The organism is Paraburkholderia phenoliruptrix (assembly GCF_902859825.1).
Lineage (GTDB): Bacteria > Pseudomonadota > Gammaproteobacteria > Burkholderiales > Burkholderiaceae > Paraburkholderia > Paraburkholderia phenoliruptrix.
In genome coordinates, this window is record NZ_CADIKB010000024.1 from 1 (window position 1) to 57,671 (window position 57,671).

Genomic DNA, 57,671 nt, shown 5'->3' on the forward strand with positions numbered 1-57,671 from the left:
GGCGGTTCTCCTTGGTTCCCTGTTCGGGAGGTTGGTCCTGGAAACCCGATTCTCTCGGATTCCACTGGCGAACCGCCGCCTTCAACCTTCAACTACGCCTGGGACATTGCCATTCCAGTTGTAGGTGGTGTTATCAAGGGCGTTGGTCGCCTTGCCCTGCGAGTGGTTGGGGACGCCGCGAAAGACGCCGAACTCCTCAAAGAAGTCATCCAGTTTCTGAACCGCATGGGGCATGGCGATGCTCCGAAGTGGTTGAAGGCATTGGATATCGCCGCGTACCAGTCCCAGCTCTTGTCGAAACTTAAGGACTTTTGCGCTACCGTCCGGCTTGCCATCGAGCGCTCGCTCAAAGCCCGTGTCGGTCAACTGCTTCCCGACGCGTGGCGGTCGCAGCTCGAACGCGTTGGTGATGGTTTTCGGGCTCTCCAGGACCTGGCGGACCAGATGGTCCCGAAAGCTCTCAAAGAACTGGACGCGAAGCTCAAGACGCTGCAGAACATGGTCTACCGTGGCGAAATTCATGAGATTGCTACGGGGGGGATGCCACGGGTGAATCGCGAGGCGGAAGCCTATCTTGAGGAACGCAAGCTCGCGAGAGAGATACGGCAGGGCAAGTACGCCTCGACGAATTGCGCGGTGGGCGATGCACGGATTAAAGCCAAGTACCAACCCAAAATAGAGGACGGGTGGCCAGATATCCTCGCTGAGGTGAGTGATGAGATACCAGCCTTTCAAGGCAAGGAGGTGTATCGCACACTTGCGACGTTTCACGGCGAAGTTGCAGCACTCGACGCCAATCAGCTGGCGGGAAAGACGCTATATCGGGCATTTGGCAATCCATCGAAGCACGCCTCTTGGGGCAGCAAAGCAGCTGGCGGTCGTCAGCCGGCGTTTTGGGGCCTCGGCAGTGCGCCGAAAAGTGCGGAGGAATGGCGAATCCGGTCGGCGGTTTTGGATGAGTGGAACGGCAACGGATTCCTCGCCGTGGTACATCTCCCTGATGATTTCGGAATCCGAGTGCCTTCTGCAAAAGCATGGGCAGGCCAGATTGCGGAGCAGTGGGGCGAAAAAATTCCGGCACAATATCTCGAAGGGGGCGGCCATCAACTCGTCGTCGACCTTGGAGCGCTCGCCACCGAAATAACTCGGATTGGAGAGAGTGTGAAGGCAAGCGGTACAGCCCTCTCCGAAACTATCAACGGAGTTCGAGTTGACTTTTATCCGACCAACTGGACGAACGTTGAGGATGTATACGGGTATAGCAAATTTTCAGACGACGTATCCGGTTCGGCTCGCACTCGTCGGCTTGCCAGCGACGAAATACAAACCAAGGTAGCTAACAGTAAAACAGTTGCGGCGTCTCGTACGGCCGCAAGCGGTCAGGAGTAGATTCGATGGGGTACGTCACGAAAGAATATGACATGCTGGATTCCGAGACTCGGCGACGCGTGTTTTGGCTGCTGAAGCGGCTGACCAGTTATTCGCTGTGGGCGAAGAAACGGGATGCATGGGAGGTGTTTGCCAGAGCACACGAGAACGCCGTCAGAACCTGGCCCAAAAGCGACCCAGAGCGGATGGACGCCGATTTGCTTCCCCGAATCTTCGAAACGCAAAGTCTGTATAACAAAGGGCTTGAAGAACTCGGAAAGGGGCATCGATTCGTATGGCGAACGGGCGAACCGTTTGCGGCTGCGCTAGTCATAAGCGGAACCGTCCGCAACTTCCTGTATACGCATCCTGACTACTGGGAGCGAGGTGCGCAGACGGCGCCCTACCCGGACAAAGTCGAGGCACTCAATCGACTGCTACTTGCCTCTAAATATGGGGGTGAATACTCGCCCGTAGAGGTGCCGTTTGTGCCTCATATGTCCGCCCGGTGCGAAAGCGCGGCGGCATTGTTAGACCCCGAGCGTTACAGGTACAGATTCTATCAATTGTCCTATCCGGTCTTTCCAGCTGAACTTCCGGAAGTGCCTGCGGCGACGGACCTCATCATCAGTTCCGGGCAGCGCGTACCGGTGGACGGGATATGGGAGCCGGTTACGGTCGAGCGAGAAAAGGTCTTCGGCTTGGTGCCTTTGGGCGTGAAAAGTGTCGAGAACAATGGTTGCTTTAACTATCTGGTGAAGGAGACAAAGGCGCCCAACGTCGATGGCCAATGGAACGAGGCGGAGTCGCGCAGGGAGCTTGTGGGCACCCATTGGCGCCTCGTCTGGGAAGACACACGATACAAGGACGGCGTCATTCCTGACGAGTCGGAATACTTCCTTGAACCCAAGCGAAGTGAGGAGGTAGTACCACCTGAATTGGCGATAGGTGTCGAAGTCAGGACCGGCGATATTTGCCCTGTATCCGGGGCGTGGGAAGCCAAGGGCTTCGAAGTGAAGCCTGTTGAAGTCGCGAAGGGACAAGTCATGCCCGATGTTCTCGCGCCGTCGCCGGGTTCAGGGGAGCGCCGTGTTCATTGGGTTACGTGGCGTCTGGTGAAGCTCGCGGGCGAACCTTGAGTTCGCGCAATTCCCTGCATTTGAGGTGGCGGCGATTCGTAGTGCCTTCGCGGTGCCGCTGGCGTCGGCGGCACACGGTTGTCTCTAACCCAATGGAGTCTCGCATATGAGCCGCAGGTTTATCCTGAAAGACGACAAGACTGACCACAACGGCGTCGTGCTTGATGGCATCGTGGGCTCGTCGTTCGCGGGCCGGCCACTCGCGTATCTCGGCGCGCCTGTTCAGTGTCACACATGTAATATCGAGGGGACCATCATCTCGGACGGCTCGCCGCACACGATGACGGTCATGAGCAAGCTGGTCGCGTTGGAGGGCGATTTATGCCAATGCGAGTGCCATCCGCTGCCGAAGCTGGTTGCGTCGCAGACGACGGGGACATTATCGGGCTAACGGTATGCTCTCCCGACCTCAACCGTCGTTGTCTATCTGAGCCGGCCGCCTAGGGATGCCGGCAAGTCGCTTCAGTTTTGAAACTGCCCCCGGCACACCTGCGCCGCACTGCGCAGTCTCAATTGGGGCTTTGTGCCTACGCTGCTGACCGCGCGGTATACCCCCGGTAGCCTTTGCCCGATAGAGTCGAAGGTTCGAGGTGGCTCAGTTTGTCATAGGTGCGCTTGTGTTGTTGCTTCCGCCGAAAAGTCTGCTGGGCGCGAAAATTTAAGCTTGTGAACAGTTTTCGTTCAACGGCGTTAAGTGTGGGGAGCCCCAGATTAGCGGCACACCACTCGCTAAACTGTGTGACAGCCTCTTCGTCAGCTTTCGCGGTCTTGGGGGCGACAGGTTTCCACTTCAAAGTGGTCGACCCGAATCGCCGCGCTTGGTAGAACTCTTCCAAGATAATCAGCATGGCGTTATTGGGTATCCTCTTCCCATCTTTTACAAGAACGAGGAAATCATAGAAACGGCCAACTCCAGATACCTTCGTCCAGAGATTTTTCGCGCTGGTTAGCTCATGGAGCATCAAATGTTGCGCCCACAACAACACTAGGAAACTGATGCTGCCATCTTGAAGAATCAGCAGCGGAATGCTGTTGCCGATTGCGCCTTCCGAGATGTTCAGTTCGATTATTGAGTGAGCGGTCACTTGCATCTTGGCAATCTCTCAGCGAGCGAGCGCGGTACGCGTAGAACCACCTACGCGTAGCGCTTAAATAGGAATCCTAATTAAATCGACGGAACTACATTGAGGCGGTTTTGACCACTGACTGAGCCGAAAGGCGCCCGAATCGGTTCGGAAAGGTTAAATAGTTAGGGGTGTCTACAAACTAGGCGAGACGGGTGCAGAATTCAAGGACAGAATTTCCCGCGCTAAGAGCAGTAATTCCTCTGATAAAATGAATTAAGTGCCAAAAAAGAGGGTTGAATCGCTCCAATAGTTGTTCGAGTATGGGGGGATTTCCACCGCGAACATGAAGCCGCGCGCCGCGTTGACCCAGTCCGCGCCGATCGCAAGCGTCTTCGTGATGTCGAACGCGGTGATCATCTTGCCGCTCGCGCCAATGCGGATGCGCTGGCGCAAGCCAATGCCGACGAGTGTGTTGTGCACGAGCAGCAAGCCTTCCTGCAACGGCACGCCGACGTGGTCGGTGAATTCGAGCGGCGCGGCGCCCGTGCCGCCTTCCGCACCGTCGACGACGATGAAGTCCGGCAGAATGCCCGTCTCCAGCATCGCCTTGGCAATGCCGAAGAATTCCCACGGATGCCCGATGCACAGCTTGAAGCCGGTGGGCTTGCCGCCCGACAGCGTGCGCAGCCGCTCGACGAATTCGAGCAGACCGCGCGGCGTCGAAAACTCCGAATGCGTGGCCGGCGAAATGCAGTCGCGGCCCATCGGCACGCCGCGCGTGTCGGCGATTTCCGGCGTGATTTTGGCCGCCGGCAAGACGCCGCCGTGACCGGGCTTCGCGCCTTGCGAGAGCTTCACCTCGATCATTTTCACCTGCGGCTCGGCGGCCTGCTTCGCGAATTTTTCCGCGCTGAAAGTGCCGTCGTCATTGCGGCAACCGAAATAGCCCGACGCGATTTCCCAGATGATGTCGCCGCCATGCTCGCGGTGGTACTTCGACATGGAGCCTTCGCCGGTGTCGTGCGCGAAGTTGCCTTTCTTCGCGCCGAGATTCAGCGCCATGATCGCGTTCGCGGAGAGCGAGCCGAAGCTCATCGCCGAGACGTTGAAGATCGACATGGAATACGGCTGCACGCGATCGGCGCCGACCACGATGCGAAAGTCGTGGCTGTCGAGCGTGGTCGGCGCGAGCGAGTGGCTGATCCATTCGTGCGCGACGGCCTTGACGTCGAGTTCGGTGCCGTAGGGCCGGCTGTCGACGTCATTCTTGGCGCGCTGATAGACGATGCTGCGCTGCGCGCGCGAAAACGGCTTTTCGTCGGTGTCGTTTTCGACGAAATACTGGCGGATTTCCGGGCGTATGAACTCGAACAGAAAACGCAGATGACCCCACAGCGGATAGTTGCGCAGAATCGCGTGGCGCTGCTGCGCCAGGTCGTAGCAACCTAGCGCGATGAACGCGAGCGGCACGACGATCCACAACCATGAAACGTAATGGGTCGCGGCAAGCGCCGCGTAGACGGCGAGGAGCGCGACGGCGCTCCACATGGCCAGATAACGTCGAGAAAACATGGAGACTCCGGTGCAGTCGGTCGTCACGGAGGGATGGCACGCGCTCAAGGCGTGGGCGGATCCACCGTGGGGAAACGGGCGGCTGGCTTGATGAGAAGCCGCGAGCCGGCACAGGCGCGGTTCGAACCTCGAGGCTCTGGCGCCGCGGCTGAACCCTGCCGGCTAGCGCGCGCTCAGCAATGCCGCCTTTTGCGGCTCGCGCGCGGCCGGCTGCGCGCGAGCCGCCTGTTCAATGATGCCGCCGCCGAGGCACACGTCGCCATCGTAGAGCACGGCGGATTGCCCCGGTGTGACAGCCCACTGGGCGTCGTCGAACGTCAGTTGGAAAAGGTCCCCGCCCGCGCCTGCTGCACTGAACGTGCAGCGCGCGTCGGCCTGGCGGTAGCGGGTTTTTGCGCCGCACGCGAAGCCTTCCGCCGGTGGCTCGCCCGCGACCCAGCTCGTGTTGCCCGCGGTGAGCCTATGGCTCAGCAGCCACGGGTGGTCGTGGCCCTGCGCGACGTACAGCGTGTTCGACGCAATGTCCTTGCCCGCCACGAACCACGGCTCGCCGCTGCCGTCCTTGCTGCCGCCAAGGCCGATGCCCTTGCGTTGTCCGAAGGTATAGAACGCGAGGCCGATGTGCTCGCCGACCACCTTGCCGTCGGTCGTCTTCATCGGGCCGGGCTGGGTCGGCAGATAGCGGTTCAGGAAGTCGCGGAACGGCCGTTCGCCGATAAAGCAGATGCCGGTCGAATCCTTCTTTTTCGCGTTCGGCAGCGCAATCTGCTCGGCGATTTCTCGCACCTTGGTCTTGGGAATTTCGCCGAGCGGAAACAGCGTTTTTGACAGCTGTGCCTGATTCAGCCGATGCAGAAAGTAGGATTGATCTTTCGTATGGTCGAACGCCTTCAGCAGCTCAAAGCGGCCGTTGTTTTCCCGCACGCGCGCATAGTGGCCGGTCGCGATGGTTTCCGCGCCGAGCGACATGGCGTGATCGAGGAAGGCCTTGAACTTGATCTCGGCATTGCACAGCACGTCCGGGTTCGGCGTGCGGCCGGCGGAATACTCGCGCAGGAATTCGGCGAACACGCGGTCCTTGTATTCGGACGCGAAGTTGACCGCTTCCACGTCGATGCCGATCAGATCCGCCACGGACACCACGTCGATCCAGTCCTGCCGCGTCGAGCAGTATTCGCTGTCGTCGTCGTCTTCCCAGTTTTTCATGAACAGGCCGACCACGTCGTAGCCCTGTTCCTTCAGCAGCCACGCGGTGACCGACGAATCGACGCCGCCCGACATGCCTACTACGACTTTCTGCTTGCTCATAAGATGCTCACTGGGTACTGCGTGACTTCATGGATCGCGGGTCGCGGTTGCCGCGAGGTTATCTTTTCGGCCTGACCGAATGCGTATGCACGAAGTCGAGCGGGAAACGCCGGCCGGCGAGGTAATCGTCGATACATTGCATGACGAGCGGCGTGCGGTGCCGCTCGGGGCAGGCGCGCAGCTCGTCTGCGCTCATCCACAAGGTTCGGACGATGTCCGGATCGAGCGCGCGTGCCGCTTCGCGTTCACCGCCCGCGCCGCAATAGGTGAAGCGCAGATAGGTGACGCCGTCGCGCCCGGGCCGCTCGAAATGTGTCATGTACAGGCCGACGAGCGCTTCGGGCGTGAACGGATGCGCGGTTTCCTCGAGCGTTTCGCGGATCACCGCTTCCAGCAGCGTTTCGCCGGCTTCCAGATGGCCGGCCGGCTGGTTCAGCCGCAGGCCGGCGGCGGTGTGTTCCTCGACCACGAGAAAGCGCCCGTCACGCTCGACGATGGCCGCGACGGTCACGTGCGGCAGCCAGGTTTCCGGTTTCATGGGTGCGCATTTTACCGTTTATGTCCGTCGACTGCCGGGAAGCGGGCAGCGGGCGGCGGCCCCCGGCATGTCGGGCCCGCGCCCAGCCTGCAACCCCGGATTGTCCCCGATTTTTGCGGCCCCCCATCTTTCGGGTAAAGTGAGGCGTTAGCCGTTGCACTTGCAAGCCGGCGTGCCTCGTCGGCCGATCTGTCGTCAAACAGTAAGTCGAGGAGGAACCACGATGCACATCGGAGTGCCAGCCGAGACGCGCGCGCACGAAACCCGCGTCGCCGCGACGCCCGAGACCGTCAAGAAGTACGTGGCTCAGGGCCACCGGGTCACCATCCAGAGCGGCGCCGGCGCCGGCGCAAGCTTTCCTGACGACGCCCTCGCCGCCGCGGGCGCGGAGATCGTCGATGCCGCCACCGCTTTCGGCGCCGACCTCGTTCTGAAGGTCCAGTCTCCCACCGAGCCCGAACTGCCGCTCCTCAAACGCGGCGCGGTGCTGATCGGCATGCTCGATCCGTTCAACGCGGACAATGCCGAGAAGCTCGCCGCGGCCGGCGTCACCGCCTTCGCGCTCGAAGCCGCGCCGCGTACCACGCGCGCACAAAGCCTCGACGTGCTGTCGTCGCAGGCGAACATCGCCGGATACAAGGCGGTGCTGCTGGCCGCGACGCTCTATCCGCGCTTCATGCCGATGCTGATGACCGCCGCGGGCACCGTCAAGGCCGCGCGCGTGCTGATTCTCGGCGCCGGCGTGGCGGGCCTGCAGGCAATTGCGACCGCGAAGCGTCTCGGCGCCGTGATCGAGGCCTCCGACGTGCGGCCGGCCGTGAAAGAGCAGATCGAATCGCTCGGCGCCAAGTTTCTCGACGTGCCCTATGAAACCGACGAAGAGCGCGAAGCCGCGCAAGGCGTGGGCGGCTACGCGCGGCCGATGCCGCCGTCGTGGCTCACACGGCAATCGGCGCTGGTCCACGAGCGCGCGAAGCAGGCCGACGTGGTCATCTCGACCGCGCTGATTCCGGGGCGCGCGGCGCCCACGCTCCTCTCCGTCGAAACCGTGCAGGCGATGAAGCCGGGCTCCGTGCTCGTCGATCTCGCGGCGGGGCGCGGCGCGGACTACGAAGGCCGGCGCGGCGGCAACTGTCCGTTGACCGAAGCGGACAAGGTGATCGTCAGGCATGGCGTGACGATTGTCGGCTACACGAATCTCGCCTCGATGGTGCCCGCGGACGCGTCGTCGCTCTACGCGCGCAACCTGCTCGACTTCCTCAAGCTGATCGTGACGAAGGAAGGCGCGCTCAATATCGACCTCGCCGACGACATCGTCGCGGCCACGCTGCTCACGCGCGACGGCGAAGTCGCGCGCAAGGCATAAAGCGAATTCACCTGGAGAAACGGCGATGGAAGTGCTCAACCACACCGTCATCAACCTGATTATTTTCGTGCTGGCGATTTACGTCGGCTACCACGTCGTCTGGAATGTCACGCCCGCGCTGCACACGCCGCTCATGGCGGTGACCAATGCGATCTCCGCGATCGTGATTGTCGGCGCAATGCTCGCCACCGGCCTCACGCTCGGCACGCCGGGCAAGTTCTTCGGCACGCTCGCCGTCGCGCTTGCGGCGGTCAACGTGTTCGGCGGCTTTCTGGTCACGCGGCGCATGCTCGAGATGTTCCGCAAGAAAGAGCCGAAAAAGCTCATCGCCGACAAGAGCAAGGAGAACGCGTAATGAGCCTGAACGTCGTCACGCTGCTTTATCTGGTCGCGTCGGTCTGCTTCATTCAGGCGCTCAAGGGGCTGTCGAATCCGAAGACCGCGCGCATCGGCAATACGTTCGGCATGGTCGGGATGGCGATTGCCATTCTCACGACCATCGCGCTGATCGCGAAACAGGCGAACGCGCTGGGTTCGAACCTCGCGCTCGGGCTCGGCTTGCTGTTCGCTGCGTTGATAGTCGGCGGCGCGATCGGCGCGTTTGTCGCCGCGCGCGTCGAAATGACGAAGATGCCGGAACTCGTCGCGGCCATGCACTCGCTGATCGGTCTTGCCGCGGTCTGCATCGCCTATGCGGTGGTGTCGGAGCCGGCGGCATTCGGGCTGATCGATCCCGAGAATCCGGTTCCGGGCTTCCTGCCGTACGGCAATCGCGTCGAGCTTTTCATCGGCACGTTCGTCGGCGCGATCACCTTTAGCGGCTCGGTGATCGCGTTCGGCAAGCTGTCCGGCAAGTACAAGTTCAGGCTCTTCCAAGGCGCGCCGGTTGTGTATGCGGGCCAGCATCTGATCAACCTGATGCTCGCCATTGCGATGCTCGGCTTCGGCATCATCTTCTTTTTCACGCAGTCGTGGCTGCCGTTCATCATCATGACGGCGATTGCGTTCGTGCTCGGGGTGCTGATCATCATTCCGATCGGCGGCGCGGACATGCCCGTGGTCGTCTCCATGCTCAATTCGTACTCGGGCTGGGCGGCGGCGGGCATCGGTTTTTCGCTGAACAATCCGATGCTGATCATCGCGGGCTCGCTCGTCGGTTCGTCGGGTGCGATTCTGTCGTACATCATGTGCCGCGCGATGAACCGCTCGTTTTTCAACGTGATTCTCGGCGGCTTCGGCAACGAGCCGGGCGCGGCGGCGGGCGGCGCGGCGGAGCAGCGTCCCGTGAAATCGGGTTCGGCGGACGACGCGTCGTTCATGCTCGGCAACGCGGAGACGGTGGTGATCGTGCCGGGTTACGGGCTCGCCGTCGCGCGCGCGCAGCATGCGTTGAAGGAATTGACCGACAAACTGGTCGAGAAAGGAATCGAGGTGAAGTACGCGATTCACCCGGTGGCCGGACGCATGCCGGGTCACATGAACGTGCTGCTCGCCGAAGCCGAAGTGCCGTACGACATGGTGTTCGAGATGGAGGACATCAACGGCGAGTTCGGTCAGGTCGACGTGGTGCTCGTGCTCGGTGCGAACGACGTGGTGAACCCGGCCGCGAAGAACGATCCGAAGTCGCCGATTGCCGGCATGCCGATTATCGAGGCGTACAAGGCGCGCACGGTGATCGTCAACAAGCGTTCGATGGCGGCCGGTTACGCGGGCCTCGATAACGATCTCTTCTATATGGACAAGACGATGATGGTGTTCGGCGACGCCAAGAAGGTGATCGAGGATATGGTCAAGGCGGTGGAATGACACGCAAGTGGCCGCGCGGCGCACGTCGGCGTCGCGTGGCTTACTTCGGTTTTGCGTTCACATGCCGCAACAGGTCCGCGAGCCGCCGTCCTGCCTGGTCCGGATACGGCTCGCGCACTTCCAGTTGCTGAATTTTCTCGAGTCCGAAATTGCGGAAGTCGCTGCGCAATTCACACCACGCGCCTAGCGTCCAGCGGGCGCCCCAATAGGCGAGAGCCAGCGGCCATACACGCCGCTCGGTTGCCGCGCCGTTGACGTCCGTGTAGGCGAAGCTCACCACGTGCCGCGTGTCGATCGCGCGATGCAGCGTGTCGAGCTGCGTCGAAAATTCGCTTTTGATATGAAAGGACGGCGCGAAGATCGCGAGTCTTTCGAGCGATGCGCGCTTCTCGGCCGGCATGGCCGAGGCGATTTTCGCGAGCGCGCCGCGCGCGCCTGCTGCGAAGCCGGCGCTGCCCCACGATTCCAGCATGCGCGCCCCGGCGGCGAGCGCCGCCAGTTCGTCGGCGGTGAAGGTGAGCGGCGGCAAGCTCGCCGCGCGGCTTAACCGGTAGCCGATTCCGGCCTCGCCTTCGATCGGCACGCCCGACAACTGCAGATCGCGCACGTCGCGATAGACGGTGCGCAGCGAAATGTTGAGCCAGTCGGCAAGTTGTTGCGCGGTGGTGAGGCGCCGGCCGCGCAGCAATTCGGCGATCTGGAACAGGCGGTCGGCGCGGCGCGTCATCGTGGGCGTCTTGTAGAAGAGGACAGGGACAGTCCCGCGATGATAGCGCCGCATGCCGTGCTCCGGTCAACGCTCAGACGGCGGGCGCGTTGGGCGTTGCCATGCGCGCCGCGCTGCCCGCTTGCTGCCCGGCCGATCCGCGCGTTGCGCTTAGCCGTTGGTCCGCGAGTGCAGGCCGAGGCGATTGCCTTCGCTGTCGATAAAAAACGCGATATAGCCGATGTCCTGCGGCAGCTTGATGACAGGTCCGTCGGTCTTGCCGCCGGCTTCTTCGATGCGGGCGAGCGCGGCGTCCACGGTCGGGTGCGCGTTCAGGTAGACGAGCACGCCGTCGCCGTTCGGGGTCATCGACGGGCTGTGGACGACCGCGCCGCGCGTGGCCGGTTCTTCGCAGTCGAACACGGCAATGGGCTGACCGCCGAATTCCTGGCGATTCAACGTGACGTCGAGCGCGGCTTCATAAAAGCGGACGGCGCGATCGAAATCGACGGACGGAATTTCGAACCATGCAACGACTTTGGACGATGCGGACATGACACTCTCCTGTGGATGGCGGATAAGCCGGATAAATCGCCGGATGGCGTGAGGAGGAGTGTGCAGGGGGGCTGCTGACAGCGTGGTGTCAGTAGGGTGCAGCGGCAAGCGACACGGCGCGGTATGCGGCGCAAAAAAAACCGCGGAACGGTGTCCGCGGTTTCGGTGCGAGCGCCTCAGCCCGCCGGCGTGTCGCCTTGCGGGCGCTGGCGCACGCTGCCCGCGATCAGGTCGAAGCGGAACAGCCGGCATTCGAGCGCGCCGTTAAAGAGCGGCGTCTTGGTCGATTCGCGCAGGCGCAACTGGCCGGGCAATTTACGATCCGACGTGAGAATGAATGCATGCCAGCCGGTGAAGCGCTGCTTGAGCGCGTCGCCGAGCGACTGGAAAAACTCGCTGTCGGGCGTTTCTTCCTGGGCGCGGCGAAAGCCGTCGTCTTCGCGATTGTCGCGATTGCGTCCTTCGCGGATTTCGCCGCGGGCATTGCGCCCGCGAACTTCGATTCGCTCGCCGTACGGCGGATTGGCGACCAGAATGCCCGGCTCGGCGGTAGGCGGCGTCATGCCGCGGGCGTCGACCTGTTTCAGCGGAATCAGCGGCAAGCCCGCGCGCTGGAAATTCGCGCGCGCCTTGTCGAGCATGTCGCCGGAAATATCGCTGCCGAAAATCTGCAGGTCGGCGCGCGAGTTGCGAGCGGCATGTTTGGCGTCGAGCGCGGCGGCTTTGAGCGCCTGCCATGCCTTGGTGTCGTACTGCTTGAACTTCTCGAAGCCGAAACGGCGCTCGGCGCCGGGCGCGATGTTGAGCGCGACTTGCGCGGCTTCCGCGAGGAACGTGCCGCTGCCGCACATGGGGTCGTAAAGCGGCGTGCCGGCGCTCCAGCCGGTCAGGCGCAAAATGCCCGCCGCGAGATTTTCGCGCAGCGGCGCTGCGCCCTTGTCGAGGCGCCAGCCGCGCTTGAAGAGCGGGTCGCCGGAGGTGTCGAGGTAAAGCGTGCAGTCGGTCGCGGTGAGAAACGCGAACACGCGGACGTCGGGCATGCCGGTGTCGATGCTCGGACGCGCGCCGCTTACTTCGCGCAGACGGTCGCAGATCCCGTCTTTCACGCGCAGCGTGGTGAATTCGAGGCTGCGCAGCGGCGACTTGATGGCGGTGACGTCGACACGCAGCGTTTCATTCGCGGAGAACCACTGCTCCCAACGTTGTTCGACGGCGAGCGCATAGATGTCCTGCTCGCTGCGATACGGTCGATGCGCGATTTTCAGCAGCACGCGGCTCGCGATGCGCGAATACAGATTGGCCGCCATGCCGGCTGCCCAACCGCCGCGAAAATGCACACCGCCGGGCACTTGCGAGCCGGCCGCGAACGGCGCGCCGTGCAGATGCTTTGCGGCGATTTCGGCGAGTTCGGCGGCGAGCGCGGCTTCAAGGCCGCGTGGGCAGGGGAGGAAGAAATCGAAGGACATGGGGTGCGGCGGGGCCGGTTGGCGATGGGTAAGGGCGTATTGTACGCGGTCGCGAGGAGGCCTTTGCCTGCGACGCGCGGCCGGATTTTTGATCAGAGCACCTGAACATCGCCATGGCGGAAGCACTACCCCCCAGCCACCGCCCCAGCCGCTTCCACAGGACAACCCGGCACAGCGGCACGGGCCACACCCTTGCCCGCCTGCGAGGCAGCCGCAGGCGCAGCAGCCGCCATCGCCCGCACCGCCGCCGCCACCTGCGCTGAAATGCGCTGCAACGCCTGCCGATGCCCGTCCACAAGCGCGTCATAGCCGCCAGCGACCGGCTCGCTCACCACGCTTCTGCACGTCATCACTGCCGTGCTGCGTACAGCGCGCACGCTCCACACGGCATCGATCAGCGCGTGCGAGCCGGGCCACGATTCGAACCGCTGCACATTCATGCTCACGCGATACACCGGCGTCGCATCCGAATAGGCCGTACCGTACACGTCGATGGTATTGAGCTGCTGCGTGAGGCTCGTCGACAGCGCCCGGCGCAGCTCGTCGCCGGGCAGCGACGCCCAGCGTTCCTGCTCCAGCACCTTGACCTGCGTCGGTCCCGTCTGCACGACCAGCTGCGTTTTTGCAACTTGCGGCGGCACGTCGATCGGCGCGACCTCGATGAGCCACGCGGGCGCCGCCGCCGCGCTCCGCACGCCCGACCCCGTAGCGGATGCGCCCCCGCTCACGTCGCCCAGGGTATAGAACCGGCTCGTCGGCGATGCGCAGGCGGCGAGCGCGAGCGCCGCAGCCAGCGCGCCGGCACGAACAGCGCCGCGCGCGAGTGCGCCGTGCAGGCGAGGGAGTCGGACGAACATCATGGTTTATCTCCTGCTTTACCGCGCAACAACGATTCCGGGTGGCGCTCCAGATAATCCGACAGCGCATTGAGCGACTGCAACGTGCGCGTCAATTCCTGCAACGCCTGATGCACGTCCGACTGCAGCGGCGAGTCCTGCTGCAACGTCGCCTCGGCCGAGCCGAAGGTCTGCTTCGCGGCCGCGAGGGTGTCGCGCGCTTGCGGCACGACTTCCGTGTCGAGCCGCTTGAAGAGCTGATCTGCATTCTTCAGCGCGGCGTTCAGGTTATTGCCGATCTGGTCGAACGGCACCTTGTCGAGCTTCTTCGCGATGTCGGCGACCTGCAGCTGCAATTCGTCGAGCGTGTTCGGAATAGTCGGCAATTCGAGCGGGTCGCTGGCGACGTCGACGGTGGCCGGCGGCGCCTTCGGGAAGATATCGAGCGCCACATACAGCTGGCTCGTGATCAGATTGCCCGTGCGCAACTGGCCGCGCAGCCCGTGTTTGACCAGTTGCTGCAGCATGTTCTGACCGGCGAGACTGCCCGGCGCCGGCGCCGTTTCGCGAAAACGCTTGCCGAGCCGGTCGGGGTAGATGTTCATGGTCACCGGCATGGTGAAGCTGCGTGTTTTCGGATCGTAGTCGATGCCGATGTTCGTCACCTGACCGAGCACGATGCCGCGGAAATCGACCGGCGCGCCGACCGACAGCCCGCGCAGCGACTGGTTGAAGTTCATCACGACGCGCAGCGGCACGCCGTCCGGGTCGCGCATGGCGTCGGCTTCATCGGCGGCGAGGCGGAACGTCATGTTGTTCGGCGCCTGCGCGCCGACGCCTTGGCCCGGCGGCGACTGGAACGACAAGCCGCCGACGATCACCGTCGCAAGCGACTGCGTGTTCAGCTTGAAGCCGCTCGAATCGAGCCGCAAATCGACACCGCTCGCATGCCACCAGCGCGAATTGGTGCCGACGTACTGGTCGAACGGCGCCGACACGAACACCTGCATGGTGACGCCGGTGCCGTCCTTGTCGAGCGAAAAGCCGACCACCTGGCCGACCTGCACGCGGCGATAGAAAATCGGCGAGCCGATGTCGATGGAACCGAGCGAATCGCCATGCAGAATGAACTGGTGACCCTTCTGGTCGCCGGTGACGGGCGGCGGCGTCTCGAGCCCGACAAAGTTCTTCTCGCTGTCCGGCGAATGGCCGGCGTCGGCGCCGATATACGCGCCCGAGAGCAGCGTGGTGAGACCCGATACGCCGCTCGCGCCCACGCGCGGGCGCACGACCCAGAAGCGCGAATCCTTCACCGCGAAGTCTTCGCCTTCCTTCGTCAGCTGCACCTGCACGAGCACGTGCGACAGATCTTTCGACAACGTGATCGACTTCACCGCGCCCACGTCGACGTCCTTGTACTTGACCTTGGTTTTGCCCGGCTCGAGCCCTTCCGCGCTGACGAAACTGATCGTGATAGTCGGGCCTTTTTCCGTGACCGATTTGATGACGAGCGCAATGCCGATCAGCGCGGCAATCAGCGGAATGACCCACACGAGCGACGGCAGCCAGCGGCTGCGCGGCTCGATTTCGGGGTCTGGCAGTTGGGGCGGCAGCTTCGGTCCGTTCGAATCGTTGCGCGGCGCTTCGGAGGCGGGCGTCGGTCCTGGCGGGCTAGTCATGTTCGAGATCCTGAGGTTTTTGGGTACTGCCGTCCACGTGGTCCCAGATGAGCCGTGGATCGAACTGCATCGATGCCATCATCGTCAGGATCACCACCGAGCCGAACGCAATCGCGCCCGGCCCGGCCGTGATCACGGCAAGCGACTTGAAGCGCACGAGCGCGACGGTCAGCGTGACGACGAACACGTCGAGCATCGACCAGCGGCCGATCCGCTCGACCATCCGGTATAGCGTGGTGCGCTGCTGCGGCCGCCAGCGCGAGCGGCGCTGCGCGGTAATGGTGAGAAGCGCGAGCACGCTGAGCTTGAGCATCGGCACCATGATGCTGGCAACAAAAACGATCACCGCGAGCGGCCAGTCGCCGGAGGTCCAGAAGTACACGACGCCGCTCATGATGGTGTCGTCCTCCGAACCGACCAGCGACGACGTGTGCATGACCGGCAACAAATTTGCTGGAATATACAGCAACGCCGCGGCGATCAGCAGCGCCCACGTGCGCATCAGGCTGTCGGGATTGCGCGAGTGCAGGCGCGCGCCGCAGCGTCCGCAGTGCTGCGGCGTGACCGAGCGGATGCGCGGTTCGACGCGTCCGCACGCGTGGCAGGCGACGAGCCCGGCGCGTTTTGCGCTCACGTATTTCATCGCGCGGGTCATCCTCGATGGGGCGCCGGCGGCGCGCCGGCATGGGTGCCGGTCTCGTCGTCCGGCCCCTCGTCGGTGGGCAGCAACGGCGGAGCCGGCGGTCCGGCCACGGAGCCGACCGCGGCCGCCGCGCTGTCCGCCGAGGTGCGCGGCAGCGGCCGCTGATTGCGCGCGCCGAGTTCGTCGGCGAGATCCCACAGAATGCGCGGGTCGAAGGTGACGACCACGGCGAACATCAGCGTGAGCGCGCCGAACGCGAAGAGGGCGGCCTCGGGAATCACGCGCGCGAGACTGACCATCTTTACGATGGTGATGAGCACGCCCAGCATAAACACTTCGATCATGCCCCACGGCCGGACGAACTGGATGGCCCGCAACACGCGGTTAAAGCCTGCCGGCACATAGCCGGCACGGATCGGCACGAGCACATACAGCAGCGCGACAAGTTCGGTGAGCGGAAACAGAACCGTCGAGCAGAACACCATGACGGCGACGATCTGCATGTTCTCGTTCCACAGCGCGACGAGCGCGCCGAACAGCGTGGTTTGCGTGGTAATGCCATTAGTCTCGAGTTCGACGATGGGAAAGCCCTGCGCGATCAGAAACGTGATCAGTGCGGCCAGCGTCATGGCGCAGATGCCGTCGAGCTTGCGCGACACGCCGCTGTAAAGCGTCGCGCGGCAGCGCGGACAGCGAGCGACCTTGCGCCCGACAAGCCGCGGCTTGCGGAACAGCGTATCGCATTCATGGCACGCGATCAGGTTGTCATGTTCCATACGGCAACGGGGCAACGATAGGTGAATGAGCGTCCAATGCCGGTCGCGAAGAGGTGGCGCTGTGGGTGGCGATGTGGGTCGATGTGGCCGGTTCGTGAAAATTTGTGCAGCAATAGTACCAAAAGGCGCTGCGGCGCCGCGTCGACGGGCACAGCGCTCACCCTCTAAACGTCTGACAGCGTCCGTCCCCAATTGTTCACGGGTGCCGCCGGCGGCGCGCCGAACCGCGTTTCGGTAAATTTCACCCTGCTCCCAGTCAGCTTTTTCCGCTTCGGGTAGCATGGCGGCCTGGCGCGTCCTGAAGCCTGTGACGCCGGGCCATCTGCCGATGAACTTTGCTTCGGCGGGGAATAGCCGGGCGTGCGGCGCCGTTAACCTCTTCTAGCAAGCGTTGACCTGTCATGGCACACAATCCTTCGTTCGGTGGCGCGGAGTCGTACACGCGGACTGCCATTGCCTTTCATTGGCTGATCGCATTGCTGATCGTTTGCGGCTTTGCGCTCGGCTGGGTGATGACCGACATCCCGGGCTTTACGCCCACCAAGCTGCGTTATTTTTCGTGGCATAAATGGATCGGCGTGACCGTGTTCGCGCTCGCGGTCCTGCGCATTCTGTGGCGCGCCACGCACGGCGCGCCGTCCATGCCGCGCCGCATGCCGGCCTGGCAGCGCGGCGCCGCGCACCTCGTGCATCTGCTGCTGTATGCGTTGATGGTGGCGATTCCCGTCTCCGGCTATCTGTACAGCTCGGCGGCCAACGTGCCGGTCGTCTACCTCGGGCTGATTCCGCTGCCGCGGCTGATTGCGCCGGACCCGCATCTGAAGGAACTGCTCAAGACTGTTCACATTGCGTTGAACTACACGTTGCTGGCGCTGGTCGGCATGCACGTGGCGGCGGCGCTCAAGCATCAATGGCTGGACCGCGACGGGCTGCTGTCGCGCATGCTTCCCTTCCTCAAATAAGGACAACCATGAAGGTCTCGTTTTATCGCTACATGCTGGCGGCGTTTGCCGCCGCCTCGCTGGCCGCGGCCGGCGGCGCCCTCGCCCAGGTCGACGCGGCGAAAAGTTCGGTGAGCGCCACCTCGAAGCAGATGAACGTGCCGGTCGAAGGCAAGTTCGGCAAATTCACCGCGCAGGTCAAGTTCGATCCGGCGAGACCCGCCGAGGGCAGCGCGCAGCTGAATATCGACGTGTCGAGCTACGATCTCGGCGATGAGAGCTACAACGACCAGGTCCGCAGCAAGGAATGGTTCGACGCGAAGACCTACCCGAGCGCCACCTTCGTTTCGAGCGCGATTGCGCCGGCGGGCGGCAATCAGTACAAGGTGACGGGCAAGCTGACCATCAAGGGCAAATCGCAGACGGTGGTGGTGCCTGTTACGGTCACGCAGCAAGGCGCGACGCAGACATTCGACGGTTCGTTGCCGATCAAACGCTCGCAGTTCGACATCGGCACGGGCGAGTGGAAAGACACGTCTGTCGTGGCGGACGAGGTCGTCATCAAGTTTCATATCGTAGCTGCACGCAAGTAATGGGACCGCGCGTATAAGCGCAGCCGTTTTTTCCTGACTGGGAGCATGAATTGAAGACATCCATGTTGATCGCCGCCGGTGCATTGGCCTCCTGCGTTTCGCTTGGCGCATTCGCCGCCGCCGACACCTATCAGCTCGACCCGACTCACACGTATCCGAGCTTCGAGGCGGACCACTTCGGCGGGCTGTCGGTGTGGCGCGGCAAGTTCACCAAAAGTTCGGGCACGGTCACGCTCGACCGCGCGGGCAAGACCGGCAGCGTCGATGTCAACGTCGATCCGGCTTCGATTTCGACTGGAAACGGCAAGCTCGACGAGCATTTGAAAGCGCCGGAATTCTTCGACGTCGCGAAATTCCCCGCCGCGACGTACAAGGGCACCGACATCAAGTTCGACGGCGACAAGCCCTCGGAAGTGGTCGGCAGCCTGACGCTGCACGGCGTGACGAAGCCGCTGAATCTGAAAATCGAGTCGTTCAAGTGCATGCAGCACCCGGTGCTCAAGCGCGAAGTGTGCGGCGTCGAGGCGAGCGCCCAGTTCAATCGCGCGGATTACGGCATGGATTTCGGCAGCAAGTACGGTTTCAGCATGGAGACCCGGCTGCATATTCAGGCTGAAGGGATCAAGCAGTAAGCGCTGCTCTCGGGCGCGGGCGCCTTCGGCTCGTCATTGCATACAAGTCGCCGTTGCGGCGCAGCAAAGACGGCGGCGCCTGTTTCATCGCCTGTTAGGTTGCTTATTAGGCCGCTTCGTTCGCTATTGCGACGAAGCGGTTTTTTCATGGCGTCGCAGTCGCAGTCGCAGCGAGGCGCCTCTGGCCTCATCTGACGCACAAATGCGAAATTTCGCGCTCGCCTCGGTTTAATTTTTCAGGTACATAAAGCGCTGGCACCGCATTGGTTGTGCGCGCATCCAATTCGGCGAAATCGGGTCCGGCCCGATATAAGATTCGCGCGAACTGGAGATCTGCATGAACGCAACGACTGCAGCAAGCCTTGCGGGAAGCCGGGGAAATTCATGGCGGGCGGTGGTCGCCGCGTCGATCGGCAACGCGCTCGAGTGGTTCGATCTCGTGGTCTACGGTTTTTTTGCCGTGGTGATCGCGAAGCTGTTTTTTCCGGCCGGCAACGACACCGTCTCGCTACTGCTTACGCTCGGCACGTTCGGCGTGTCGTTTTTCATGCGGCCGCTCGGAGCCATCGTGATCGGCGCGTACGCGGATCGCGGGGGGCGCAAGGCGGCGCTCACGCTGTCCATCCTGCTGATGATGGGCGGCACGCTGATCATCGCGATTTTGCCGACCTACCAGAGCATCGGCCTCGCCGCGCCGGTGATTCTCGTGATTGCGCGTTTGATGCAGGGTTTTTCGGCCGGCGGCGAATTCGGCAGCGCGACGGCCTTTCTCGCGGAGCACGTGCCGGGACGGCGCGGCTTTTTCGCGAGCTGGCAGGTCGCGAGCCAGGGGCTCACCACGCTGCTCGCGGCGGGTTTCGGCGTCGTGCTGACCGGCAATCTGTCGCCCGCGCAGATGGCTTCCTGGGGATGGCGCGTGCCGTTCTTCTTCGGGCTGCTGATCGGGCCGGTGGCCTGGTACATTCGCACGAAGCTCGACGAAACGCCTGAGTTTCTCGCCGCCGAAACCACGACCACGCCGTTGCGCGACACGTTCGCGAGCCAGAAGCTGCGGCTCGTGATCGCCATCGGCGCGGTGGTGCTGGGCACGGTGTCGACTTACCTCGTGCTGTTCATGCCGACTTTCGGCGTGAAGCAATTGGGACTTGCGCCCTCGGTCGCGTTCTCGACTATCGCGCTGACGGGCCTGATTCAGATGGTGTTCGCGCCGGTCGTCGGTCACCTGTCGGACCGGCACGGACGTACGTCGATCATGCTGATCTCCGGGCTGCTGCTGCTCGTGCTGATCTATCCGGCGTTTGTCTATCTGGTCGCGCATCCGACCTTCGGCACGCTGATCGCGCTGCAAGTCGTGCTCGGCTTTCTGATGACCGGCTATTTCGGAGCGCTGCCCGGCTTGCTCTCGGAAATGTTCCCCGTGCAGACGCGCACGACCGGCATGTCGCTGGCTTATAACATCGCGGTGACGGTGTTCGGCGGCTTCGGACCGTTCATTATCGCGTGGCTGATCAGCTTTACCGGTTCCAAGGCGGCGCCGAGCTACTACCTGATTTTCGCGGCGCTGCTGAGCATCGCGGCGCTCGTTGCGGCGCGCCGCAAGCTCGGGTTCCGGTAGGCGGCAGCGAAGGCTACGCGGTAAACGCAAAAGGCCGGCTCATCACGAACCGGCCTTTTTCATTGCGGCAGCTAACTGCGGCTTGCGATTGCGGCCGACTCAGCCGCGATCAGACCTGCGCGCCCGCGTTCGGATCGTTCGGGTCGACGCGTTCTTTCTTGTCCTTCAGCAGATCTTCGCGCTTTACGCCAAACCACATGGCGAGCGCCGCGGCGACGAACACCGACGAGTAGATGCCGAACAGAATACCGATCGTCAGCGCCAGCGCGAAGTAGTGCAGCGTCGGGCCGCCGAACAGGAACATGGAGAGCACCATCATCTGCGTACAGCCGTGCGTGATGATGGTCCGCGACATGGTGCTCGTAATGGCGTGGTTGATGACCTCGATCACCGTCATCTTGCGTTCGCGACGGAACGTTTCGCGAATCCGGTCGAAGATAACCACCGACTCGTTCACCGAATAGCCGAGCACCGCGAGCACGGCGGCCAGCACCGACAGCGAGAACTCCCACTGGAAGAACGCGAAGAAGCCGAGAATGATCACCACGTCGTGCAAGTTCGCGATCACGCCCGCCACCGCGTACTTCCATTCGAACCGGAACGACAGATAGATCACGATGCCGACCACCACGCAGGCAAGCGCGAGCAGGCCGTCGGTGGCGAGTTCCTTGCCGACCTGCGGGCCGACGAACTCGACGCGCTGCAACTGCACCTGCGGCGTGTCGGTTTTCAGCGCGCCCATCACCTGGTCGCTTTGTTGCGCGGACGTGAGCCCGTGTTTGAGCGGCAGGCGGATCAGCACGTCGCGCGAGGTGCCGAAGTTCTGCACCTGCGCGTCGGCATAGCCGAGCTTGTTCAGCGTGTTGCGCACCGGGTCGAGCGGCGCCGCGCCCGGATACTGCACTTCGATCACCGTGCCGCCGGTGAACTCCACCGACAGATGCAGCCCGCGATGCACGAGAAAAAACACGGCCGCGAGGAACGTCAACAGCGAAATGGCGTTGAAGATCAACGCACGCTGCATGAACGGAATGTCTTTGCGAAAACGGAAAAATTCCATGGTCTTGTTCTCCGGGACTCAGCGGGATGAACCCGGTTTCTGCGGCGTGCCCGGCGTGCCGGGGGCATTGCGGCGACGCACGGTCGGCTTGCCGGCGCGCGATTGCGCGGCTGCCGCGGGCGCTTTCGGCTTCGCGGCGGCTGCAGTGGCTGCGCGCATGGCCTGCGCGGTGTCCGTTGCCGAGTCGTCGTTGCCCAGATAGGCAGCGGAGCCCGCGGGCGCGGTTTCCGGACGCCACACCTGGCCGATGGCGAGCGACTTCAGCTTCTTCTTGCCGCCGTACCAGAGATTGACGATACCGCGCGAGAAGAACACCGCCGAGAACATCGACGTCAGAATGCCGATACAGTGCACGATCGCGAAACCGCGCACCGGCCCCGAGCCGAAGGCGAGCAGCGCGACGCCCGCGATCAGCGTGGTGACGTTCGAGTCGAGGATGGTCGCCCAGGCATGCGCGTAGCCGTTCTGGATGGCCAGTTGCGGCGGCGCGCCGTTGCGCAGTTCTTCCCGCACGCGTTCGTTGATCAGCACGTTTGCGTCGATCGCCATACCGAGCGCGAGCGCAATAGCCGCGATACCCGGCAACGTCAGCGTGGCCTGCAGCATGGAGAGCACCGCGATCAGCAGCAGCAGGTTCACGGACAGGCCGATCATGGAGATCACGCCGAACAGCATGTAGTACGCGATCATGAAGACGGCGATGGCCGCAAAGCCCCACACCACCGAATGGAAGCCCTTCTTGATGTTGTCGGCGCCGAGGCTCGGGCCGATGGTGCGTTCCTCGATGATGTCCATGGGCGCGGCGAGCGAGCCGGCGCGCAGCAGCAGCGCGAGGTCGGCGGCGGCTTGCGGCGTCGGCTGGCCGGTAATCTGGAAGCGGTCGCCGAGTTCCGACTGGATGGTCGCGACCGTCAGCACCTCACCCTTGCCCTTTTCGAACAGCACCATGGCCATCGGCTTGCCGATGTTGTCGCGCGACACGCTGCGCACGGCGCGGCCGCCGGCCGAGTCGAGGCGAATGTTGACGGACGGGCGCTGATGTTCGTCGAAGCCCGCCGACGCGTCGATAATCCGGTCGCCGGTGAAGATGATCTGCTTTCTCAGCAGCACGGGCGTCTGGTTGCCTTGCGTGAACAGCTCGTCGCCGGGCGGCACGGGGTCGGACGGATTCGGATGCGTGTTGACCGGGTCGGCGAGACGCGCTTCGAGCGTCGCCGTCCGGCCGATGATGTCCTTTGCCTTCGCCGTGTCCTGCACGCCCGGCAGTTCGACCACGATCCGGTCGGCGCCTTGCTGCTGGATAACCGGCTCGGCCACGCCGAGTTCGTTCACGCGGTTATGCAGCGTGGTGATGTTCTGCTTGAGCGCGGCGTCCTGCACGGCTTTCTGCACGGTCGGCGTGAAGGTGCCGACGAGCTGCACGGAACCGTCCGGGCCGTTTTGCGACGCCCATTGCAATTCGCCGATGCTGCGGCTCAATTGCTTGGCCGCGGCGTCCGCCGTGGCCTGGTCGGCGAAATTGATCACCACCGTCTGGTTGACGCGGTTTACGCCGCCGTCGCGGATGTTGTTGTCGCGCAAGAGCGTGCGCGCATCCGACGCGTCGGAGTCGAGCTTCTTGTTGAGCGCGCCCGCCATGTCGACCTGCAGCAGGAAGTGCACGCCGCCGCGCAAGTCGAGACCGAGGTACATGGGCAGCGCGTGCAAGGCGGTCAGCCAGCGCGGCGACGCACTTTGCAGATTCAGCGCGACGACGAACTGCGGGTCGCTCGGGTCGCTGTTGAGCGACTTCTGCAGCAGGTCTTTCACGCGCAATTGCGTGTCCGTGTCGAGAAGACGCACGCGAATGTTCGCGTTGGTCGACGAGTTGTCGAACGTGACGTCTTCCGGCTTGATCTGATTGGCTGCGAGCGCGGCTTCGACCGCCGACAGCGTGGTCGAGTCGAGCTTGACCGTTGCCTTGCCGCTCGACACCTGCACCGCCGGCGCTTCGCCGAACAGATTGGGCAGCGTGTACACGAGGCCGATGACGAGAGCCACCAGCATCACGGCGTATTTCCAGAGGGGGTAACGATTCATGAGTGGTCCAACGGAAGGTTGGCTTTTAAGCGATGCGCCCAGCGATGAGCGCCGGCGACCCGCGGCAGCTTTGCATGGGTCGCCGGCGAGGCCGCGCCGGACGCGAGAGAGCAGGCCTTACAGCGACTTGATCGTGCCCTTCGGGAGAATCGTCGTGACCGACGCTTTTTGCACGGTGATTTCCGTGCCTTCCGAAATTTCGACGCCGACGTAAGCCTCGCCCACCTTGGTCACCTTGCCGACGATGCCGCCGTTCGTCACCACTTCATCGCCCTTGGCCATTGCGGCGAGCATGTTGCGGTGTTCCTTCTGGCGCTTCATTTGCGGGCGAATCATGATGAAGTACAGCACGCCGAACATCAGGATCAGCGGCAGGAAGCTCATCAGATTCGACTCAACGCCACCTGCTGCGGTGCCTTGGGCGAAGGCATTGGAAATGAACGACACGTTGGTCTCTCCGTTATAGATCAATTCAATCAAAAAAATCAGCCGGTTATTCTACCACCGGCATGGCGCGCGTCGGCGCGGCGATTCGGCTTTGCGATCAACCGCTTAAAGCCGTTTTTCGTCGTCCTCGAAAGTGGATTGTAAGGTTTTATGAGAACCGCTGACGGATTCGTCCTTCGAATCTGACAGCGTTCGTCGTCATGGCGCCTCGTCGACGCCGCGCGCGCGGTTCTCGTGAAAGCGCTTGCGGAACGGCTCGAACATTTTGGCGTCGATCGCGTCGCGCATTTCCTGCATGAGTTCGAGGTAGTAGTGCAGGTTATGAATCGTATTCAGCTGTGCGCCCAGAATTTCCCCGACGCGATGCAGATGATGCAGATACCCACGAGTGAAATTTCGGCACGTGTAGCAGCCGCATTGCTCGTCGAGCGGTCGCAGCGAGTTCTTGTGCGTGGCGTTGCGAATCTTGATGTCGCCAAAGCGCGTAAAGAGCCAGCCGTTGCGCGCGTTGCGCGTGGGCATTACGCAGTCGAACATGTCGACGCCGGCCGCGACGCCCGCCACCAGGTCTTCCGGCGTGCCGACGCCCATCAGATAGTGCGGCTTGTTGGCTGGGAGTTTCGGGCCGATGTGGTTCAGCACGCGCATCATGTCTTCTTTCGGCTCGCCGACCGAGAGCCCGCCGATGGCCAGACCGTGAAAATCCTTCTCCGCGAGACCCGCGAGCGACTCGTCGCGCAGGTCCTCGAACATGCCGCCCTGAACAATGCCGAAGAGCGCGTTCGGATTGGCGAGCCGGCGGAATTCGTCGATCGAGCGCTGCGCCCAGCGCATCGACATGCGCATGGAGTCGGCCGCCTCCTTGTGCGAGGTCGGCACATTGTTGGTCGCGTAGGGCGTGCACTCGTCGAACTGCATGACGATGTCAGAGTTCAGCACTTTCTGGATCTGCATCGACACTTCCGGCGACAGGAACAGCTTGTCGCCGTTGATCGGCGAGGCAAACGTCACGCCGTCTTCGGTGATCTTGCGCAGGTCGCCGAGCGAAAATACCTGAAAGCCGCCGGAGTCGGTCAGGATCGGCTTTTTCCAGCCCATGAAGCCGTGCAGGCCGCCGTGCGCGGCGATGGTTTCGAGTCCCGGGCGTAGCCACAGGTGAAACGTATTGCCGAGGATGATCTGCGCGTGCATTTCCTCGAGCTCGCGCGGCTGCACCGCTTTCACGGTGCCGTAGGTGCCGACCGGCATGAAGATCGGTGTTTCGACGACGCCGTGGTTCAGCGTGACGCGGCCGCGGCGCGCGGCGCCGTCGGTGCCGCGCAGCTCAAAGTGGAGGCCGTCGGCGGGTGGTTGAAATGGATGACCGGTGGTCATTGAGCTCACTCCGTGGCAAACCGGAAAACAGTCCGGCGCGGTAAAGAAAATGCCGCCGCGATGGCTCGCAGCGGCGTGCAAAAAACGTCGAAAACGACAGGCGCTCTGTCAGATCAACCGTCGCGGCGAGTCAGCAGCATCGCATCGCCGTAGCTGAAAAAGCGGTAGCGTTGCTCGATGGCATGACGATACGCGGCGCGAATCGTCTCCACGCCGGCGAATGCCGACACCAGCATCAGCAATGTCGACTTCGGCAGATGAAAATTCGTCACCAGCCGGTCGACCACGCGAAACTTGTAGCCCGGCGTGATGAAAATGTCGGTTTCCGTGCTCGCCGCGCCGAGCGGCCGGCCGGCGGCTTCGGCGTCGCGCGCGGCGGCTTCGAGCGCGCGCATCGACGTGGTGCCCACGGCGATCACGCGGTTGCCGCGCGCCTTGGTGGCAGCGATCTTGTCGGCGAGCGACTGCGGCAGGTGATACCACTCGCTGTGCATCTTGTGCTCGGCGAGGTTTTCCACGCGCACCGGCTGGAACGTGCCCGCGCCGACGTGCAGCGTCAGCGTCGCGCGCTCCACGCCGTGCGCGTCGAGCCGCGCGAAAAGCGACTCGTCGAAATGCAGGCCCGCCGTGGGTGCCGCGACCGCGCCCGGATTTTGCGCATACACGGTTTGATAGCGCGTTTCGTCGACGGCGTCGGGATCGTGCTCGATATAGGGCGGCAACGGCAGGCGGCCGTGCTGCTCGATCAGCGTCAGGCAGTCGGCGGGGAAATGCAGTGTGTAGAACGGCTCCACGCGCTCGCCGACGGTCACGTCGAACGCATCGGCAAGACGGATCGTCGTGCCCGGCTGCGGGCTTTTGCTCGCGCGGATCTGCGCGAGCGCCGTGCGCTCGCCGGTGAGCCGCTCGACCAGCACCTCGATCTTGCCGCCACTTGCCTTCTGGCCGAGAAAGCGCGCCTTCAGGACTTTGGTATCGTTAAAGACCAGCAGGTCGCCGGGCGAAATGCAGTCGGGCAACTCGGAAAAGCGGCGGTCGACGAGGCGCGCGGCGCGCTCGGCATCGGCGGCGTTGTCGACCTGGAGCAGACGGCTCGCGCTGCGCTCGGGCAGCGCGACTTGCGCGATCAGCTCAGGCGGCAGATCGAAATCGAAATCGGAAAGCGTAAACATGCAAACGACTGGAAGCGAATGGGGACTGAATTGAGCCGAAGCCTCGGCCGGGCAGCTATGATTGCGGGACGCCGCGGCGGCCCGCGAGCCGGCGCGCACGTGCAGCCAACCGTAGCCAGCCGATGGCCGCGCAGCCTTCGACACTTTTGACAGCCGATATTGTACTTGCGAAGCAGCCCATGCCTTTGTCCGACCGCCGATCGCCTTCCGCAGATGAACTGAGCGCCGAACTGGCAGCCCGCGTCGCGCGAGACGACGGGTTGGGCAAGCCTGCGGCGAAATCCGCGGCCAATTCCGCAGCCAAAGCGGCCTCCACCAAAACCGCCGACAAACTCGCCAAGCTCGGCCTCACGCGCGACATCGACCTCGTGCTGCATCTGCCGATGCGCTACGAGGACGAAACCTCGCTCACGCCGATCGGTCATCTGCTGCCCGGCGGCATCGCGCAAACGGAAGGCGTGGTGTTCGACAACGAGATCGCCTATCGTCCGCGCCGTCAGTTGCTCGTCAAATTGCGCGACGATGCCGGCGACGAACTCGTGCTGCGCTTTCTGAACTTCTACGGTTCGCAGGTCAAGCAGATGGCCATCGGCGCGCGGCTGCGCGTGCGCGGCGACGTGCGAGGCGGCTTCTTCGGCATGGAGATGGTGCATCCCGCAGTGCGCGTGGTCGACGAGGACACGCCGCTGCCGCAAGCGCTCACGCCGGTTTATCCGAGCACCGCGGGCGTGACACAGGCCTATTTGCGCAAGGCAATCGACAACGCGTTGTCGCGCACGTCGCTGCCGGAGCTGTTGCCCGAGGCCGTCGCACGCGAATGGCTGCAGCCGCTTGGCGTGCCCTCGCTGATGGACGCGGTGCGCACGCTGCATCATCCGGGCGCGCAGTCGGACGAGACCGCGTTGATCGACGGCACGCATCCGGCGTGGGTGCGCATCAAGTTCGAGGAACTGCTCGCGCAGCAGATGTCGCTCAAGCGCGCGCACGAGGAGCGCCGCACGCGCGCCGCGCCGGCCATGCCGCGTCGCAAGCTGGGCGACGAAGCGGCGCTCGTCGCGCGTCTGCTGAAGGCGCTGCCGTTTTCGCTGACGAAGGCGCAGGAGCGCGTGGGCGGCGAGATCGCGCTCGATTTGACCCAGCCGCATCCGATGCAGCGGCTCCTGCAGGGCGACGTCGGCAGCGGCAAGACCATTGTGGCGGCGCTGGCTGCCGCGCAGGCGATCGACGCCGGGTACCAGGCCGCGCTCATGGCGCCCACCGAAATTCTCGCCGAGCAGCACGCGCGCAAGCTGCGCGGCTGGCTGGAGCCGCTCGGCGTGAGCGTCGCGTGGCTCGCGGGCAGCCTGAAGGCGAAGGAAAAGCGCGCGGCTATCGAAGCCGCCGCGCTCGGCACCGCGCAACTCGTGATCGGCACGCACGCGATCATCCAGGACACGGTAGAGTTCGCCCGGCTCGGGCTTGTGATCGTCGACGAACAGCACCGCTTCGGCGTCGCGCAACGTCTCGCGCTGCGCGCCAAAGCACTGAACGCCGCTGACGGCGCGCGCGATTTCCAGCCGCATCAGCTGATGATGTCCGCCACGCCCATTCCGCGCACGCTCGCCATGACGTATTACGCGGACCTCGACGTCTCGACGATCGACGAATTGCCGCCCGGGCGCACGCCCATTCTCACCAAGCTCGTGTCCGACGCGCGCCGCGAGGAAGTGATCGGCCGCGTGCGCGAAGCGGCGCTGACCGGGCGGCAGGTCTATTGGGTGTGTCCGCTGATCGAGGAAAGCGAGACGCTGCAACTGCAGACCGCGGTCGAGACCTATGAAACGCTGGTCGCGGCTTTGCCGGAATTGAAGGTCGGGCTCGTGCACGGCCGTCTCGCGCCGGCCGAGAAGGCCGCGGTGATGGATGCGTTCACGCGCAACGAGGTGCAGCTGCTCGTCGCGACTACGGTGATCGAAGTGGGCGTCGACGTGCCGAATGCGTCGCTGATGGTGATCGAGCACGCCGAGCGCTTCGGCCTCGCGCAGCTGCACCAGTTGCGCGGGCGGGTGGGGCGCGGCAGCGCGGCGTCGGTCTGCGTGCTGCTCTACACCGGACCGCTTTCGATGACCGCGCGCGCCCGCCTGCAAACCATGCGCGAGACGACCGACGGCTTCGAAATCGCGCGCCGCGATCTGGAGATACGCGGTCCCGGCGAGTTTCTCGGCGCACGGCAGTCCGGCGCGGCGATGCTCCGGTTCGCCGATCTGCAAAACGATCAATGGCTGATCGAGCCCGCGCGCGAAGCCGCCGCGGCGCTGCTCGAGAAGCATCCTGAGGTGGTCACGCAGCATCTGGCGCGCTGGCTCGGTGCGCGCGAACATTACCTGAAGGCGTGAGCGCCGACAGGCGCCGCGCCAGGTCGCGCTGCGGGGCGCCTTGGCCGAAGTGGCAGACTGGGCCGGCGCGGCCGACTTCGCGGATACAAAGCAAGCGAAACCCGGCAAACCAGGTTGGCGAACCGACCCTATGGGTGTATAACTAGAACCTATCGAATCCATCGCACTGATTGGTCCCCCAATGACGCTCACCGAATTGAAGTACATCGTCGCCGTGGCCCGCGAGCGGCACTTTGGCCGGGCCGCCGAAGCGTGTTTCGTCAGCCAGCCGACCTTGTCGGTCGCCATCAAGAAGCTCGAAGACGAGCTCAACGTGCAGATTTTCGAGCGCGGCACGAGTGAAGTGAGTGTCACGCCGATCGGCGAGCAGATCGTCACGCAGGCTCAGCGGGTGCTGGAACAGACGCTCGCCATCAAGGAAATCGCCAAGCAGGGCAAAGATCCGCTCGTCGGCCCGCTGCGCCTTGGCGTCATCTATACGATCGGGCCGTACCTGCTGCCCACGCTCGTCAAGCAGATGATCAAGCGCGTCCCGCAAATGCCCTTGATGCTGCAGGAAAATTACACGCTCAAGCTGATCGAGCTGCTCAAGCAGGGCGAAATCGACGTCGCGATCATGGCGCTGCCGTTTCCGGAAACCGGGCTGATGCTGCGGCCGCTCTACGACGAGCCGTTTGTGGTCGCGCTGCCGTCCGGCCACGCGTGGGAAAACCGCCCGAAAATCGACGCCGACGATCTCAAGCAGGAAACCATGCTGCTGCTCGGCAGCGGTCATTGCTTTCGCGACCACGTGCTCGGCGTTTGCCCGGAACTGATGCGTTTCTCGCAGAACGCCGACGGCATCCAGAAGACGTTCGAGGGCTCGTCGCTGGAAACCATACGCCATATGGTGGCGAGCGGCGTAGGCATTACCGTGCTGCCGCGCATGTCGGTGCATGAGGTCAAGCCGCACGCGGGCGGCATCGACTCGGGCCTTTTGTCCTATGTTCCATTCGACGAGCCGGTGCCCGACCGGCGCGTGGTGCTCGCGTGGCGCAAGAGCTTTACGCGGATGCCTGCCATCGACGCAATCTGCGACGCCATCAGCGCTTGCGACCTGCCGGGCGTGAAAAAGCTGGATCTGCCGGTCGCCGTCAACTGAGCTGCGGATGATAGGCGGCGCGCCGACGTTCCAGTCCAGGCGCGCGTCTCATTGGTTGGCCCCACCAGACGAGCGCCTAACGTGGGCCTATCGGATAGATAAAATTTATAAAACGCACAAATTCGATAGTATTGATATAGTCGTCTGCATGGATCGCCCGATCGTCAAAAACCGGAGGACATCATGACGCAACCGAATGTGCCGCACACTCAAGCCTTCGCCGCTCAACCGGCCACCGCCCCCGCCGGCTTTGCGGCCGCCATGCTCGGCCTTCGCACGGTCGCCGTGTCGTTGCTGGTCGACCGGGCGCTGTCCGCGTAATGCTTCATCTGCTGGCGTCATGTGCCGGCACTGTTGTTCGCCCAAGCTTTCGGCATTGCCGTGCCGCGCTTCTCCCCCATCCGTTTAAACGAAAACCATCCAGGAGTCCCGCATGTCCGAACGTAAGCTCACCAATGCCGCCGGCGCGCCCGTCGCCGATAACCAGAACTCGATGACCGCCGGCGTGCGCGGCCCGGTTGTCCTGCAAGACGTGTGGCTGCTCGAAAAGCTCGCGCACTTCGACCGCGAGGTGATCCCCGAGCGCCGTGTGCACGCGAAAGGCTCCGGCGCGTTCGGCACGCTCAAGGTGACGCACGACATCTCGCGCTACACGAAGGCGAAGGTGTTTGCGCAGGTCGGCAAGGAAACGCCGCTCTTCATGCGCTTCTCGACGGTGGCGGGCGAGCGCGGCGCGGCCGACGCCGAACGCGACGTGCGTGGTTTCTCGATCAAGTTCTATACGGAAGAAGGCAACTGGGACGTGGTGGGCAACAACACGCCGGTGTTTTTCATCCGCGATCCGCTGAAATTTCCGGACTTCATTCATACGCAGAAGCGCGACCCGTACACGAACCTGCGCAACAACGTTGCCGCGTGGGATTTCTGGACGCGCCATCCGGAGTCGATGCACCAGGTCACCATTCTGATGAGCGACCGCGGCATTCCGAAGAACTACCGTCAGATGCACGGTTTCGGTTCGCACACGTACTCGTTCATCAACGCGAACAACGAGCGCTTCTGGGTCAAGTTCCATTTCAAATCGCTGCAAGGCATTGAGAATTTCACCGATGCCGAAGCGGCGCAGGTCATCGCGCAAGACCGCGAAAGCGCGCAGCGCGATCTGGTGGGCCGCATCGACGAAGGCAATTTCCCGAAGTGGCGCTTCGCGATCCAGGTGATGCCGGAGGCAGAGGCAGCGGCCTATCGCTTCAATCCGTTCGATATCACGAAGGTGTGGTCGCAGCAGGACTACCCGCTGATCGACGTCGGCACGATCGAACTGAACCGCAATGCGGCCAACTATTTCGCGGATGTCGAGCAGGCAGCGTTCACGCCGGCCAACGTGGTGCCGGGCATTGGATTCTCGCCCGACCGTCTGTTGCAGGGGCGGCTGTTCTCGTACGGCGACACGCAGCGCTATCGCCTCGGTATCAATCACCATCAGATTCCGGTGAACGCGTCGCGCGTGCCGAACCCGCATTCGTTCCATCGCGACGGCGCGATGCGCACCGACGGCAACCTGGGCGGTAACGTGAACTACGAGCCGAACCGTTTCGGCGATTTCGCTCAGGACGCCAACGCGTCCGAGCCGCCGCTCGCCGTGGGCGCGGTGGATCGCTACGATCATCGCGCGGATGACGATTACTACACGCAGCCGGGCATGCTGTTCGCGCTGTTCGACACGGCGCAGCGCGAGCGTCTGTTCGGCAACATTGCGCGCCATATCAACGGTGTGCCGCAGGAGATCGTCGCGCGTGCGGTCGAGCATTTCCGCCGTATCGATCCGGCTTATGCCGAAGGCGTGATCGCCGCGATGGCCGCGCTCGCGGAAGGCGGCAAGAAGTAAAGCGGTAAGCGAAGCGGGGCGCGCGGGCGCCCCGCCACTCGGGAGACGAACCGGGAGCACGCAGATGATCGAGATGATGAGAGCCACGGCCGGCAGATCGTCGGCCACGCAACGCGCACGGCCGATGCATGCGCCGGGCTCGAACCGGCATATCAACATGCGCAAAGCCGTCGGCTTCGCCATCGTGACAAGCGGATTCGCGGTGATCGCGGCGCAGGCGCTGCAACATGCGTTGGGCGGATGAGCGGCAGGCACGGACGTGAACGAGCTTGCGCACGCGCGTCGCCGCCGGCTCGCGCGTCACGCTGCCGTGGCGGCACGCCACACGAACGTTTCGTCTTTCTAAGATAAACTGTCGAACGCTCGTTTTGCCGGGCCTGCCATCAGCGGGCCATTGGCACGCCGTTACTTCACTGCCGGTTCGTATCACTCTTCGAAGGAGTCATCATGGCCAAAAAAGAAGCTGTACAGCACGTCAATATCGGGATCAGCGACAAGGACCGCAAGAAGATCGCGGAAGGTCTGTCGCGTCTGCTCGCGGACACCTACACGCTGTACCTGAAGACCCACAACTTCCACTGGAATGTGACGGGTCCGATGTTCAACACGCTGCATCTGATGTTCGAAACGCAATACAACGAACTGGCGCTGGCCGTCGATTCGATTGCCGAGCGGATTCGCGCGCTCGGCGTGCATGCGCCGGGCAGCTACAAGGATTTTGCCAAGCTGTCGTCGATTCCCGAAGCAGACGGCGTGCCGTCCGCGGAAGAGATGATCCGCCAACTGGTGGAAGGTCAGGAAGCCGTGGTGCGCACCGCGCGCGCCATTTTCCCGTCGACGGAAGCGGCCAACGACGAGCCCACCGCCGACCTGCTGACGCAGCGCATGCAGACGCACGAAAAGACCGCGTGGATGCTGCGCTCGATGCTGGCTTGACGAGCATCGGCTGAGGCCGCTGCCGGCCGGTTCCGGCCGGGTTGCGCCGGCCGATATGTTAGACGCGGGTTTGACGCAATAGCCAAAAAACAAAGCCTCCCTTCGCGGAGGCTTTGTTTTTTGCGTCGACCGACACGTGACACTCGAGGCTTGCGGCGCAAAACGGTCCGCTGCGCGGGCCTACGCGCCTGCTTCCGGGCGCCGGCAAGGGGTGCCCGCCGCATCCCGTAAAATAGCGGCACTGTACCCGCTATTCGCCTGCCTTCATCGAGTCCGCCATGTTCGCCCGACTTCCCCTGTATTTGCGCCTTGTGCGCATGGACAAGCCTATCGGCAGTCTGCTGCTGCTGTGGCCGACACTCAACGCGCTGTGGATTGCGTCCGACGGTCACCCGTCGTGGCCGCTGCTCGTGATCTTCACGGTGGGCACAGTGCTGATGCGCTCGGCGGGCTGCGCGATCAACGACTACGCGGATCGCGATTTCGACCGTTATGTGAAGCGCACCGAGAATCGGCCGATCACCTCGGGCAAGATCAAGGCGTGGGAAGCGGTGGCGCTCGCGGCGGGCCTGTCGTTGCTGGCTTTCCTGCTGATTCTGCCGCTCAATACGCTGACGAAGGAGTTGTCGGTCGCCGCACTGTTCGTGGCCGGCTCCTATCCGTTCACGAAGCGCTTCTTCGCCATTCCGCAGGCATATCTCGGCATCGCATTCGGCTTCGGCATTCCGATGGCGTTTGCGGCTGTGCAAAACCAGGTGCCCTTGCTCGCGTGGGTCATGCTGCTCGCCAACGTGTTCTGGTCGGTTGCGTACGACACCGAGTACGCGATGGTCGATCGCGACGACGACATCAAGATCGGCATTCGGACCTCGGCGCTTACGTTCGGCCGCTTCGACGTGGCGGCCATCATGCTCTGCTATGCGGTCACGCTCGGCATCTACGTCGGCATCGGCGTGATGCTTGCGTTCGGCGTGCTGTACTGGTGCGGATGGGCGGTCGCGGCGGGCTGCGCCGTCTATCACTACACGCTGATCCGCCACCGCGAGCGTATGCCGTGCTTCAAGGCGTTCCTGCACAACAACTGGCTGGGCGGCGCGTTGTTCGTCGGCATTGCCGCGCATTATGCGGTGGCTTCGGTTTAGGCTTTAAGCGCGAGCCGTTGCCCGGCCGTTACCGCCGGGCCGGGCTTTTATCAGTGGCTGCCGCAGGCGCGGACTTTCTCCTGTAACGGCTCCGCGCCCCACGGCTTTTGGTGTTCGCGCCAGACGAAACCGGCCGACAGCGGCTCATGACCGCTTACTGTTTGCCGAACTCATCGCCCATTTCTTTTGCGCGCGCATCGGCGGCGAGCGCGCCGCGCACAATCGCTTCCTTGACTCCGCTCGCGTCGAACGACGCAAGCGCTGCCGCGGTCGTGCCACCCTTCGACGTCACGCGCTCACGCAATACGCTAGGCGGCTCGTCGGAATTCGCCGCCAGTTGCGCGGCGCCCGTGAACGTCGCGACGGCGAGCGCACGGCCCTGCGTTTCGTCCATGCCGAGTTGGCGCGCGGCTTCCTGCAGCGCTTCAATGAAGTAGAACACGTAGGCGGGCCCGCTGCCGGAAATGGCGGTCACGGCGTCGATTTTCGCCTCGTCGTCGAACCAGACGGTTTCCCCCACTGCGCCGAGCACCTGCGAGGCGAGCGCGCGTCCCGCTTCGTCGACGCTCGCGGTGGCGGTCAAACCCGCGACCCCCATGCCGATCAGCGCGGGCGTATTCGGCATGACGCGCACGATGCGCGTATGGCCGTTGAGCCAGCGCGACATGTCGTCCATGCGAATGCCGGCGACGATGCTGATTGCAAGCTGCGACGCTTTCAGATGCGGCGCGAGCGCCTCGGCGACGCTCTTCAGGATTTGCGGCTTCACCGCGAGTACGACCGCGTCATAGGCGGCGAGCGCGCCGTCGGCGGCTGCGCCTGTCTTGATGCCGAACTGCGTTTCGTTGCGCTTGCGGGCGTCTTCGTTGGGATCGATCGCATACAGGTCGACGGGCGCGACGCCGCGCTTGATCAGGCCGCCGATCAACGCCGCGGCCATGTTGCCGCCGCCGATAAAAGCAATTTTCATGATGTTCCGGGAAGGTTTGATTGAGCTTCTGAAACGGTGCTTGCAGCCGCGTCTGCCACTGCGGCTGCGGCCACTTAATGCGAATAATCGCGCGCGCCGAAGATTGCCGTGCCCACGCGCACGATCGTCGCGCCTTCGAGCACGGCCGCCTCCAGGTCGCTCGACATGCCCATGGACAGTGTGTCCAACGCCAGGCCGTCGCTGTGCAGTCGCTCGAACAGCTCGCGCAGGCGGCGATGCGGCACACGCTGCTCGTCGATGCCGCCGGCCGGCTCGGGAATCGCCATGAGGCCGCGCAACCGGAGCCTCGGCAGCGCGGCAATGTCACGGGCTACCTGCATGGCCTCGTCGACGCTGACGCCGCTTTTCGATGCCTCGCCGCTGATGTTGACCTGCAAACACACGTTGAGCGGCGGCAGCGCATCCGGCCGCTGCTCGGAAAGCCGCTGCGCGATCTTCAGCCGATCGACGGAATGTACCCAGTCGAAATGCTCGGCCACCGGCCGCGTCTTGTTGGACTGCAGCGGACCGATGAAATGCCATTCGAGCGACGCGCGCAAATCGGCAAGCGCTTCGATCTTCGTGAGCGCTTCCTGCACGTAGTTTTCGCCGAACGCGCGTTGACCGGCTGCATGGGCGGCGCGCACGTCTTCGGCGGGAAAGGTCTTCGAGACCGCGAGCAGCGCGATGGAACGCGCGTCGCGCCCAGCTACGTGCGCGGCCATGGCGATGCGCTGCTGCACCGCTTCGAGGTTGTGAATCAGATCGGGCATGGAACGAACCGGAGCGGACCTCAGGTCGATAAAGTCGATGCCCCGATTATACGGACAGCATGTGCTCGACCAGTTCGATCCAGTGCGCGACGGGCGTCGACGTGCCGCTTTGCAGATGCGAAATGCAACCGACGTTCGCCGACACGATCACCTGCGGCTCCTGCGCCTGCAGCCGCTCGAGCTTCTGATCGCGCAGTGCGTACGAAAGCTTCGGCTGCGTGAGCGAGTAAGTGCCTGCCGAGCCGCAGCACAGGTGATTGTCGACGGGCAGGCGCACTTCCACGCCGAGTTTCGTCAGCAGATGCTCGACGGTGCCGCGCACCTGCTGTCCATGCTGCAACGTGCACGGCGGATGAAACGCCACGGTATGGATCGCGCGGCGGCGCGTGACCGCGACGAGTTCTTCTTCGAAGTCCGGCAGGATTTCGGCGATGTCGCGCGTCAATTCGACGATGCGGCGCGCTTTTTCCGCATAGGCCGGATCGTCGCGCAGCAGGTGCGCGTATTCCTTGACCGTCGCGCCGCAACCGGACGCGTTCATCACGATGGCCTCGACGCCCTGTTCGACATACGGCCACCATGCGTCGATGTTGGCGCGCATGTCGTCGAGCGCTTCGTCGTTGTAGCCGAGATGCAGGCGGATCGCGCCGCAGCAGCCGGCGTCGGGGGCGACCACGGTCTCGACGCCGAGCGCATCCAGCACGCGCGCGGTGGCGGTGTTGACGTTGGGCATCATCGACGGTTGTACGCAGCCCGCGAGCATCAGCATCTTGCGTTCGTGCCGGGCGGTCGGCCAGACAAGCGGGCGCTGCCGCGCCGGCACTTTGTCGCGCAATTTCCTCGGCAGCAGCGCGCGGAAATGCTGGCCGAGGCGCATGGTCGGCGTAAAGAGCGCGCTGTTCGGCACGAAGCTCGCGAGCAATCTACGCGTGAGACGCTGACCGAGCGGCCGCGTCACTTTTTCCTCGGTGATCTTGCGGCCGATTTCCACGAGCTTGCCGTACTGCACGCCGGACGGACACGTCGTCTCGCAATTGCGGCAGGTGAGGCACCGGTCCAGATGAACTTGCGTGCTGCGCGTCACCTGCGCACCTTCCACCATCTGCTTGATCAGATAGATGCGGCCGCGCGGGCCGTCGAGCTCATCGCCAAGCAGTTGGTAGGTCGGGCAGGTGGCCGTGCAGAAACCGCAGTGCACGCAATTGCGCAGAATGGCGTCGGCTTCGGCGCCATCGGGCGTATTGCGAATGAAATCCGCGAGATTGGTTTGCATCGCGCGCTCAGAAGTCGGGGTAGAGACGGCCGCGATTGAAGATGCGGGCCGGGTCGAAAGCGGTTTTCAGGCCGCGATGGATTTTCATCAGCGGCGCGGGGAGCGGTGTGAACACGCCGGCGCCGCGGTCGTAGCCGAGGCCGGAACGGAAGATCGTGGCGTGGCCGCCTGCCTGCTTCGCGCTGATGCGCACCGTTTGCGCGTCGGTGTCGGTGATCCACCAGCGCTGGGCGCCGCCCCATTCCATCAATTGCGCGCCGGGCAGTTGCAGCGGCTCGGTGATGGAGGGCAACGCAAGCCGCCAGAGCGCGGCCTTCGGCGGAATGGCGGCAAAGAACGAGTCGGTTTGCTCGCGCAGGCCGGCCCAGAAGCGTTCGGCCTCGACCGCGTCGACCACTTCGCCGCCCAGCGCCGAGCGCGCCGACTTGACCGCGGTTTCCGCGCCCGCGAGACGCACGGCGAGTGTGCCGTGGCGCCACGCGCTCGCGGTGATCGGCAGCGGCCGGCCGCCCCATTCGTTGAGCTTGCGGACCGCGTCGGTGCCGTTCATGTCGAACTTGAGCGTGGCTTCTGCCTGCGGCAGCGGCAGCACCTTGAGCGACAACTCGAGGATCAGCCCCAGCGTGCCGAGCGAGCCTGCCATGAGACGCGAGACGTCGTAACCGGCGACGTTTTTCACCACCTGGCCGCCGAAGCGCAGCGTTTGTCCCTGACCGTTCATGATGACGGCGCCGAGCACGAAGTCACGCGCGGCGCCTGCCGAGGGGCGCCGCGGCCCTGCAATGCCCGCTGCCACGCAGCCGCCGAAGGTGGCCTGCGGCCCGAAGTGCGGCGGCTCGAAGGCAAGCATCTGATTGTGCTCGGCGAGCGCGGCTTCAATTTCGATGAGCGGCGTTCCCGCGCGCGCGGTGATGACCAGTTCCGCCGGGTCGTACGCGATGATGCCGCGATAAGCGCGCGTGTCGAGGATCTCGCCTTCCAGCGTCTGACCGTACCAGTCTTTCGTGCCGCCGCCGCGCACGCGCAACGCGCGTCCCTCGGCGCTGGCGGAACGTACGCGCTCCGACCACATGGCGACGATGTCGTCCTCTTCCATGATGCCCTGCTTCGTTGTGTTTCGAACGATTGTACCGGGCGGGGGCGCGCTGGCAACCCGGAGCGGACCCGCATCCGGGTAATCAGGGTGGGATGAGTGGACACCCCGCCGCGCCGGCCTATGCGCGATGCGTGACGCTAGAAGCGCGGCAGATCCGGATGCGGCAGCAGACCGCCGCGCACGTGCATCTTGCCGTATTCGGCGCAGCGCGCGCGGGTGGGGATGCCCTTGTCCGGGTTCAGCAGGCCGGGCGGATCGAAGGCGCGTTTGACGGCGTGGAAGGTATCGCGCTCCTCGGGTGAGAACTGCACGCACATCGAATTGATCTTCTCGATGCCGACGCCGTGTTCGCCCGTGACCGTGCCGCCCAGTTCCACACAGGTTTCGAGGATGTCGGAGCCGAACGCCTCCGCGCGGTGCCATTCGTCCTGGTCGTTGCCGTTAAAGAGAATGAGCGGATGCATGTTGCCGTCGCCCGCATGAAACACGTTGATGCAGCGCAGGCCGTACTTCTTCTCCATCTCCTCGATGCGCGAGAGCAGCGGCCCGATACTGCGGCGCGGCACGGTGCCGTCCATGCAGTAGTAGTCCGGTGAGATGCGGCCGGCGGCCGGAAACGCGTTCTTGCGGCCGGACCAGAAGCGCAGCCGCTCGCTTTCGGTGCGCGAAATCTGGATCCGCGTCGCGCCGTGCTCGCGCAGCACCGCGGTCATGCGCACGATTTCGTCGGCGACTTCTTCCGGCGTGCCGTCGGATTCGCACAGCAGGATTGCCGCCGCGTCGAGGTCGTAGCCGGCATGCACGAATTCTTCGACGGCGCGGGTGGCGGGCTTGTCCATCATCTCTAGGCCGGCCGGAATAATGCCGGCCGCGATGATGCCGGCGACCGCGTCGCCGCCTTTCACGACGTCGTCGAAACTGGCCATGATGACCTGCGCCGTTTGCGGTTTGGGGATCAGCTTGACGGTGACTTCGGTGACGATGGCGAACATGCCCTCGCTGCCGATCAGCACGGCGAGCAGATCGAGGCCGGGCGCGTCGGGCGCGAGCGAGCCGAATTCGACGATCTCGCCTTCCATGGTCACCGCGCGCACGCGCAGCACGTTGTGCACGGTGAGGCCGTACTTGAGGCAGTGCACGCCGCCTGAATTTTCCGACACATTGCCGCCGATCGTGCAGGCAATCTGCGACGACGGATCCGGCGCGTAGTACAGCCCATAAGGCGCGGCGGCTTCCGAAATCGACAGATTGCGCACGCCGGGCTGCACGGTGGCGGTCCGCGCGTACGAGTCGACCTCGAGGATCTTCCTGAAGCGCGCGAGCGAGACCACCACGCCGTGGCGGATCGGCATGGCGCCGCCGGAGAGGCCGGTGCCCGCGCCGCGCGGGACGATCGGCACGCCGAGGCGGTGGCAGATCTGCACGATGCGTTGAACCTGGGATTCCGTTTCCGGCAGCGCAACTGCAAGCGGCAGCCGGCGATAGGCGGCGAGGCCGTCGCAGTCGTACGCGACGGTGTCTTCGTCACGATACAGCAGACAGTGGTTCGGCAGCACCGCCATCAGCGCCTGCACGACTTCGCGCTGGCGCTGGGCGAGAACTTCAGCCGTCAGTTCAGCGGGTGCGTTCATGTGAGTCGTCTCCTCTTGCCTGTCGCGCATCGCTCGTTGGCGCTGCTACTGTGGCGTTGGCGTTTCCATTTCCGTTGCCGCCGCTGTGGGCCGCCGTTATGCGCGGCCGCCGTGGCAGTTTTGCCGCGCTGTTGCGTCTGATCCAGCGTCGATGATGCGGGTCCCTCTATTTACGCCGCTTTATGCCGCCCAGCTGAAAATCTTGCCGGGGTTCATCAGATTGTGCGGATCGAGCGCGTGCTTGATCGAGCGCATTGTATCGACCGCGACGTCGCCGTGTTCTTCGAGTAGAAACGCCATCTTGTGCAGGCCGACGCCATGCTCGCCGGTACAGGTGCCGTCCATGCGCAACGCGCGCTGCACGATGCGATGGTTCAGACGTTCGGCCTCGACCAGTTCCTCCGGCTTGTTCGGATCGATCAGAATCGCGACGTGGAAATTGCCGTCGCCGACATGGCCGACGATCGGGCAGGGCAGCGGCGATGTCTTCAGATCCTGCTCCGTCTCGACCACGCATTCCGCGAGGCGCGAGATCGGCACACAGACGTCGGTGGTGACGGCGCGGCAGCCCGGCTTCAACTGGAGCATTGCAAAATAGGCGTTGTGACGCGCGTTCCACAGACGGCTGCGGTCTTCCGGCCGCGTCGCCCACTCGAACCCTTCGCCGCCATTCTGCGCGGCGAGCTCCTGCACGAGCTCGGCCTGTTCTTTCACGCCGGCTTCGGTGCCGTGGAATTCGAAGAACAGCGTGGGCGCTTCGCGCAGCGTCAGGTTCGAATGGCGGTTGATGGAGCGGATCGCGAGCGCGTCGACGAATTCCACCCGTGCAATCGGCACGCCGATCTGGATAGTCTCGATGACGGCGCGCACCGCATCGCCCATTGACGGAAACGCGCAGACCGCGGCGGAGACGGCTTCCGGCTGGGGATAAAGACGCACGGTGATCTCGGTGATGACGCCGAGCGTGCCCTCCGACCCGACGAAAAGCCGCGTCAGGTCATAACCCGCGGACGACTTGCGCGCCCGCGTTCCGGTCTTGATGACGCGTCCGTCCGCCAACACTACAGTCAGGCCGAGCACGTTCTCGCGCATCGTGCCGTAGCGCACCGCGTTCGTGCCGGACGCGCGCGTGGCTGACATGCCGCCGATGCTCGCGTCCGCGCCGGGGTCGATCGGGAAAAACAGACCGGTATCGCGTAGCGCCTCGTTGAGCTGCTTGCGCGAGATGCCGGGCTCGACGGTGACTGTCAGATCTTCGGCGTTAATTGACAGCACGCGGTTCATTTCCGACAGATCGATCGACACGCCGCCCTGCACCGCGAGCAGATGTCCTTCGAGCGACGAGCCGTTGCCGTAGGGAATGATCGGTACGTTGTATTGGCTGCAGAGCCTGACGATGGTTTGGACGTCTTCCGTGCTGCGTGCGAATACGACGGCGTCGGGCAGTTGCGGATCGAATGGCGATTCGTCGCGGCCGTGGTGTTCGCGCACGGCTTGCGCGACGGAGGCGCGTTCGCCGAAGGCATCGGTGAGCGCGTTGAGCAACGCCGGGGGGAAGGGCCGGCGCAGCGGGGCCGGCGGAACAAGCTGATTCACACGTGTCTCCTTGTTTAGCGTCAGCGTTAGCTCGGCTTCACCTGGCGGCACGGGCTGGCGCTAGCGAGCACTGACTCGACCACATTTACCGATACGGGTACCGACTAACGTTACCGCTCAAACCACTTTGCAGCAGATGTTTCATTCTAACGCCGATTGTTCGCTGGCCGGCTTCATTCAGCCGGGCCCAGCCGCGCCGCCTCACTCCGCTCCCCACGCGCCCATCGCTCCTATAATGGCGGCGGCCACGCGACGCGTGCAATATGGTTAACGCGGTGGTGCCTGACGCGGTTCTGTGACGCGCGAGACGCATAGACCAACCGGTCCGCCGACAGATTGCCAACCGCACACTGCACAGCCGGCACCGGCACATCACCGAACGAAACGGGAGACATCATGGGCAACCGCCTGAGCAAGATTGCAACGCGCACCGGCGACGACGGCACCACGGGCCTCGGCGACGGCCGGCGCGTGCGCAAGGACAGCGCGCGCATTGCAGCAATCGGCGACGTGGATGAGCTCAATTCGAACCTCGGCGTGCTCTTGTGCGAAGTCCTGCCGGAGAACGTGCGCGCGGCACTGGTGGCCATCCAGCACGACCTGTTCGACCTTGGCGGCGAGTTGTGCATTCCCGGCCACACCATGATCACCGACCGCCATCTTGCCCAGCTCGACGGCTGGCTCGCCGACCACAACGCCGCCTTGCCGCCACTCAAGGAATTCATTTTGCCGGGCGGCTCGCGGGCCGCGTCGCTCGCGCACGTCTGCCGAACGGTGTGCCGCCGCGCCGAACGGGCGATCGTCGCGCTCGGCGAAGAGGAGACGATCAACGCGGCGCCGCGTCAGTATGTGAATCGGCTGTCAGATTTGCTCTTTGTACTTGCACGGGTGCTGAACCGCGCTGACGGTGGCACCGACGTTCTCTGGCAGCACAACCGAGGTCACGGTTAAGCAGTTGCCCCACACGGCGTAGGATCACACGACGGCAACCGAGCAGACTGCGACAATCTGTCTGAGAGAAAGAACTGCCTTAAACATGTATTCTTCGTGCATCTTTAAGGAGAAGTACAAATGACCGCCCTTACCGCCGATCAGATTGCCCGCGTCAAAGCAACGGTTCCCGTTCTGGCCGAGCATGGCACGACCATCACGAAGCACTTCTACAAGCGCATGTTCGCGCATCATCCGGAACTGAAGAATCTGTTTAACCAGACGCACCAGCAAAGCGGCAATCAACCGGAAACGCTGGCGCGCGCCGTCTATGCCTACGCGGCCAACATCGACAATCTGGGCGCGCTCGGCCCGGCGGTCTCGCGAATCGCCAACAAGCACGCGAGCCTGAACATCCGGCCGGAACACTATCCGATTGTCGGCCGCCATCTGCTGGGCGCCATCGTCGACGTGCTCGGCGACGCGGTCGATCAGCCGACGCTCGATGCGTGGGAAGTCGCCTATGGGCAACTCGCGAACATTTTTGTCGGCACCGAGGCGAAGCTTTACCAGGGCGCGGCATGGAGCGGCTTCCGCCCGTTCAAGGTGGCCCGCAAGCACGTGGAGAGCGACGAGATCACGTCGTTCTATCTGACGCCCGCCGACGGCACCGCTGCCTGTGAGTTCGAGCCGGGCCAGTATGTCAGCGTGACGCGCTTTGTCGACAAGCTGGGCGTGGACCAGCCGCGTCAATACAGCTTGTCCGACGCGCCGCATGGCAAGTGGCTGCGCATCTCGGTGAAGCGCGAAGACGGCCGCGAAGACGCCGCGCCGGGCCATGTGTCGAACCTGCTGCACGCAGGCGTGGAAGAGGGCACGATCGTACACGTGAGCGCGCCGATGGGCGACTTCACGCTCGACCGCAAGAAGGCGACGCCGGTTGTCTTGATGAGCGGCGGAGTGGGCGTGACGCCGATGACCTCCATGCTCTCGACCTTGCTTGCCGACGGCAGCGAGCGGAGCGTGACTTTCGTGCACGCTTGCCGTAACAGCCGCGTGCATGCATTCCGCGAGTGGCTCAACGAGACCGTTGTCTCACATCCGAACCTGAAGCGCGTGGTGTTCTACGAAGCCGTGGACGCAGGCGACCGCAAGGGCATCGACTACGACTTCGAAGGTCGTCTCGACGTGGCTCAGATCGCCGATCGGATCATCGTGCCGGATGCCGACTACTACATCTGCGGACCGGTGCCGTTCATGCGCGCACAGCGCGACGGCCTGACGGCGCTAGGCGTGGACGCGGCGCGGATTCACACGGAAGTGTTCGGTTCAGGCGCAGTCGAGTAAGCCGCGGCCGGTGAGGGCAGCGCGCAGCTCGCGCGTTATCCCACCGCCAGCGTGACCGGCTTGCCGATCCGGCTCAACATTTCTACCAGCGTGTCGATGGTGAACTTGGTGGTCTTCTTGTTCACCACGTCCGACACCCGCGGGCGCGAGACCATGAGAATTTCGGCCGCCTCCGCCTGCTTCAGATGATGCTGCTCGATCCACGTGGAGAGTTCGGTCATGAGCTGCTCCTTGAGCAGCCTCGTGTCGTTGATCTGCTTTTGCGATGCCGCATGCAGACGCTTTGCCTCTTCGGCCGAAAAACCCAATTCGAGAAAGACGTTCGCGCCGGGCTTGGTTACGTGACGGATTGTGGTGTCGATCGTCATTGTTAAGGTTTCCTATCGTTAATGATGGCGCGGTATCGCGTTTCGGCAATCAACCTGTCGCGCGGTGCGAGCTTTTGCGTTTTCTTCTGCATGCAGTGAAGCACATAAAGTGCTTCGGCAAACTTCGTGACGTGCATCACGCGAAAGATACCGTTCTCTTCCCTGATGCGAATTTCGCGCGTTCCAGGACCGATGGTGTCGAACGGCTTCCAGTCGTCGGGGTCGAGGCCCGCCTGGATCTTGCCGAGTTGAAACCCGGCTTGCCGGCGCGGCTCTTCGGGAAAGGCGAGCAAATCGCGATAGCTGGAACCTAGCCAGCGAATTTCTTTTTCCTGCGTCATAACCGCCTTCCATGTACAAAATATTATACGCAACCTCCCGCCCGGTCAAGTCATTCGCGACCCGGCGATGAGCTGTTACGGTACCTGGAGGGCGTCTACTGCACCATTCGTCCGTTCGGCCAATCCAATAAAAAAACCCGGCTCACCGAGCCGGGTTTTTGTCAAAGCAAAACGTGTCTTAGAAGCCGATAAAACGCCGATCAGTTGCCGCTTCCGCGCGCCACGCGGCGCTGCTTGACCGCCTCCGCGAGACCTTCCAGGACGGCGACGCTTTCATCCCAGCCGATGCACGCGTCCGTCACGCTCTGGCCGTACGTCAGCGCGCAGCCTTCCTGCAAATCCTGGCGGCCCGCCACGAGATGCGATTCCACCATCACGCCGACAATTCGTTCGTCACCCGAAGCAATCTGACGGCCGATATCCGCGCACACCGGAATCTGGTTCTCGTGTTTCTTCGAGCTGTTCGCGTGGCTTGCGTCGATCATCAGACGCGCGGCGAGCCCCGCCTTGCCGATGTCCGAACATGCTGCATTCACGCTGTCCGCGTCGTAGTTCGGCGTCTTGCCGCCGCGCAGGATGATGTGGCAGTCCTCATTGCCGGCCGTCGACACGATCGCCGAGTGTCCGCCCTTCGTGACCGACAGGAAATGGTGCGGCTGCGAGGCGGCCTTGATCGCGTCCACGGCAATCTTCACATTGCCGTCCGTGCCGTTCTTGAAGCCGACCGGGCACGACAGTCCCGAGGCGAGTTCGCGGTGTACTTGCGACTCCGTGGTGCGGGCGCCGATCGCGCCCCACGAGATCAGATCGGCGATGTACTGCGGGCTGATCATGTCGAGGTACTCGGTGCCGGCCGGCAGCCCCAGCTCATTGATGCGCAACAGCAGCTCGCGCGCGGTGCGCAGGCCTTCGTTGATCTTGAAGCTGTTGTCCATGTGCGGGTCGTTGATGAGCCCTTTCCAGCCCACCGTGGTGCGCGGTTTTTCGAAGTACACGCGCATCACGACTTCGAGCTCGCCGGCAAAACGCTTGCGCTGTTCGACGAGACGCCCCGCATATTCCATCGCCGCCTTCGTGTCGTGAATCGAACAGGGCCCGATGATCACGATCAGCCGGTCGTCCATGCCGTGCAGAATGCGATGCATGGCAGTGCGCGAGCTGTAGATCAGGTCGGACACCGCTTCGTCGCACGCGAACTCGCGAATCAGGTGCGCCGGGGGCGTGAGCTCTTTCAATTCGCGAATGCGGACATCGTCGGTGTTGTGCGGGGGCATGTTGTTCTCCTGAATCGGTTCGTAGCGTGTTCGCGCGGGCGGCGCGTGCAAAACGGAATGTTCAAAGGCCGAATGGGCAAAGACCTGGGGCGAAAAAAAACCGCCAGACTCGCTGGCGGTTTTTCGGGAATTCTCGGTGTTCTACGTGCACTAACACCCCTCTCGATCCGCCAGCGGTCTGAGATACCAAAAAAAGTAAAAGTAAAACTTGGCGGACATGGCGAAATGGAGTCGCTGGTCAAAAAAGGGTGAGTGACTTTATAACCCGGGTAAGCGCGCCTGACAAGCCGCGCAGGCCGAAAATGCGGAAAACCCGCATACTTCGCGGGTTGCGTGCACGAAGTATGCGTTTGCTCAATTTTCAAGCGGTGCCGCCCACCGTCATCCGATCGATGCGCAAGGTCGGTTGGCCCACGCCCACGGGCACGCTCTGGCCTTCCTTGCCACATACGCCTACGCCCGAATCCAGTTTCATGTCGTTGCCGATCATGCTCACGTACTTGAGCGATTCCGGGCCGCTGCCGATGAGCGTTGCGCCCTTCACCGGGTAAGTGATCTTGCCGTTCTCGATCATGTACGCCTCCGAGGCCGAGAACACGAACTTGCCGTTCGTGATGTCGACCTGGCCGCCGCCGAAGTTCACCGCATACAAACCGTTTTTCACCGACTCGATGATTTCCTGCGGATCCTTGTCGCCGTTGAGCATATAGGTGTTGGTCATGCGCGGCATGGGCAGCGCCGCGTACGATTCGCGCCGCGCGTTGCCCGTGACCGGCATTTTCATGAGCCGCGCATTCAGCGTGTCCTGAATGTAGCCCTTCAGAATGCCGTCTTCGATCAACGTGGTGCACTGCGTCGGGTTGCCTTCGTCGTCGATATTGAGCGAGCCGCGGCGGTTCGGCAGCGTGCCGTCGTCCACCACGGTCACGCCTTTCGCGGCGACCTGCTCGCCGATGCGTCCCGCAAATGCCGACGAGCCCTTGCGGTTGAAGTCGCCTTCGAGCCCGTGGCCGATCGCTTCGTGCAGCAGCACGCCGGGCCAGCCCGGTCCGAGCACGACTGTCATCGCGCCGGCCGGCGCCGGGCGCGCTTCGAGATTCACAAGCGCCGCGTGCACCGCGTCGTCGACGTAGCGCGACAGCACTTCGTCGGTGAAATAGCTGTAGTCGAAGCGGCCGCCGCCGCCGCCGCTGCCGATCTCGCGGCGCCCGTTCTGCTCGGCGATCACCGTGACGGACACGCGCACGAGCGGCCGGATGTCCGCTGCAAACCCGCCGTCGCTGCGCGCGACGAGCACCACGTCGTATTCGCCGGCGAGGCCCGCCATGACTTGCTGGATGCGCCGGTCGCGGCCGCGCGCCATGTGTTCGATGCGCTCGAGCAGCTTGACCTTGGCGGTCGCGTCGAGCGAATGCAGCGGATCGGCGGGCAGGTATAGATCGCGCCCGGCAATGCCCGTCAGCGACGATGCCACCTTGATCTTCTGCTTGCCGCCGCCCGCCTTGGCAATGGCGCGTGTGGCGAGGGCCGCCTGGCGGATCGCCTCCGGCGACAAATCGTCCGAATACGCGAAAGCCGTGCGGTCGCCCGACACGGCGCGCACGCCGACACCCTGGTCGATGCTGAAACTGCCCGACTTCACGATGCCTTCCTCGAGACTCCACGCTTCGCTGCGCGTCGCCTGGAAATACAGGTCCGCGTAGTCGACGCGATGCGTGAAGATTTCGGCGAGCGTGCGGGTGAGCAGCGATTCGTCGAGACCGTACGGCGTCAGGAGGATGTCCTTGGCGGTGGCGAGATTACGGATACCGGGTTCGATGATGTTCATGCGAAGTATGTTCTGCTCGATACGAAGGATTCGGTTAGCGCGACCGTCACTCCCTGCGTGAGGCGCGCCGCACTTTCAATGTCAATCTTGCTAGCTCAGCACCCGATGACGCCAGGCGGGCAAGCTCTGCCTCACCTCGTCGATGCGCGCGCGTTCGAGCGTTCCCGCGACCACGCCGGCGCCTTCGTCGCGCACCGCCACGATCTCGCCCCACGGGTCGACGAGCATGCTGTGGCCCCAAGTGCGGCGGCCGTTTTCGTGCTTGCCGCCTTGCGCGGCGGCCAGCACGTAGCACTGGTTTTCGACAGCGCGGGCGCGCAGCAGCATTTCCCAGTGGGCGCGGCCCGTCGTGTAAGTAAACGCCGACGGCACCACCATCAGCGTGCAATCGCCCATGCGCCGGTACAGCTCAGGAAAGCGCAGATCGTAGCAGACCGACAGGCCGACGCGGCCGAACGGCGCCTCGAAGGTGCGGACCTCGTCGCCGGGGCAAATGGTGCGCGCCTCGTCGAACGACTCCTCGCCTTTTTCGAAGTTGAACAGATGGATCTTGTCGTAGCGCGCGGCCTCATTGCCGTGCGGATCGAACACGAGCGTGGTGTTCAATACGCGCGACGGCTCCGGCGCCGTGACCGGCAGTGTGCCGCCGATCACCCATAGCTTGTGGCGGCGCGCGGCATCGGCGAGAAAACGCTGGATCGGGCCGTCGCGGTAGGCCTCGCGCACGGCGAGCTTGTCGGTGTCCTTAAAGCCCATGAAGCAGAAGTACTCGGGCAGGAGAACCAGCTGAGCACCGTCTGCGGCGGCTTCGGCGATCAGGCGCCCGGCCTCCGCGAGATTGCGCTCGCGATCCGGCGTGCTCACCATTTGCAGCGCGGCGACGCGGAAAGTGCCCGGCGCGCCGCCCGTCAGCTCCCGCCCGGCGGCATGCGGCGCAGCGGCGGACGAGGCGTGGGACGTAGCAGGGGACGAAGATGAAGAGACGTGTGTTTCGCTCATGAGCGTTTCGGAAAACTTCCGGCAAGGCGGCGGCGCAGCACCCGGCGCCGCCTACGTCGTTCAGGGTTCGCTCTGGCCGCCGGTGCGGCGCCGCGTGCTCCACCGGAAAGTGCCCCCGGCTGCGCTGACCAGCGCGCCCGTGGCGCGGCGAGTCAGGCGGTCGGCTGGGCGCGCGGCTCGAAGCTCAGTTGGCGCCGACGGTCGAAGCTGGAGCGTCCATCTTACCCCGATCGCTCTTGACCCGCTCGATGTGCGGTTTCGACCACGAGCCCGTGATCGCGTACTCGCGCGCAAACGCGTGCGACACCGATTTGCTGAACGCGAGGTCGGCCACCAGCGCGCCCAGTCCGAGCAGCGGGTTGACCACGGCAGCCGCGACCACCGCCGCGCCCGCGCTGACCGTCGGCACGATCTGCACGTGCAGGTCCTGAGTCTCCTGCGCCAGATCTACCGAGCCTTTCATTTCGGCGCGCGCGGGCGCGGTCACCATTTCGAAGTTTTCGGTGCGGCCAATGCCGTTGCGGATCTGCGCCGTCCCGGTGACGTGCTCGAACGGCAGACCTTCGCCGATCACGTCGCGGAAATTGAGCGTCGCGAAGCGCGCGAGGCTTTGCAGGCTGAGCACGCCCAGCAGCTTTGCGACGCCGGGATCGACCTTGAGAATCTGCCCGTGGCGCAAGTCGACGGCGACATTGCCGTTGAGTGTCGGATAGTCGATCGCGGTGGGGCCGCCGCGCCACACCATCTTGCCCGTCAACGTGCCGCTGCCCGCCTTCAGCGTGCGAGGCTGGCCGAAGCGCTGGAGCAGGCCGCCCGCGTCCTTGATGTCGAGCTTGAAGTCGAACACGGTGCGCCGCGGCGTGGTTTCGTCGGCGGTATTACCCAGCTCGGTCGAGGTGCGCCAGTTGGCCGTGGCAGTGAGCGTGGCGGACGGATTCTCGATGTCGAGCTTGTCCAGTTGCCAGACGGGCACGCCGTCTTCGGTGAAGTTGTGCGCGGCCACTTCCAACTGCCCGATATTGCGGTCGCGCACGATCAGTTCGTTGACGACCAGATCGATTGACGGCATGTTCTGCGCCGGCGCCGAGATGGCCTGGCCGAGCAGATCCTTGTCCGCGACCGACGGAATCACCACGCGCGCAAAGCGCGCCTGCAGCGTGCCCGGCGACGCCTTGTCGGCGCCTGGCAGCCACGAGACATGGCCTGACACCTGGTTGGACGCGATATTCGCCTGCCATTTGCCGTCCGCGTGCGAAGCGCCGACGATCACGCTTTCCCAGTGGCGCTTGAGCAGCGTCAGCGTGCCGATGTGCAGCGCGAAGCGGCTCGGCAGGAACTGCGCGACGGTCGGGTTGGGCGTGGCCGGCGGGGCCGGACTGGGCGAAGGCGGCAAAGCGGCCGAAGACGGCGAAGCGGCGGGCGCTTCGTTGCTGCGCAACTGGGCAACGAGCGCGCGCCAGGCGTCGGCGTCGAAGGCGTCCACGTCGACCGCGGCGATCACGCCTTCAGACGGCAAGTCGGCCGGCCGGTTCACGCCGATGGCGCCGCGCACCACCGTGAGCGGGCTTTTCGGCTCATAGTGCAGCAGATAGCGCGCGGCAATCGGCCCGAAATTCAGCTCCGCGCGCTCGAGTCCGCTTTCACCGGCGAGCGTCGACGGACCGGCGGCGAGGTGCAGCGGCATGGGCGTGCCCACCGGTTTGTTGAAGGGCGCGGGGAAGTCGAGCGCGAGGCCGCTCAGGTCGGAGTCGGCGGTCACTTGCGGCAGCTTGCCTTTCACGCCGCGCACGGTCAGCGCATACGGCGCGCTGCCGCTCATGCGCGTGAGCACCTGCGCGGCCGGACCATGCAGATCGAGGCCGCGCGCGGCATCCACTGCGATATGGCCTGCGAGATCGAGCGCGTAAGTGCCGTCGGGTTTGAGCCCGCCGCTTGCCCGCATGTCGCCGCCCAAAAACTGCGCGGTGAGCCGCTCGGTCTGCGCGCTGTGTTCGGTGAAGCGCACCTTGCCCTTCACTTGAGAGAGCGGCGGCATGTTCTCCGCGCTCAGCCGATTGTTCTGGAAGCCGAGCGCGCCTTCCACGCCGATATGCGGCTTGGGCGTGCGCGGCACCGTCAGCTTGAGCGCGAGCGATGCCGGCCCGTCGGCGCGAATCTTCTCGGTCTGATGCCGCGCCATGATGCCGAGCGAGCTTTCGTTCACATAGTCGAGCATGTCGGCGAGCGGACCGAGGCCGTCGCCCTTGATGACGAGGTTGGACTCGCGCGTGCCGAGATCGTCGATCCTGCCGTTCACGCCGCGCAATGCCACGCGCTTGTAGCGCGCGCGGTCGATGTCGAAGCGCAGCATGTTCTGTTTGATTTCGAACACCCCGTCGATGCCGTCGAGCGGCGGCCAAACGTTCGGTGTGCCGTTGCGCATCTTGCGCGGCGGGTACGGCGTGGGGTCGAACTTGCCGCCCTTGAAAGGCGCGACGATATGGAAAATGCCCGCCTCGGGATCGCGCGAGTAAGGGAATTTCGTCAGGTCGCCGTGCACCTCGATCTTTGCGCCGTGCGACATGCCGGCCTGCAAGCCGTGGCCGAGATAGATGCGCAGCTTCTCGCTGATGCTGGTCGGCAGATAGCGGACGATGCGCGACACCTGCGCGCGCTCGAAGTCCGCCGTCAGATCCAGCGAGCCGCGGCCGTGGCCGGGGTTGCTGTAGTCGGCGCTGGCGGTGGCCGCGACGTCCGCGTTGGAGACACCCAGGTCGGCCAGCTTGACCGTGAACGCCGGGTGTTTCTCGCCGGGCGCCTTCGGCGAGATCGTCCAGTCGGCACGGCCATGCAGGCGGTCGAGCTTCAGGCGCGGATCGTCGAATACGCCTGGCAGCGTAATCGCGACGTTGGACGTGTCGAGTGTTGCGCTACCGTGATGCTGATCGGCATCCACGCGGCCCCACAGGTTTTCGATACCCGGAATGCCGGCGCGCGGATGATTGCGCGCCGTGAGCCCGGGCGGCGGTTCCTGCGCGGCGATGCTGATACCTTGCAGGTCGCCCTGGACGCGATAGCGCTCGATCGGCTCCGCGCCCGTCGCGTGCCGGTCGCCGCCGGGTTCGCCCGATTCCGGCTTGCCGCGCTCCACTTCGATCACGTAGTTGGCGACGAGCCCGCGCGGGTTATAGCGCACGAGATTGTTCAGCAGTGGCCGCGGCAGCGGCAGCGCGCGGCTGAATTCCGCGAGAATGCCGAGATCGACGCGGTCGCCCGAGACGCTGATCAACTGCCCGTTTTGCTGCGACGCCATGCGGTAGTGCCCATTCAGCGTGTGGAACGAGAGCGTGCGCGTGAGCGGCGTGCCGTCTTCGAGCGGCGGCTGGCCGAGTTCGGCCCGCAGGTCGTTCAGTTGCAGCGTGTAGTCGCCTTGCTGGGCTTGCAGGCGCCAGCCGAAATTCGCCACCGGCAAAAGCAGCTTGGGCTGCGTGGGCCGCACGCGCAGGGCGACATCCGCGCCGGCCATCTGGCCGCTTGCCGAACTCATGCGGCCGTCGGCGAAATCGACCCAGATGGCATTGTCGATGCGGCCGGCAAACGTCTCGATCGGGAATTTGATATAGCGCGCGAGCGTGGGCAGGTCGACGGGACCGGTCGACACATAGGCCTGCCCCTTCCAGTTGACCGGCTTGCCGATCGCCGAGAGCGGCGTGTGGCGGAAGTGCGTGCGGAAATCGAGCGGGCCGTGCAGCAGCTGGCCGTCCGGCGGTGCCTGAAGCGCGAGGCGGTGATCGTAGCCTTCGTTGAGAATGGCAATGCGAATGTCGTGCAGCGCGAGTTCCGGCGCATCGCGCTGGGCGTCGCGCCAGCGCAGCACGCCGCCGCGCACCACGATCGCTTCCTGGCGAACGAGCCATGTCGAGAGGATGTCGTTGCCGCTGTGACGCGTCGGCACCGGCACGCCGGCGACCGACAGCACGCCGTCGCCGCCGCGCGCGATCAGCACGTCGGGCTGATCGACGATCAGGCTGGAAAGCACCGGACGAAACTGCCACAGCGAACGCCACGACAGCGTCGCGGTGGCGTGCGGGATGGTCAGCGCCGGCTTGCCGTCATGGTCGCGAATCACGAGGTTCGTGATGTCGAGCCCCGGCTGGAAGCCGGTCCAATGCGGCGCGAGTTTTCCGATGGTGAACTGCGCGTGCAGCTTGTCGGAGACGGTCGCCTCGATGTGCGGCCGGAAGCTGTCCACGCGCGGCAGCACCCCATAACGCAAGCCGAGAAAGAGCCCCGCCGCGATGAAATACAGGACGAGCGCGAGCGCGAGAACGACGTGAAGCGTCCGGCGCAGCACGACGTGGTCGCTTCCGCTCACAGGCCGGGCCTGCCCGGTTTCCTGCGGGTCGGCGGATTCGTTTCGCTCGGACATGCTGCGGCGGGTGGGCGTATGGTAGTTTTGCGAATTAACGACGAAATGTAACACACGGGAAAGCGTCGACAGGACTTCCTGAAAACCCTGTCCGCACGCCGCCGCGCGACCCGCATCGGCGTGCGGCAACCCGTCGTGCGACGAGCCGGTAATCCACGGTTCATGCCAATCAAGCAACGAGCGAGCCAGACCTTTGATGACTCACGCCACTCTCCTGAGTTCCTCCTATTCACATTACGCGGCGCGCGCCGTCGCGGCCCGCCCGCAGCTCGTCGTGCAGGTGGCGGAGCTTGCGTCCGAGCCCTTGACGCGCGAGCGCATCGACGCGCGCTTCGACGCGCTGTGCGCCGAAGCGGCGGGCGGCCCGAGCGCCCCGCTGACCGAAGATGCGCTCAAACGCGCATTGCGCCAGCTGCGCACCGAGGTCTTTTGCGCGGTGATGGAGCGCGACCTGGCCGGCGAGGCGGATGTCGCCGAAGTCACGGGCGCGATGACGGACCTCGCGGAGACGGCAATCCAGCGCTCGCTGGCGGTACTTTCCGCCGAACTCGAAGCGCTCTTTGGCGAGCCGCGCGGTCCAGAGGGCGAGCGGCTCACGCTCGGCGTGGTCGGCATGGGCAAGCTGGGCGGGCGCGAGCTGAATGTGTCGTCGGATATCGATCTCATCTTCATTTATGAAGAGGACGGCGAGACGGCGGGCGGCCAGCGCGCGCCGATCGCCACACAGGAGTTTTTCACGCGGCTCGGCAAGCGTCTGATTGGCGCGCTCGCCGAAGTGACCGCCGACGGCTACGTGTTTCGGGTCGACATGCGCCTGCGGCCGAATGGCGATTCGGGGCCGCTCGTCTGCAGCCTCGGTATGCTCGAGGAATATTTCTACGTGCAGGGCCGCGAGTGGGAGCGCTATGCGTGGATCAAGGGACGGCTGGTTTCCGAAGGTGCGAGCGAGTCCGCCCAGCGCTTGCAGAAACAGCTGGATGCGCTCGTCACGCCGTTCGTCTACCGTCGCTATCTCGATTTCGGCGTGATCAGCGCGATCCGCGCGCTGCATCTGCAGATTCGCCAGGAAGCGCAGCGCCGCGCGTCGATGCGCCCGGACAAGGCCGACGACATCAAGCTCGGACGCGGCGGCATCCGCGAGATCGAATTCAGCGCGCAGGTGTTCCAGCTGATTCGCGGCGGCCAGGACGCCGGGTTCCGGGTGCGTCCGACGCTCGCCGTGTTGCGGCATGCGGCGACGCACGGGCTGATCGACACGTCCGTGTGCGTGAAGCTTTCGCAGGCGTATCGCTTTTTGCGCGAGCTCGAACACCGGCTGCAATATCGCAACGACGCGCAAACGCACGCCATGCCGGTCGATCCGGAAGAGCGCGCGGCGCTCGCGCGCGCAATGGGCTGCGACGGCTATCCGATGTTGATGGAACGGCTCGACGCGCATCGCGAATTCGTCGAACAGCAGTTCGACCAGATTTTCGCCGACAAGGTGAGCGGCCGCGACGGTTGCGGTGCGCCGGAAGACGGCGCGGCGGCCTGGGTATGGAGCAGCGCGCTCGCGGACGACAGCGCGGAAGAAGCCTTGCGCGCGCGCCTCGTCGAACTGGGTGTGGCCGAGCCGGCGGACCTGCTCGCGCGGCTGCGCGGCGTGTGGCAGTCGTCGCGTTATGCCGGGCTTGCCGAGCGCAGCCGGCAGCGCTTCGACATCGTCGCGCAGCGGGCGCTCGAGGCCGCGCGCACGCTGGAGCCGCCCGAGCGGCGCGGCGATACGCTCGCGCGGCTCTTCGACCTGCTCGAAGCGGTGGGCCGGCGCGGCGCGTATCTCGCGTTGCTGACCGAATATCCGCAGGCGCTGCATCGCGTGCTGTCGGTGCTGGGCGCGTCGCGGTGGGCGGCGGGCTACCTGATCCGCCATCCGCAATTGCTGGACGAACTGCTCGACGACGAAGCGCTCAACACGCCGTTCGACTGGCCCGAGTTCAAGCGCACGCTGCGCCTGCGGCTTGCCGCCGCCGACGGCGTCGAGCAGCAGATGGACCTGCTGCGCCACGCGCATCAGGCCGAAGTGTTCCGCATTCTGCTGATCGACCTTGCGGGCAAACTGAGCGTCGAGCACGTGAGCGACCGGCTGTCCGAGCTCGCCGATGCCGTGCTCGACGTCACGCTCGAAGCTGTGTGGAACCAGTTGCCGAAGCGCCATCGCGAGGCGCCGCGTTTCGCGGTGATCGCCTACGGCAAGCTCGGCGGCAAGGAGTTGGGCTATGCGTCGGACCTCGACGTGATCTTTCTCTACGACGACCCGGACGACGCCGCGGCCGACATCTATTCCACCTACACGCGCCGGCTGATCACGTGGCTGACCACCGCGACCGGCGCGGGCACGCTCTTCGACATCGACCTGCGCTTGCGGCCGAACGGCGAGTCGGGCTTGCTCGTCACCGATCTGGACGCGTTTCGCCGCTATCAGTTGCGCGAGGGCGATGCGGCCAACACCGCGTGGGTGTGGGAGCACCAGGCGCTGACCCGCGCGCGCTACTGTGCCGGCGACGCGCAGATCGGCGCGCAGTTCGAGGCCATCCGCGAACAGGTGCTGACGACGCCGCGCGACGCCGCGCAGCTCGCCGGAGAAATCGCCGAAATGCGCGATCGCGTGGGCGCCGGACATCCCAACCATACGACGCTGTTCGACCTGAAGCACGATCGCGGCGGTATGGTGGATATCGAGTTCACGGTCCAGTACTGGGTGCTGCTGCACGCGGCGCGCGATCCCGAGTTGATCCGCAATACCGGCAACATTGCGCTCCTGCGCGAGGTGTCGCGTCTTGGGCTGATGAGCGAGGCGGAAGCGGAGACCGTCGGCGCGGCCTATCGCACTTACCGGAAGCTGCAGCACAAGCTGCGGCTCGACGGGATGGAGAAGGCGCGCGTGGAGCCGGCGCGGGTCGCGGCCGAGCGCGACGCCGTGCTCGGGCTTTGGGAGCGGGTGTTCGGGGCGGGCTGAGGTGGGCTGAGGCGGGATGGATTTCGGCGTGCTTTGGCTCGGCTCGCGCAGAGCGACGCAGGACCGCCTACGCCGCCAGCATTTCCTTCGCGTGCTTGCGTGTGGTCGGCGTGATCTCGAGGCCGCCCAGCATGCGCGCGACTTCCTCGACGCGGCTCGCCTTGTCGAGTGAAATCACGCTGCTCACCGTGCCGCCCTTGCCGTTGCCGGTTTTCGCGACCTGGAAATGATGGTCGCCGCGCGCGGCGACCTGCGGCAAGTGCGTCACGCACAGCACCTGGCGAGCCTCGCCGAGCTGATGCAACAGCCGTCCGACCACTTCGGCGACGCCGCCGCCGATTCCGGTATCCACTTCGTCGAAGATCAGCGTCGGCGTCGGGCTCGCGGCACTCGCGATCACCGCCAGCGCCAGACTGATACGCGCGAGCTCGCCGCCGGAGGCGACTTTTGCGAGCGGCCGCAGGGGCACGCCCGCGTGACCGGCGACGCGGAACTCGACCTGCTCCAGTCCGTGCGCGCCGCCTTCGGGCAACGGCACGAGCGCCACTTCGAAGCTGCCGCCTTTCATCGACAGTTCCTGCATGCCGGTCGTGACCGCGGCGCCGAGCGCCTTGCCCGCCTTGGCGCGCGCCTTGGAAAGCTTCTTCGCCTCGGCGAGGAAGTCTTCGCGGGCTTTGCCTTCGGCTGCGTGCAGGCTGTCGAGGTCCGCAGCGGCGTCGAGCGCGGCCAGCTGCGCGCGGCGCGTTTCGTGTTCCTCGGGCAGCGTTTCGGGCTGCAGGCGGAACTTGCGCGCCGCCGAGTGCAATGCGTCGAGGCGCCTTTCCACCTGGGCGAGCCGGTCCGGGTCGAGTTCGAGCTTCTGTGCGTAATGGCTCAGCGAATAGGCGGCTTCCTGCAATTGGATCTCGGCGGGCTCGAGGGCGGCCAGCACGTCGTTCAACGCCGGGTCGATGTCGGCGAGGTCGCGCACTTTCGAGACGATCGACGAAAGATGCGTGATCATTGCCTCGTCCGATTCGGAGAGCGCGGTGAGCGCGCCTTGCACGCCGTCGATCAGATTGGCCGAATGCGACAGCCGCCGATGTTCCGTGTTGACCTCTTCCCATTCGCCGGGCTGCGGCGCGAGCTTGTCGAGCTCGGCGAGCTGCCAGGCGAGCCGCTCGCGCTCCAGCTGCAGCTCGCGGTCGCGGGTTTGTGCATGCTCGACCGCCTGCACCTTCTCGCGCCACGTGCGCCACGCGCGCGTGACGCTCGCGGAAAGTTCGGTCAGGCCGGCATGCGTGTCGAACAGTTCGCGCTGCGCGTCCGGACGCATCAGCAACTGGTGCGCGTGCTGGCCGTGAATGTCCACCAGCATTTCGCCGACCTCGCGCAGTTGCGCGAGTGTCGCCGCCGTTCCGTTAATGAAAGCGCGCGAGCGGCCATTCGCATCCACCACGCGACGCAGCATGACCGTGCCGCCGTGCTGGCTGTCCGCCGCCGACGCGCCCAACGCCTGCTCGTCGAGCCACTCGTCCACTTGCGCATGCGTGTCGAATTCGGCGGTGATGTCGGCGCGGCTCTCGCCGGTACGCACGACGCTTGCGTCGGCGCGCGCCCCGAGCGCGAGCGCCAGCGCGTCG

The 57,671-nt window shown here is 64.3% G+C and carries 49 protein-coding genes and 1 pseudogene (1 of these 50 running past the window's edge); 21 read left to right on the top strand and 29 right to left on the bottom strand.

The annotated features are described in order from the left end of the window. From HV711_RS21435 to HV711_RS21445, 3 genes are all read left to right on the top strand, one after another. Positions 1–1,389, top strand: a 1,389-nt coding sequence (locus tag HV711_RS21435; protein ID WP_175145236.1) for a hypothetical protein, incomplete at its 5' end; no start/stop codon positions are given. 5 nt (positions 1,390–1,394) lie between these two features. Beyond that, positions 1,395–2,507, top strand: coding sequence for an Imm72 family immunity protein (locus HV711_RS21440; RefSeq protein WP_035483578.1), 1,113 nt, complete (start codon positions 1,395–1,397; stop codon positions 2,505–2,507). A 106-nt stretch (positions 2,508–2,613) separates the two neighbouring features. Further along, positions 2,614–2,898: a PAAR domain-containing protein gene (locus HV711_RS21445; RefSeq protein WP_035483584.1), complete on the top strand. Its 285-nt coding sequence runs from the start codon at positions 2,614–2,616 to the stop codon at positions 2,896–2,898. Between the two features lie 136 nt (positions 2,899–3,034). On the opposite strand, the gene HV711_RS21450 is transcribed toward HV711_RS21445, so the two are convergent. The 4 genes and pseudogenes from HV711_RS21450 to HV711_RS21465 all read right to left on the bottom strand — a co-directional run bounded on the left by HV711_RS21450 (position 3,035) and on the right by HV711_RS21465 (position 6,992). After that, positions 3,035–3,598: a hypothetical protein gene (locus HV711_RS21450; protein ID WP_035483591.1), complete on the bottom strand. Its 564-nt coding sequence runs from the start codon at positions 3,596–3,598 to the stop codon at positions 3,035–3,037. A gap of 309 nt (positions 3,599–3,907) precedes the next feature. After that, positions 3,908–5,146, bottom strand: a pseudogene (locus HV711_RS21455) (FMN-binding glutamate synthase family protein); the annotation flags it as partial. Positions 5,147–5,308: 162 nt separating this feature from the next. Next, a complete protein-coding gene (gene mnmA / locus HV711_RS21460; protein ID WP_175145238.1) occupies positions 5,309–6,454 on the bottom strand; it encodes a tRNA 2-thiouridine(34) synthase MnmA in 1,146 nt (381 codons plus the stop codon). Between the two features lie 58 nt (positions 6,455–6,512). Beyond that, positions 6,513–6,992 carry an NUDIX hydrolase gene (locus HV711_RS21465; RefSeq protein WP_035480167.1) on the bottom strand — a complete coding sequence of 160 codons (480 nt, stop codon included), beginning with the start codon at positions 6,990–6,992 and terminating at the stop codon, positions 6,513–6,515. A gap of 223 nt (positions 6,993–7,215) precedes the next feature. Here HV711_RS21465 and HV711_RS21470 point away from each other — a divergent pair, with 223 nt between their 5' ends. Genes HV711_RS21470 through HV711_RS21480 form a run of 3 tightly spaced genes read left to right on the top strand, consistent with a single transcriptional unit; the run spans position 7,216 to position 10,164 of the window. Beyond that, positions 7,216–8,358 (top strand): Re/Si-specific NAD(P)(+) transhydrogenase subunit alpha, encoded by a 1,143-nt coding sequence (locus HV711_RS21470; protein WP_035480164.1) that lies wholly within the window; start codon positions 7,216–7,218, stop codon positions 8,356–8,358. A 25-nt stretch (positions 8,359–8,383) separates the two neighbouring features. Beyond that, on the top strand, positions 8,384–8,713 hold the full coding sequence (locus HV711_RS21475; protein ID WP_006047931.1) for an NAD(P) transhydrogenase subunit alpha part 2: 330 nt from the start codon (positions 8,384–8,386) through the stop codon (positions 8,711–8,713). Continuing rightward, positions 8,713–10,164: an NAD(P)(+) transhydrogenase (Re/Si-specific) subunit beta gene (locus tag HV711_RS21480; protein ID WP_015001629.1), complete on the top strand. Its 1,452-nt coding sequence runs from the start codon at positions 8,713–8,715 to the stop codon at positions 10,162–10,164. The genes HV711_RS21475 and HV711_RS21480 overlap by 1 nt, the downstream gene beginning before the upstream one ends. Before the next feature lie 40 nt (positions 10,165–10,204). Here the strand turns inward: HV711_RS21480 and HV711_RS21485 are convergent, their stop codons facing one another. The 7 genes from HV711_RS21485 to HV711_RS21515 form a co-directional block, all read right to left on the bottom strand. Further along, entirely contained in the window at positions 10,205–10,945 is a 741-nt protein-coding gene (locus HV711_RS21485; protein ID WP_035480162.1) for a helix-turn-helix transcriptional regulator, read from the bottom strand. Positions 10,946–11,041: 96 nt separating this feature from the next. Continuing rightward, complete coding sequence (locus HV711_RS21490) at positions 11,042–11,425, bottom strand: VOC family protein (RefSeq protein ID WP_035480160.1); 384 nt, start codon at positions 11,423–11,425, stop codon at positions 11,042–11,044. A gap of 176 nt (positions 11,426–11,601) precedes the next feature. Next, on the bottom strand, positions 11,602–12,891 hold the full coding sequence (locus tag HV711_RS21495; protein WP_035480159.1) for a THUMP domain-containing class I SAM-dependent RNA methyltransferase: 1,290 nt from the start codon (positions 12,889–12,891) through the stop codon (positions 11,602–11,604). Positions 12,892–13,016: 125 nt separating this feature from the next. Next, positions 13,017–13,751, bottom strand: a complete 735-nt coding sequence (locus HV711_RS21500) for a PqiC family protein (RefSeq protein ID WP_035480157.1) — start codon at positions 13,749–13,751, stop codon at positions 13,017–13,019. Then, complete coding sequence (locus HV711_RS21505; RefSeq protein ID WP_013587142.1) at positions 13,748–15,406, bottom strand: PqiB family protein; 1,659 nt, start codon at positions 15,404–15,406, stop codon at positions 13,748–13,750. The genes HV711_RS21500 and HV711_RS21505 overlap by 4 nt, the downstream gene beginning before the upstream one ends. Continuing rightward, positions 15,399–16,049, bottom strand: a complete 651-nt coding sequence (locus HV711_RS21510) for a paraquat-inducible protein A (RefSeq protein ID WP_028361796.1) — start codon at positions 16,047–16,049, stop codon at positions 15,399–15,401. The genes HV711_RS21505 and HV711_RS21510 overlap by 8 nt, the downstream gene beginning before the upstream one ends. A gap of 8 nt (positions 16,050–16,057) precedes the next feature. Continuing rightward, complete coding sequence (locus HV711_RS21515) at positions 16,058–16,825, bottom strand: paraquat-inducible protein A (protein ID WP_035480155.1); 768 nt, start codon at positions 16,823–16,825, stop codon at positions 16,058–16,060. Positions 16,826–17,226: 401 nt separating this feature from the next. On the opposite strand from HV711_RS21515, the gene HV711_RS21520 reads away from it, so the two are divergent. From HV711_RS21520 to HV711_RS21535, 4 genes are all read left to right on the top strand, one after another. Continuing rightward, entirely contained in the window at positions 17,227–17,787 is a 561-nt protein-coding gene (locus HV711_RS21520) for a cytochrome b (protein WP_035480153.1), read from the top strand. 8 nt (positions 17,788–17,795) lie between these two features. Further along, positions 17,796–18,359 carry a YceI family protein gene (locus HV711_RS21525; RefSeq protein WP_035480152.1) on the top strand — a complete coding sequence of 188 codons (564 nt, stop codon included), beginning with the start codon at positions 17,796–17,798 and terminating at the stop codon, positions 18,357–18,359. A gap of 62 nt (positions 18,360–18,421) precedes the next feature. After that, entirely contained in the window at positions 18,422–18,991 is a 570-nt protein-coding gene (locus HV711_RS21530; protein ID WP_013587147.1) for a YceI family protein, read from the top strand. A 337-nt stretch (positions 18,992–19,328) separates the two neighbouring features. Continuing rightward, the gene (locus HV711_RS21535) at positions 19,329–20,606 is read left to right on the top strand and encodes an MFS transporter (RefSeq protein WP_035480150.1); all 1,278 of its coding nucleotides are present in this window, start codon (positions 19,329–19,331) and stop codon (positions 20,604–20,606) included. 109 nt (positions 20,607–20,715) lie between these two features. On the opposite strand, the gene secF is transcribed toward HV711_RS21535, so the two are convergent. The 5 genes from secF to queA form a co-directional block, all read right to left on the bottom strand. Next, a complete protein-coding gene (secF, locus tag HV711_RS21540; protein ID WP_035480149.1) occupies positions 20,716–21,666 on the bottom strand; it encodes a protein translocase subunit SecF in 951 nt (316 codons plus the stop codon). A gap of 18 nt (positions 21,667–21,684) precedes the next feature. Then, positions 21,685–23,745, bottom strand: coding sequence for a protein translocase subunit SecD (gene secD / locus HV711_RS21545; RefSeq protein WP_035480148.1), 2,061 nt, complete (start codon positions 23,743–23,745; stop codon positions 21,685–21,687). Between the two features lie 117 nt (positions 23,746–23,862). After that, positions 23,863–24,192: a preprotein translocase subunit YajC gene (yajC, locus tag HV711_RS21550; protein WP_013587151.1), complete on the bottom strand. Its 330-nt coding sequence runs from the start codon at positions 24,190–24,192 to the stop codon at positions 23,863–23,865. Positions 24,193–24,390: 198 nt separating this feature from the next. After that, positions 24,391–25,566, bottom strand: a complete 1,176-nt coding sequence (gene tgt, locus HV711_RS21555) for a tRNA guanosine(34) transglycosylase Tgt (RefSeq protein WP_035480147.1) — start codon at positions 25,564–25,566, stop codon at positions 24,391–24,393. Positions 25,567–25,679: 113 nt separating this feature from the next. Beyond that, positions 25,680–26,738 carry a tRNA preQ1(34) S-adenosylmethionine ribosyltransferase-isomerase QueA gene (queA, locus tag HV711_RS21560; RefSeq protein WP_013587153.1) on the bottom strand — a complete coding sequence of 353 codons (1,059 nt, stop codon included), beginning with the start codon at positions 26,736–26,738 and terminating at the stop codon, positions 25,680–25,682. 179 nt (positions 26,739–26,917) lie between these two features. On the opposite strand from queA, the gene recG reads away from it, so the two are divergent. The 7 genes from recG to ubiA all read left to right on the top strand — a co-directional run bounded on the left by recG (position 26,918) and on the right by ubiA (position 34,220). Beyond that, the gene (gene recG, locus HV711_RS21565; RefSeq protein ID WP_035480177.1) at positions 26,918–29,113 is read left to right on the top strand and encodes an ATP-dependent DNA helicase RecG; all 2,196 of its coding nucleotides are present in this window, start codon (positions 26,918–26,920) and stop codon (positions 29,111–29,113) included. A 181-nt stretch (positions 29,114–29,294) separates the two neighbouring features. Next, entirely contained in the window at positions 29,295–30,254 is a 960-nt protein-coding gene (locus tag HV711_RS21570) for a LysR substrate-binding domain-containing protein (RefSeq protein WP_013338073.1), read from the top strand. Between the two features lie 183 nt (positions 30,255–30,437). Further along, positions 30,438–30,575: a hypothetical protein gene (locus tag HV711_RS21575; protein WP_013587155.1), complete on the top strand. Its 138-nt coding sequence runs from the start codon at positions 30,438–30,440 to the stop codon at positions 30,573–30,575. 112 nt (positions 30,576–30,687) lie between these two features. After that, the gene (locus HV711_RS21580) at positions 30,688–32,142 is read left to right on the top strand and encodes a catalase (RefSeq protein ID WP_035480146.1); all 1,455 of its coding nucleotides are present in this window, start codon (positions 30,688–30,690) and stop codon (positions 32,140–32,142) included. 64 nt (positions 32,143–32,206) lie between these two features. Continuing rightward, the gene (locus HV711_RS21585) at positions 32,207–32,386 is read left to right on the top strand and encodes a hypothetical protein (RefSeq protein WP_028361805.1); all 180 of its coding nucleotides are present in this window, start codon (positions 32,207–32,209) and stop codon (positions 32,384–32,386) included. Between the two features lie 203 nt (positions 32,387–32,589). Continuing rightward, on the top strand, positions 32,590–33,078 hold the full coding sequence (locus HV711_RS21590) for a Dps family protein (protein ID WP_013338077.1): 489 nt from the start codon (positions 32,590–32,592) through the stop codon (positions 33,076–33,078). Positions 33,079–33,356: 278 nt separating this feature from the next. After that, on the top strand, positions 33,357–34,220 hold the full coding sequence (ubiA, locus tag HV711_RS21595; protein ID WP_028361806.1) for a 4-hydroxybenzoate octaprenyltransferase: 864 nt from the start codon (positions 33,357–33,359) through the stop codon (positions 34,218–34,220). A 154-nt stretch (positions 34,221–34,374) separates the two neighbouring features. Here ubiA and proC read toward each other — a convergent pair whose 3' ends face one another. The 6 genes from proC to HV711_RS21625 form a co-directional block, all read right to left on the bottom strand. Continuing rightward, on the bottom strand, positions 34,375–35,190 hold the full coding sequence (proC, locus tag HV711_RS21600; RefSeq protein ID WP_035480142.1) for a pyrroline-5-carboxylate reductase: 816 nt from the start codon (positions 35,188–35,190) through the stop codon (positions 34,375–34,377). A gap of 74 nt (positions 35,191–35,264) precedes the next feature. Further along, positions 35,265–35,963, bottom strand: a complete 699-nt coding sequence (locus HV711_RS21605) for a YggS family pyridoxal phosphate-dependent enzyme (protein WP_035480140.1) — start codon at positions 35,961–35,963, stop codon at positions 35,265–35,267. A 46-nt stretch (positions 35,964–36,009) separates the two neighbouring features. Continuing rightward, the gene (gene glcF, locus HV711_RS21610; protein WP_013587161.1) at positions 36,010–37,236 is read right to left on the bottom strand and encodes a glycolate oxidase subunit GlcF; all 1,227 of its coding nucleotides are present in this window, start codon (positions 37,234–37,236) and stop codon (positions 36,010–36,012) included. 7 nt (positions 37,237–37,243) lie between these two features. After that, a complete protein-coding gene (gene glcE / locus HV711_RS21615; RefSeq protein WP_013587162.1) occupies positions 37,244–38,332 on the bottom strand; it encodes a glycolate oxidase subunit GlcE in 1,089 nt (362 codons plus the stop codon). Between the two features lie 137 nt (positions 38,333–38,469). Then, positions 38,470–39,963 carry an FAD-linked oxidase C-terminal domain-containing protein gene (locus tag HV711_RS21620; protein ID WP_028361810.1) on the bottom strand — a complete coding sequence of 498 codons (1,494 nt, stop codon included), beginning with the start codon at positions 39,961–39,963 and terminating at the stop codon, positions 38,470–38,472. Positions 39,964–40,143: 180 nt separating this feature from the next. Then, positions 40,144–41,559 carry an FAD-linked oxidase C-terminal domain-containing protein gene (locus tag HV711_RS21625; protein ID WP_013587164.1) on the bottom strand — a complete coding sequence of 472 codons (1,416 nt, stop codon included), beginning with the start codon at positions 41,557–41,559 and terminating at the stop codon, positions 40,144–40,146. A gap of 396 nt (positions 41,560–41,955) precedes the next feature. On the opposite strand from HV711_RS21625, the gene HV711_RS21630 reads away from it, so the two are divergent. After that, a complete protein-coding gene (locus HV711_RS21630; RefSeq protein ID WP_035480138.1) occupies positions 41,956–42,510 on the top strand; it encodes a cob(I)yrinic acid a,c-diamide adenosyltransferase in 555 nt (184 codons plus the stop codon). Between the two features lie 120 nt (positions 42,511–42,630). Further along, positions 42,631–43,836 (top strand): NO-inducible flavohemoprotein, encoded by a 1,206-nt coding sequence (hmpA, locus tag HV711_RS21635; RefSeq protein ID WP_035480135.1) that lies wholly within the window; start codon positions 42,631–42,633, stop codon positions 43,834–43,836. A gap of 35 nt (positions 43,837–43,871) precedes the next feature. On the opposite strand, the gene HV711_RS21640 is transcribed toward hmpA, so the two are convergent. The 3 genes from HV711_RS21640 to aroG all read right to left on the bottom strand — a co-directional run bounded on the left by HV711_RS21640 (position 43,872) and on the right by aroG (position 45,819). Next, a complete protein-coding gene (locus HV711_RS21640; protein WP_028361814.1) occupies positions 43,872–44,204 on the bottom strand; it encodes a helix-turn-helix domain-containing protein in 333 nt (110 codons plus the stop codon). A 2-nt stretch (positions 44,205–44,206) separates the two neighbouring features. Further along, positions 44,207–44,545 (bottom strand): type II toxin-antitoxin system RelE/ParE family toxin, encoded by a 339-nt coding sequence (locus HV711_RS21645; protein WP_035480133.1) that lies wholly within the window; start codon positions 44,543–44,545, stop codon positions 44,207–44,209. Between the two features lie 200 nt (positions 44,546–44,745). Beyond that, a complete protein-coding gene (aroG, locus tag HV711_RS21650; protein WP_013587169.1) occupies positions 44,746–45,819 on the bottom strand; it encodes a 3-deoxy-7-phosphoheptulonate synthase AroG in 1,074 nt (357 codons plus the stop codon). A 57-nt stretch (positions 45,820–45,876) separates the two neighbouring features. Here aroG and HV711_RS21655 point away from each other — a divergent pair, with 57 nt between their 5' ends. Further along, positions 45,877–46,071 (top strand): hypothetical protein, encoded by a 195-nt coding sequence (locus HV711_RS21655; RefSeq protein WP_254604848.1) that lies wholly within the window; start codon positions 45,877–45,879, stop codon positions 46,069–46,071. 109 nt (positions 46,072–46,180) lie between these two features. Here HV711_RS21655 and tldD read toward each other — a convergent pair whose 3' ends face one another. The 3 genes from tldD to HV711_RS21670 all read right to left on the bottom strand — a co-directional run bounded on the left by tldD (position 46,181) and on the right by HV711_RS21670 (position 53,054). Then, complete coding sequence (gene tldD, locus HV711_RS21660) at positions 46,181–47,647, bottom strand: metalloprotease TldD (protein ID WP_035480131.1); 1,467 nt, start codon at positions 47,645–47,647, stop codon at positions 46,181–46,183. A gap of 90 nt (positions 47,648–47,737) precedes the next feature. Next, entirely contained in the window at positions 47,738–48,646 is a 909-nt protein-coding gene (locus HV711_RS21665; protein WP_015001657.1) for a carbon-nitrogen hydrolase family protein, read from the bottom strand. Positions 48,647–48,830: 184 nt separating this feature from the next. Further along, positions 48,831–53,054 (bottom strand): YhdP family protein, encoded by a 4,224-nt coding sequence (locus HV711_RS21670; RefSeq protein ID WP_035480172.1) that lies wholly within the window; start codon positions 53,052–53,054, stop codon positions 48,831–48,833. A 196-nt stretch (positions 53,055–53,250) separates the two neighbouring features. Here HV711_RS21670 and glnE point away from each other — a divergent pair, with 196 nt between their 5' ends. Next, a complete protein-coding gene (glnE, locus tag HV711_RS21675; protein WP_035480128.1) occupies positions 53,251–56,049 on the top strand; it encodes a bifunctional [glutamate--ammonia ligase]-adenylyl-L-tyrosine phosphorylase/[glutamate--ammonia-ligase] adenylyltransferase in 2,799 nt (932 codons plus the stop codon). A gap of 67 nt (positions 56,050–56,116) precedes the next feature. On the opposite strand, the gene recN is transcribed toward glnE, so the two are convergent. Beyond that, positions 56,117–57,671, bottom strand: partial view of a DNA repair protein RecN gene (recN, locus tag HV711_RS21680; protein WP_035480127.1) — the 3' portion only. The gene runs 116 nt beyond the window's last position; 1,555 of the gene's 1,671 nt are visible here — the last part of the coding sequence; its start codon lies beyond the right edge, outside the window; it ends in the stop codon at positions 56,117–56,119.

Coding starts and splice junctions, on each gene's coding strand:
- HV711_RS21570 (WP_013338073.1), top strand. CDS start 29,295: ATGACGCTCACCGAATTGAAGTACATCGTCGCCGTGGCCCGCGAGCGG.
- HV711_RS21490 (WP_035480160.1), bottom strand. CDS start 11,425: ATGTCCGCATCGTCCAAAGTCGTTGCATGGTTCGAAATTCCGTCCGTC.
- HV711_RS21630 (WP_035480138.1), top strand. CDS start 41,956: ATGGGCAACCGCCTGAGCAAGATTGCAACGCGCACCGGCGACGACGGC.
- HV711_RS21535 (WP_035480150.1), top strand. CDS start 19,329: ATGAACGCAACGACTGCAGCAAGCCTTGCGGGAAGCCGGGGAAATTCA.
- aroG (WP_013587169.1), bottom strand. CDS start 45,819: ATGCCCCCGCACAACACCGACGATGTCCGCATTCGCGAATTGAAAGAG.
- HV711_RS21480 (WP_015001629.1), top strand. CDS start 8,713: ATGAGCCTGAACGTCGTCACGCTGCTTTATCTGGTCGCGTCGGTCTGC.
- HV711_RS21470 (WP_035480164.1), top strand. CDS start 7,216: ATGCACATCGGAGTGCCAGCCGAGACGCGCGCGCACGAAACCCGCGTC.
- HV711_RS21495 (WP_035480159.1), bottom strand. CDS start 12,891: ATGTCCTTCGATTTCTTCCTCCCCTGCCCACGCGGCCTTGAAGCCGCG.
- HV711_RS21465 (WP_035480167.1), bottom strand. CDS start 6,992: ATGAAACCGGAAACCTGGCTGCCGCACGTGACCGTCGCGGCCATCGTC.
- HV711_RS21585 (WP_028361805.1), top strand. CDS start 32,207: ATGATCGAGATGATGAGAGCCACGGCCGGCAGATCGTCGGCCACGCAA.
- HV711_RS21640 (WP_028361814.1), bottom strand. CDS start 44,204: ATGACGATCGACACCACAATCCGTCACGTAACCAAGCCCGGCGCGAAC.
- secF (WP_035480149.1), bottom strand. CDS start 21,666: ATGGAATTTTTCCGTTTTCGCAAAGACATTCCGTTCATGCAGCGTGCG.
- HV711_RS21645 (WP_035480133.1), bottom strand. CDS start 44,545: ATGACGCAGGAAAAAGAAATTCGCTGGCTAGGTTCCAGCTATCGCGAT.
- ubiA (WP_028361806.1), top strand. CDS start 33,357: ATGTTCGCCCGACTTCCCCTGTATTTGCGCCTTGTGCGCATGGACAAG.
- hmpA (WP_035480135.1), top strand. CDS start 42,631: ATGACCGCCCTTACCGCCGATCAGATTGCCCGCGTCAAAGCAACGGTT.
- mnmA (WP_175145238.1), bottom strand. CDS start 6,454: ATGAGCAAGCAGAAAGTCGTAGTAGGCATGTCGGGCGGCGTCGATTCG.
- HV711_RS21515 (WP_035480155.1), bottom strand. CDS start 16,825: ATGGAACATGACAACCTGATCGCGTGCCATGAATGCGATACGCTGTTC.
- HV711_RS21485 (WP_035480162.1), bottom strand. CDS start 10,945: ATGCGGCGCTATCATCGCGGGACTGTCCCTGTCCTCTTCTACAAGACG.
- HV711_RS21525 (WP_035480152.1), top strand. CDS start 17,796: ATGAAGGTCTCGTTTTATCGCTACATGCTGGCGGCGTTTGCCGCCGCC.
- HV711_RS21665 (WP_015001657.1), bottom strand. CDS start 48,646: ATGAGCGAAACACACGTCTCTTCATCTTCGTCCCCTGCTACGTCCCAC.
- glcE (WP_013587162.1), bottom strand. CDS start 38,332: ATGGAAGAGGACGACATCGTCGCCATGTGGTCGGAGCGCGTACGTTCC.
- HV711_RS21520 (WP_035480153.1), top strand. CDS start 17,227: ATGGCACACAATCCTTCGTTCGGTGGCGCGGAGTCGTACACGCGGACT.
- HV711_RS21505 (WP_013587142.1), bottom strand. CDS start 15,406: ATGACTAGCCCGCCAGGACCGACGCCCGCCTCCGAAGCGCCGCGCAAC.
- queA (WP_013587153.1), bottom strand. CDS start 26,738: ATGTTTACGCTTTCCGATTTCGATTTCGATCTGCCGCCTGAGCTGATC.
- HV711_RS21440 (WP_035483578.1), top strand. CDS start 1,395: ATGGGGTACGTCACGAAAGAATATGACATGCTGGATTCCGAGACTCGG.
- HV711_RS21530 (WP_013587147.1), top strand. CDS start 18,422: ATGTTGATCGCCGCCGGTGCATTGGCCTCCTGCGTTTCGCTTGGCGCA.
- HV711_RS21605 (WP_035480140.1), bottom strand. CDS start 35,963: ATGCCCGATCTGATTCACAACCTCGAAGCGGTGCAGCAGCGCATCGCC.
- recG (WP_035480177.1), top strand. CDS start 26,918: ATGCCTTTGTCCGACCGCCGATCGCCTTCCGCAGATGAACTGAGCGCC.
- glcF (WP_013587161.1), bottom strand. CDS start 37,236: ATGCAAACCAATCTCGCGGATTTCATTCGCAATACGCCCGATGGCGCC.
- HV711_RS21620 (WP_028361810.1), bottom strand. CDS start 39,963: ATGAACGCACCCGCTGAACTGACGGCTGAAGTTCTCGCCCAGCGCCAG.
- HV711_RS21580 (WP_035480146.1), top strand. CDS start 30,688: ATGTCCGAACGTAAGCTCACCAATGCCGCCGGCGCGCCCGTCGCCGAT.
- HV711_RS21450 (WP_035483591.1), bottom strand. CDS start 3,598: ATGCAAGTGACCGCTCACTCAATAATCGAACTGAACATCTCGGAAGGC.
- tldD (WP_035480131.1), bottom strand. CDS start 47,647: ATGAACATCATCGAACCCGGTATCCGTAATCTCGCCACCGCCAAGGAC.
- HV711_RS21590 (WP_013338077.1), top strand. CDS start 32,590: ATGGCCAAAAAAGAAGCTGTACAGCACGTCAATATCGGGATCAGCGAC.
- HV711_RS21500 (WP_035480157.1), bottom strand. CDS start 13,751: ATGATGTTCGTCCGACTCCCTCGCCTGCACGGCGCACTCGCGCGCGGC.
- proC (WP_035480142.1), bottom strand. CDS start 35,190: ATGAAAATTGCTTTTATCGGCGGCGGCAACATGGCCGCGGCGTTGATC.
- HV711_RS21445 (WP_035483584.1), top strand. CDS start 2,614: ATGAGCCGCAGGTTTATCCTGAAAGACGACAAGACTGACCACAACGGC.
- HV711_RS21575 (WP_013587155.1), top strand. CDS start 30,438: ATGACGCAACCGAATGTGCCGCACACTCAAGCCTTCGCCGCTCAACCG.
- HV711_RS21670 (WP_035480172.1), bottom strand. CDS start 53,054: ATGTCCGAGCGAAACGAATCCGCCGACCCGCAGGAAACCGGGCAGGCC.
- tgt (WP_035480147.1), bottom strand. CDS start 25,566: ATGACCACCGGTCATCCATTTCAACCACCCGCCGACGGCCTCCACTTT.
- glnE (WP_035480128.1), top strand. CDS start 53,251: ATGACTCACGCCACTCTCCTGAGTTCCTCCTATTCACATTACGCGGCG.
- HV711_RS21510 (WP_028361796.1), bottom strand. CDS start 16,049: ATGAAATACGTGAGCGCAAAACGCGCCGGGCTCGTCGCCTGCCACGCG.
- secD (WP_035480148.1), bottom strand. CDS start 23,745: ATGAATCGTTACCCCCTCTGGAAATACGCCGTGATGCTGGTGGCTCTC.
- HV711_RS21655 (WP_254604848.1), top strand. CDS start 45,877: ATGTTCAAAGGCCGAATGGGCAAAGACCTGGGGCGAAAAAAAACCGCC.
- HV711_RS21475 (WP_006047931.1), top strand. CDS start 8,384: ATGGAAGTGCTCAACCACACCGTCATCAACCTGATTATTTTCGTGCTG.